The sequence below is a fragment of the Brachyspira pilosicoli genome (genome assembly GCF_008016535.1).
GTDB lineage: Bacteria > Spirochaetota > Brachyspiria > Brachyspirales > Brachyspiraceae > Brachyspira > Brachyspira pilosicoli_A.
This window is the reverse complement of sequence record NZ_SAXY01000043.1, coordinates 1-47,981: the sequence shown is the minus strand read 5'-3', so window position 1 is coordinate 47,981 and position 47,981 is coordinate 1. Positions and strand designations below refer to the sequence as shown.

At 27.8% G+C, this 47,981-nt stretch carries 41 protein-coding genes and 3 pseudogenes; 15 read left to right on the top strand and 29 right to left on the bottom strand.

Annotated elements, in window-relative coordinates:
- Window positions 1-403, bottom strand: a 403-nt coding sequence (locus EPJ72_RS06865) for a transposase (protein WP_147730286.1), incomplete at its 3' end; no start/stop codon positions are given.
- A gap of 175 nt (window positions 404-578) precedes the next feature.
- Between EPJ72_RS06865 and EPJ72_RS06860 the strand changes: the two genes are divergently transcribed.
- Complete coding sequence (locus EPJ72_RS06860; protein ID WP_147731456.1) at window positions 579-1,550, top strand: tRNA dihydrouridine synthase; 972 nt, start codon at window positions 579-581, stop codon at window positions 1,548-1,550.
- Here the strand turns inward: EPJ72_RS06860 and EPJ72_RS06855 are convergent.
- Window positions 1,547-2,785 (bottom strand): MFS transporter, encoded by a 1,239-nt coding sequence (locus tag EPJ72_RS06855; RefSeq protein WP_147731455.1) that lies wholly within the window; start codon window positions 2,783-2,785, stop codon window positions 1,547-1,549. The genes EPJ72_RS06860 and EPJ72_RS06855 overlap by 4 nt on opposite strands.
- 144 nt (window positions 2,786-2,929) lie before the next feature.
- Here EPJ72_RS06855 and EPJ72_RS06850 point away from each other — a divergent pair, with 144 nt between their 5' ends.
- A complete protein-coding gene (locus EPJ72_RS06850; protein ID WP_439897265.1) occupies window positions 2,930-4,930 on the top strand; it encodes an FUSC family protein in 2,001 nt (666 codons plus the stop codon).
- Here the strand turns inward: EPJ72_RS06850 and EPJ72_RS06845 are convergent.
- The 3 genes from EPJ72_RS06845 to EPJ72_RS06835 are packed head-to-tail and all read right to left on the bottom strand — an operon-like array spanning window position 4,927 to window position 7,909.
- Window positions 4,927-6,084 (bottom strand): DUF6348 family protein, encoded by a 1,158-nt coding sequence (locus EPJ72_RS06845; RefSeq protein ID WP_147731453.1) that lies wholly within the window; start codon window positions 6,082-6,084, stop codon window positions 4,927-4,929. The genes EPJ72_RS06850 and EPJ72_RS06845 overlap by 4 nt on opposite strands.
- Window positions 6,085-6,100: 16 nt before the next feature.
- Window positions 6,101-6,601 carry a metallophosphoesterase family protein gene (locus EPJ72_RS06840; RefSeq protein WP_147731452.1) on the bottom strand — a complete coding sequence of 167 codons (501 nt, stop codon included), beginning with the start codon at window positions 6,599-6,601 and terminating at the stop codon, window positions 6,101-6,103.
- 6 nt (window positions 6,602-6,607) lie between these two features.
- Window positions 6,608-7,909: a UDP-glucose dehydrogenase family protein gene (locus EPJ72_RS06835; RefSeq protein WP_147731451.1), complete on the bottom strand. Its 1,302-nt coding sequence runs from the start codon at window positions 7,907-7,909 to the stop codon at window positions 6,608-6,610.
- A gap of 148 nt (window positions 7,910-8,057) precedes the next feature.
- Between EPJ72_RS06835 and EPJ72_RS06830 the strand changes: the two genes are divergently transcribed.
- Window positions 8,058-10,394, top strand: a complete 2,337-nt coding sequence (locus EPJ72_RS06830; protein WP_147731450.1) for a chemotaxis protein CheA — start codon at window positions 8,058-8,060, stop codon at window positions 10,392-10,394.
- A gap of 35 nt (window positions 10,395-10,429) precedes the next feature.
- Here the strand turns inward: EPJ72_RS06830 and EPJ72_RS06825 are convergent, their stop codons facing one another.
- The 6 genes and pseudogenes from EPJ72_RS06825 to EPJ72_RS06800 all read right to left on the bottom strand — a co-directional run.
- Entirely contained in the window at window positions 10,430-11,431 is a 1,002-nt protein-coding gene (locus EPJ72_RS06825) for an NAD(P)H-dependent glycerol-3-phosphate dehydrogenase (protein WP_147731449.1), read from the bottom strand.
- A gap of 56 nt (window positions 11,432-11,487) precedes the next feature.
- Entirely contained in the window at window positions 11,488-11,931 is a 444-nt protein-coding gene (locus EPJ72_RS06820) for a hypothetical protein (RefSeq protein ID WP_147731448.1), read from the bottom strand.
- Window positions 11,932-11,999: 68 nt separating this feature from the next.
- Window positions 12,000-12,431 (bottom strand): hypothetical protein, encoded by a 432-nt coding sequence (locus tag EPJ72_RS06815; RefSeq protein WP_147731447.1) that lies wholly within the window; start codon window positions 12,429-12,431, stop codon window positions 12,000-12,002.
- Between the two features lie 72 nt (window positions 12,432-12,503).
- Entirely contained in the window at window positions 12,504-12,938 is a 435-nt protein-coding gene (locus EPJ72_RS06810) for a hypothetical protein (RefSeq protein ID WP_147731446.1), read from the bottom strand.
- A 17-nt stretch (window positions 12,939-12,955) separates the two neighbouring features.
- The gene (locus EPJ72_RS06805) at window positions 12,956-13,363 is read right to left on the bottom strand and encodes a hypothetical protein (protein ID WP_147731445.1); all 408 of its coding nucleotides are present in this window, start codon (window positions 13,361-13,363) and stop codon (window positions 12,956-12,958) included.
- A 114-nt stretch (window positions 13,364-13,477) separates the two neighbouring features.
- Window positions 13,478-13,594, bottom strand: a pseudogene (locus EPJ72_RS06800) (HAD hydrolase family protein); the annotation flags it as partial.
- A gap of 220 nt (window positions 13,595-13,814) precedes the next feature.
- Here EPJ72_RS06800 and EPJ72_RS06790 point away from each other — a divergent pair.
- Window positions 13,815-14,219 (top strand): annotated as a pseudogene (locus EPJ72_RS06790) (cation:proton antiporter domain-containing protein); the annotation flags it as partial.
- A gap of 310 nt (window positions 14,220-14,529) precedes the next feature.
- Here the strand turns inward: EPJ72_RS06790 and EPJ72_RS06785 are convergent.
- From EPJ72_RS06785 to EPJ72_RS06760, 6 genes are all read right to left on the bottom strand, one after another.
- Window positions 14,530-14,748 carry a putative Se/S carrier-like protein gene (locus tag EPJ72_RS06785; protein WP_147731443.1) on the bottom strand — a complete coding sequence of 73 codons (219 nt, stop codon included), beginning with the start codon at window positions 14,746-14,748 and terminating at the stop codon, window positions 14,530-14,532.
- A gap of 11 nt (window positions 14,749-14,759) precedes the next feature.
- A complete protein-coding gene (locus EPJ72_RS06780) occupies window positions 14,760-15,875 on the bottom strand; it encodes an aminotransferase class V-fold PLP-dependent enzyme (protein WP_147731442.1) in 1,116 nt (371 codons plus the stop codon).
- 6 nt (window positions 15,876-15,881) lie between these two features.
- Window positions 15,882-16,454 carry a sulfurtransferase-like selenium metabolism protein YedF gene (gene yedF, locus EPJ72_RS06775; RefSeq protein ID WP_147731441.1) on the bottom strand — a complete coding sequence of 191 codons (573 nt, stop codon included), beginning with the start codon at window positions 16,452-16,454 and terminating at the stop codon, window positions 15,882-15,884.
- Between the two features lie 32 nt (window positions 16,455-16,486).
- Entirely contained in the window at window positions 16,487-16,897 is a 411-nt protein-coding gene (locus EPJ72_RS06770) for an ExbD/TolR family protein (protein WP_147731440.1), read from the bottom strand.
- A 19-nt stretch (window positions 16,898-16,916) separates the two neighbouring features.
- A complete protein-coding gene (locus tag EPJ72_RS06765; RefSeq protein WP_147731439.1) occupies window positions 16,917-17,690 on the bottom strand; it encodes a CAP domain-containing protein in 774 nt (257 codons plus the stop codon).
- A 145-nt stretch (window positions 17,691-17,835) separates the two neighbouring features.
- Entirely contained in the window at window positions 17,836-18,498 is a 663-nt protein-coding gene (locus tag EPJ72_RS06760) for an L-fuculose-phosphate aldolase (RefSeq protein ID WP_147731438.1), read from the bottom strand.
- Window positions 18,499-18,854: 356 nt separating this feature from the next.
- Here EPJ72_RS06760 and EPJ72_RS06755 point away from each other — a divergent pair, with 356 nt between their 5' ends.
- From EPJ72_RS06755 to EPJ72_RS13755, 6 genes and pseudogenes are all read left to right on the top strand, one after another.
- A complete protein-coding gene (locus EPJ72_RS06755) occupies window positions 18,855-21,503 on the top strand; it encodes a calcium-translocating P-type ATPase, PMCA-type (protein WP_147731437.1) in 2,649 nt (882 codons plus the stop codon).
- A 179-nt stretch (window positions 21,504-21,682) separates the two neighbouring features.
- A complete protein-coding gene (gene galK, locus EPJ72_RS06750; RefSeq protein WP_147731436.1) occupies window positions 21,683-22,861 on the top strand; it encodes a galactokinase in 1,179 nt (392 codons plus the stop codon).
- A gap of 22 nt (window positions 22,862-22,883) precedes the next feature.
- Window positions 22,884-23,988, top strand: a protein-coding gene (gene prfB / locus EPJ72_RS06745) for a peptide chain release factor 2 (RefSeq protein ID WP_199749270.1) whose coding sequence is annotated in 2 segments (ribosomal slippage) — window positions 22,884-22,955 and window positions 22,957-23,988 — 1,104 coding nt in all. Because the reading frame shifts where the segments join, the coding sequence is not laid out codon by codon here.
- A gap of 99 nt (window positions 23,989-24,087) precedes the next feature.
- Window positions 24,088-25,716 (top strand): GldG family protein, encoded by a 1,629-nt coding sequence (locus EPJ72_RS06740; RefSeq protein WP_147731435.1) that lies wholly within the window; start codon window positions 24,088-24,090, stop codon window positions 25,714-25,716.
- A 30-nt stretch (window positions 25,717-25,746) separates the two neighbouring features.
- Window positions 25,747-27,030 carry a lipopolysaccharide biosynthesis protein gene (locus EPJ72_RS06735; protein WP_147731434.1) on the top strand — a complete coding sequence of 428 codons (1,284 nt, stop codon included), beginning with the start codon at window positions 25,747-25,749 and terminating at the stop codon, window positions 27,028-27,030.
- A 77-nt stretch (window positions 27,031-27,107) separates the two neighbouring features.
- Window positions 27,108-28,247, top strand: a pseudogene (locus EPJ72_RS13755) (cyclic nucleotide-binding domain-containing protein).
- Window positions 28,248-28,311: 64 nt separating this feature from the next.
- Here the strand turns inward: EPJ72_RS13755 and EPJ72_RS06725 are convergent.
- Both EPJ72_RS06725 and EPJ72_RS06720 read right to left on the bottom strand, forming a co-directional pair.
- On the bottom strand, window positions 28,312-29,034 hold the full coding sequence (locus tag EPJ72_RS06725) for a TlyA family RNA methyltransferase (RefSeq protein ID WP_147731433.1): 723 nt from the start codon (window positions 29,032-29,034) through the stop codon (window positions 28,312-28,314).
- A gap of 8 nt (window positions 29,035-29,042) precedes the next feature.
- A complete protein-coding gene (locus tag EPJ72_RS06720; protein WP_147731432.1) occupies window positions 29,043-30,554 on the bottom strand; it encodes a DUF4836 domain-containing protein in 1,512 nt (503 codons plus the stop codon).
- 163 nt (window positions 30,555-30,717) lie between these two features.
- Here EPJ72_RS06720 and EPJ72_RS06715 point away from each other — a divergent pair, with 163 nt between their 5' ends.
- The 4 genes from EPJ72_RS06715 to EPJ72_RS06700 all read left to right on the top strand — a co-directional run bounded on the left by EPJ72_RS06715 (window position 30,718) and on the right by EPJ72_RS06700 (window position 34,049).
- A complete protein-coding gene (locus tag EPJ72_RS06715; RefSeq protein ID WP_147731431.1) occupies window positions 30,718-31,341 on the top strand; it encodes a flavodoxin in 624 nt (207 codons plus the stop codon).
- Between the two features lie 89 nt (window positions 31,342-31,430).
- Window positions 31,431-32,360: an alpha/beta fold hydrolase gene (locus tag EPJ72_RS06710; protein ID WP_147731430.1), complete on the top strand. Its 930-nt coding sequence runs from the start codon at window positions 31,431-31,433 to the stop codon at window positions 32,358-32,360.
- Window positions 32,361-32,387: 27 nt separating this feature from the next.
- Window positions 32,388-33,011 carry a D-sedoheptulose-7-phosphate isomerase gene (locus EPJ72_RS06705; protein ID WP_147731429.1) on the top strand — a complete coding sequence of 208 codons (624 nt, stop codon included), beginning with the start codon at window positions 32,388-32,390 and terminating at the stop codon, window positions 33,009-33,011.
- A gap of 9 nt (window positions 33,012-33,020) precedes the next feature.
- Window positions 33,021-34,049, top strand: coding sequence for a glycosyltransferase family 9 protein (locus EPJ72_RS06700; RefSeq protein ID WP_147731428.1), 1,029 nt, complete (start codon window positions 33,021-33,023; stop codon window positions 34,047-34,049).
- 245 nt (window positions 34,050-34,294) lie between these two features.
- On the opposite strand, the gene guaB is transcribed toward EPJ72_RS06700, so the two are convergent.
- Window positions 34,295-35,416 carry an IMP dehydrogenase gene (guaB, locus tag EPJ72_RS06695; RefSeq protein ID WP_147731427.1) on the bottom strand — a complete coding sequence of 374 codons (1,122 nt, stop codon included), beginning with the start codon at window positions 35,414-35,416 and terminating at the stop codon, window positions 34,295-34,297.
- Between the two features lie 176 nt (window positions 35,417-35,592).
- Between guaB and EPJ72_RS06690 the strand changes: the two genes are divergently transcribed.
- Entirely contained in the window at window positions 35,593-36,498 is a 906-nt protein-coding gene (locus tag EPJ72_RS06690; protein ID WP_147731426.1) for an integrase core domain-containing protein, read from the top strand.
- 273 nt (window positions 36,499-36,771) lie between these two features.
- Here the strand turns inward: EPJ72_RS06690 and EPJ72_RS06685 are convergent, their stop codons facing one another.
- The 9 genes from EPJ72_RS06685 to EPJ72_RS06645 form a co-directional block, all read right to left on the bottom strand.
- A complete protein-coding gene (locus EPJ72_RS06685) occupies window positions 36,772-37,878 on the bottom strand; it encodes an ABC transporter ATP-binding protein (protein WP_147731425.1) in 1,107 nt (368 codons plus the stop codon).
- Between the two features lie 262 nt (window positions 37,879-38,140).
- Window positions 38,141-40,165, bottom strand: coding sequence for a DUF5107 domain-containing protein (locus tag EPJ72_RS06680; RefSeq protein WP_147731424.1), 2,025 nt, complete (start codon window positions 40,163-40,165; stop codon window positions 38,141-38,143).
- Window positions 40,166-40,178: 13 nt separating this feature from the next.
- Window positions 40,179-41,015 carry a carbohydrate ABC transporter permease gene (locus EPJ72_RS06675; protein WP_147731423.1) on the bottom strand — a complete coding sequence of 279 codons (837 nt, stop codon included), beginning with the start codon at window positions 41,013-41,015 and terminating at the stop codon, window positions 40,179-40,181.
- Between the two features lie 17 nt (window positions 41,016-41,032).
- Window positions 41,033-41,947, bottom strand: coding sequence for a carbohydrate ABC transporter permease (locus EPJ72_RS06670; protein WP_147731422.1), 915 nt, complete (start codon window positions 41,945-41,947; stop codon window positions 41,033-41,035).
- A gap of 78 nt (window positions 41,948-42,025) precedes the next feature.
- Window positions 42,026-43,276 (bottom strand): ABC transporter substrate-binding protein, encoded by a 1,251-nt coding sequence (locus EPJ72_RS06665; protein ID WP_147731421.1) that lies wholly within the window; start codon window positions 43,274-43,276, stop codon window positions 42,026-42,028.
- A gap of 89 nt (window positions 43,277-43,365) precedes the next feature.
- Window positions 43,366-44,667 (bottom strand): Gfo/Idh/MocA family protein, encoded by a 1,302-nt coding sequence (locus EPJ72_RS06660; protein ID WP_158636888.1) that lies wholly within the window; start codon window positions 44,665-44,667, stop codon window positions 43,366-43,368.
- Between the two features lie 40 nt (window positions 44,668-44,707).
- Entirely contained in the window at window positions 44,708-45,550 is an 843-nt protein-coding gene (locus EPJ72_RS06655; protein ID WP_147731419.1) for a carbohydrate ABC transporter permease, read from the bottom strand.
- Between the two features lie 8 nt (window positions 45,551-45,558).
- The gene (locus EPJ72_RS06650; protein WP_147731418.1) at window positions 45,559-46,455 is read right to left on the bottom strand and encodes a carbohydrate ABC transporter permease; all 897 of its coding nucleotides are present in this window, start codon (window positions 46,453-46,455) and stop codon (window positions 45,559-45,561) included.
- A gap of 26 nt (window positions 46,456-46,481) precedes the next feature.
- Window positions 46,482-47,732, bottom strand: a complete 1,251-nt coding sequence (locus EPJ72_RS06645; protein WP_147731417.1) for an ABC transporter substrate-binding protein — start codon at window positions 47,730-47,732, stop codon at window positions 46,482-46,484.
- Window positions 47,733-47,981 lie beyond the last annotated feature (249 nt).

Sequence of the window (47,981 nt, the reverse complement as noted above, 5' to 3'; positions counted from 1 at the left end):
TTTGTATTTTAGAGACAAATTTACGCTTATCATATCGCTTCTTTTTCTTTTTTGTTTTATATCTCCAAAGATTATTTCTTTTTAGTACATTCTCTATAGCTGTAACCCCTATCTTAATGCCTTCACGATTTAAATATGCTTTAATATAATGCTTACCTCGATATTCTTTAGTATAGAGTTCAATAATTAAATTAATAGCTTTTTGATTATTAAAGATATTTGGAGAAGTTTTTGGTCTAGTGCTAAAATTAGCGACAGTTCCAGTGTCTTTATATTTTTTAAGCCAAGCATAAAAAGTAGATTTGGGTATTTCTTCTATCTTTAGAAATCTTTTAATATTTTTAGTTTCTAATGCTTCATCCACTATAAATAATTTAAATTCTGTGCTATAATCTCTTTTCATAGTAGCATCCTTTTTATTTGTTTTATGTTCAAAATATTATAACAAGGATACTGCTTTTTTTATACTAAAAAATGTCCAATATCTAACACTCCTTAACAGTAATTAAATAATATTTTTATTGAAGTTTTTTATTAATTGTATATAATTCTCTAACTTGAAATAAGGTTTAAGTTTTATGAATAGAAAAATAACAATAGAAAATGTAGAGATTCCTTCAAGATTTTTTCTAGCACCTATGGCAGGTTATACTGATTATGTATTTAGAAGGCTTTCAAGAAGATTTGGTGCCGGACTTCTTGTAACAGAATTAGTAAGTGCTGCTGCTTTGGCAAGAATGATAAAAAAGACTTATAGATATATGGAACATAAGGAAGATGAATATCCTATATCTTTGCAAATATTTGGAAATAAAGAAGATGATTTTAAGAAGGCGATAGAGCTTACAGATTTATCTGGTTTTTCATTTATAGATATTAATATGGGCTGCCCTACAAAAAAGGTGGTGCGAAACAATGGAGGGGCTGGGCTTTTATCCGATATAGACAAGATGGTTTCTATACTTAATACTGTGAAAAGTGTTTCTCCTTTGCCTGTCAGTGTAAAGATAAGATTAGGCTTTCAGAGGGGCGAGGGAGGTGAGATAGAAAGGGCTTTAGCTCTAAAAGAGAATGGGGCAGTATTTCTTACTCTTCACGGCAGATATGCAAGCGATTTATACAAAGGAGTTGCAGATTGGGAGGCTATTGCTAAAGTAAAAGAGGCTTTAGGAGAAAATTATATATTGATTGGAAATGGGGATATAAAAACAAAAGAAGATGCTAAAAGGGCTTTTGAGATATCTAAGGTTGATGGCATTATGGTGGGAAGAGCTGCTATTGGTAATCCTTGGGTGTTTAGAGAATTAAATACTATATTTGATGATAATTCTAAGTATAATGATGATGATACTAGAAATTTAAAATCTGTTTTAATAGAGCATATAAATGGATGCTGTGAACTTTATGGAGAGGTGAGCGGTATACATTTTATGCGTAAATTTATTATGAAATATCTTACTGGTTTTAGAATGGATAAAAAAATCGAGTTTATGAAATGTGAAAATAAAAATGATTTGTTTAGGTTAATAGATGAAGTTGTAAAAGATTAATTTTCTTTTCTTCTAAAAAATATTAAAGTTATAAACATTATTATAGGAAATATTACAGCAAAAAATATACCTGCCTTCAATCCTATTTGCATAATATTATTATCCAAAAGAATATTGTTAAACATAATTATTATTTTTTTATTATTAGAAACAAACCCTACAATTCCAGGTCCAACAGCACAACCAACATCTCCAGCCAAAGCAAGCAAAGCAAACATTGCAGTGCCACCTTTACTATAATTTTTTGATGCTAAGCTAAACACAGAAGGCCACATTATAGCTACAGAAAGACCTACTAAAGCACAGCCTATTAATGATATAAAAGCATAAGGACTAAACACTATTATAATATAACCAATAAAGCAAAATATAGAAGACGCAATAAGAGCTTTTTTTATGTCAATCTGTTCAGATTTAAATCCATAAATAAGCCTAACTATTCCCATACAAAAAGCAAACATGCTAGCCCCAAATATATCCCCGAAACTTTTATTTACATTAAGACCTAACTCAGCAAATAATGATACCCACTGTGCGATTGTCTGTTCACTAGCTCCTGCACATATCATAAGTAAAACAAAAACTAACACTATTTTTACAGATAATAATTTTCTTATAGATACTGTATTATCAGCGTTTTTATTTTCTTCATGAGTAATCAATACATTTATGGGAACATTAGCAAATAAAAATATATTTATTAAAGGAACTATTGCCCAAATAATAGACAAGTATTTCCAATTTTCTATGCCAAATAAATTAAAATATATTGTAGAAAATATTACAACTGCCATAGAGCCCCAGCAGTAAAAAGAATGAAGTATGTTCATAGCTTTAGTTTTTTGTTTTTTAGGAAGAGCTTCTACTATTGGGCTTACTAAAACTTCTATTAAACCTCCGCTTATAGCATTAATAAAAAAACATATTAGTATAGCAATATATGGATTAATAAAAAAAGGAAGTATGCCAAGCAGTATTAATCCTAAAGCAGAAAATATATGTGCTAAAACTATTGGTATTCTATATCCTATTTTATCTATAAACTTAATAGCTAAAAAATCAATTATCATTTGCATTGCAAAATTAAAAGAAGATAATAAACCTATTTGTGTTAGTGATATATTAAAATCTTTTTGAAAAACTATAAAAATAAGTGGCGGAAAAATATTTATTATAGCTTGTGTTATGTATCCATTATAACTTGCATATAATGTGTGATTATAATTTAATTTCATTGCTTAGCCTATATAAATATTGACATCCATTATACTATTTACAATATAAAATTCAATTAAAAAATTAATAATTAAAAAGTTATATATAATTTTCTTATTGACTATTTTTTATTTTTATTTATATTGATTATTATGATAAAATAAATAAGTTTTAGTATATTATCTAAAGATAATTATATAAAACAAAAAGAAATATTTATTTCATTTCTAAAAAGAGTTGCAGCCTTAACTCCAAGTGTTTTGGTGGGGCTTTTTATTCTTGTTATAACTTCAAAACTCTATGGAAGAGAAAACTCTACTATTGGTGTGGTGAGTATATTTATATGTGCATTAATGCGTCAAAGTTTTACAGCATCAAATTATCCTCTTGTAGCTTTTAGAATACTTTTACTTGGGTTTCTAGCTACCATTGCAGAACAAAATATTTTTTTAATAATAATACTTAATTTTGTAGTGCCTTTTTTGATAGTGTTTTTATTATCTGATGATTTTGTGCCTAGGGGATATTTTATATATGGTTTTGCTTATGTGATATTTCAAGCTTATAATATACCAATAGAAAACATACATCTTAGAATGGAATCTATCGGTTTTGCTTTGATAATTATATTTATATTTTTATCATTAAACAAAATAATAACTAAAAATAATAATAATGCTTTGGCTTCAAAATGTATTGGTATTATAAACAAAAAATTACTCTTACTATGCAGAAAAAAATGTGATTTAAAAAAGATAGACGATTTATTTTCTGCTATTAAGTTATATACATCTTCTATATATACAGATTCATTAAAAAGAAACTCCATTATGAGCAATAAGAATATTAATGATTTTGAGTTTGTATTATTTTTGGAAGAGGTTAATCAGTTAATAGAAAAAGAGTATAAAAACATTAATAATTTAATAAATAGTGATTTTGATTATTTTTCTAATTTATATAAGCTTTTAGAGAATATTAGAGAGTTTTTAAAAAATGATATTACTAAAAAAGAAGAAGAATTTAATTCTATAACAAAACAAATAAAAACTTTTAATGATAATTATATTCTTAGCGATGAGAATAAAAATTATGAATGGATTTATGTATTAAGAAAACTTGATAATATACTACATAATATGTTTGAAAATAGAGCTGATGATTTAGAGATAGAAAAAGAGTTTTATTTAAAATTTAGAATAATAAAAAAAGAGTTTAATATCAATAAATGCCATTTTAGATTTGCCTTAAAGATGGGTATTGTAATGTGTATGACATTTACAATTAGTTATTTTTTGCCGGCAAAAATAGCTATAAGGGGTTATTGGCTTTCTATACTTTCTTATATAATGATGTATCCTTTTTATGAAGATGTTAAAGCTAATTTAAAAGTTAATTTTATAGGAAATATTATAGGGGTTTTAATATTTGCTATTGTATTTAGATATATGCCTTATCATATGATTATACCTTTTATAGGATTATGCTTTGTGTTATCTTTAGCTTCTATAAATACATTATTTAAAAAAATATACGGCACAATGTCAGCATTAATATCTTCTTTTCCATATATGACGAAATTACTTTCTACTTCATCGAGAGTAGGATTTATTATGATTGCTTTGTTTATAGTGTGGCTGTTTGATAACTTTATAATGAAGACTGAAAGCCATAAGGGCATGGTTGATAAAATTAGCGAGCTTATAGATATAGATACTATGATAATCAATCAAATGAAACGTGTTATTAATGGTGAAGATACTTCAAGTTATTTGTATGAAATATTATTAAAAGCATATATGATAAAAAACAATATTATAATACATGAAAAAAATCAAACTAAATATAAAGGTACTCCAATTACAGATTCACTTATAGAGGCAAATAGAAAGTTTATAGTAGAAGCTGAGCAATTAATATATTTATTAAAAAAATACAATAGAAAAGAAGATAAAAACAATATGCTAATGTTTATAGAGAATATATCATTTATTTTAGAGAATATAGCAAAACTATTTAAAAATGAAATTGATAATTTTAACAGCAAAGATTTAAAAGAGCCGATAAATACAGATTCTTATATATTTTATAGGCTTCAAAATTGTTTTGATTCTATTAACTCTATAAATTCATCTATAAAAGATAATATGGATAATATATTTTAAATATACTGATAATCTTCTGTAAAATTAAATGTTGTTGAAACTATTATGTCTTTGGTTTTAATATTGTTTTGCATAGCTTCGTATATTATGTTGTATGAATTGCTTATATGTATTAAATTATTAAATGTTTCTTCTTTAAAAATTTTATTAGAAAATCCGTCTATTAATGCATCTTCTATATATTTGTAGCTTGTAAATTGACTTTTTAATATTGTATAATTGTTAGAGCCTATATTAACTTTTACTCTCTCATCAAACCTAATATCTCTGAAAGCATTTTCTGTGCATATTTCTGGTACGAAATTAATAATCTCTTCTCTTATATTTTTGTCTGTTATTATATTTTTAATGTTGCTCATAAATATTTCATAATTTTGATAGCTCTTTTCAAATTCTAATACATATTCTATTACAAAATATTCAATCTCTTCTCTTGTGTATGGATATTTTTTATAACTATAATCATATTGAAGAATAAAAAAGAATTGCTTTATAGAAAAAAACTCTTCTTTGTTGTCCCATTTATCAATATATTCAATTATAGCATTTTCAATACTTTCGCTATGATTATTATTTATATAACATTCTGTAATAATTTCCCCATCAGGCATTTTAGCCCCATAAACTTTAATAATATTTACTCTAGTATTTGCAAGCATAAAAGGAATCTCTTTGCTTATTGCATACCATAAAAAAGAAGAATAATTATTACTGTCATCATTTTTTACATATTCATTATAAAATTTTTCTTTTTCAATACTGCTTCCAAGACCTATTATAGGGCTTTCACATACACTAAATCTTTTTTTATTTCCAAGTATATAAGTATCTATTTCATGATGGGAAACACCATTCAAAAAATCAATCATTCCATTAAAAGCACAGTAAACAAAATCATCAGCAACTAACTCTATAGCCTTATATTTATCATTAGCTATAACAGAACAATACTCATAAAAATTCTCTTCTAATATTGGAGCCTTTATGTAAAAATAAACAGAACACAACACACTGCTTTTCTCTTCAAGCTCTACAATATTAGGCTCTATTGTTACATCATAAGTTAAAAGCCTTATGGTTTCATTTTCTATTTTATTATTATCTTGTATATTTTTATGAAGTCTATTTAAAAGTAATTGTTTGTATATATTCATAATTATATAATAACATTTAATTTATATTATTCAATATTTGTTTTATAGATACTGGGGTAAAATTATGAATATCAGAAGCCACATTAAATGCTCTATTATTATATTTTTTATCTTTATGCCAATGTCCATGAATTAAAATTGAGTTTTGATGATATCCTTCCCATTCTAGTATAGGGTAGTGGAATAATATTATTTTTTTATTTTCAAAATTAAGTACATGGTAATCTTTAACAAAATTAAAAAGAGAATAATCAAATTTTTTATTTTCTAAAAAATTATCATTACTCCCTTTTATTAGATATTTATTTCCATTTAAGTTTTTTAGAAGCTCTGTTGTTTTTAAATATCCTTTTTCATTAGAGAAATCGCCAATTATATATATGTCATCATTATTATTTACAACAGAGTTCCAATTATAAAATATAGTTTTATGCATGTCAGCATATTCACTAAATAATATCTTTCTTTTAGCATGCATACTGCCAAAAAAATGAGTATCCGAAGTGAAATATATCATTATTTTTTAAGCATTTCCTAAAGATATATATTTTATTCCTCTTTCAGTCATTCTTTGTTTATCGTATTGATTTCTGCCGTCAAATATTATAGGTTCTTTTAATAATTCTTTTATTTTATCAAAATTAGGTCTTCTAAACTCATTCCACTCTGTAACGAGTACTAAAGCATCAGCATTCTCTAAAGCTTCATAAGAGTTTTCAGCATAATATATCTTATCTCCAAATATAGCCTTAGCACTGTCAAAAGCTTTAGGGTCATAAGCTCTTATTTTAGCTCCCCTTTCAAGAAGCATATTAATGATTGTGATAGCAGGAGCTTCTCTCATATCATTAGTTCTAGGCTTGAATGCTAGTCCCCACAAAGCAAAAGTTTTTCCTTTTATGTCATTGTTATAATATTTTAATATCTTATCAACGAAAATTTTTCTTTGATTAATGTTCACTTGATGAGTAGCCTTAAGTAAATCAGAATTAATTCCATAATCTGAAGCAGTTTTTATTAGAGCCTGCACATCTTTAGGGAAACAGCTTCCGCCATATCCAAGCCCATGAAACAAAAATTGATTTCCTATTCTTCTGTCGCTGGACATACCAATTCTCACCAAATCAGCATTAGCCCCCACTTTTTCACATATATTAGCAATCTCATTAGCAAAAGAAATCTTTGTAGCAAGAAAAGCATTAGCAGCATATTTAGTCATTTCAGCAGAACGAACATCCATAATAATGATAGGATTTCCCGTCCTTGTAAATGGATTATAAATATCTCTCATAATGTCTATTGCCTTTTCAGAATTAGAACCAATAACAACTCTGTCAGGCTTTAGAAAATCATCAACAGCAGCACCTTGCTTCAAAAACTCAGGATTAGAAACAACATCAAATTCCCCATTATAATGCTTTTTAATAGCATCTTCTACTAGTTTATGAGTGCCTACAGGTACAGTGGATTTATCAACAATTACTTTATATCCATTCATAGCCTTTCCTATATCATTAGCTACAGAGAGTACAAAACTTAAATCGCAGCTTCCATCATCTCCAGAAGGAGTACCAACAGCTATAAAACAAGCTATAGATTTTTTTACAGCATAATCCAAATCATCTGTAAACTCTAATCTTCCCTCAGACACATTTGAAATTATAAGTTCTTCTAAACCTGGTTCGTATAAAGGAGTTATTCCGTTTTTTAATTTTTTTAATTTTTCTTTATCATTATCTACACATGTAACATAATTTCCCATTTCAGCTAAACAAGCACCAGTTATGAGTCCAACATATCCTGTACCTATTATACATAATTCCATAATTGTGCCTCTCTTTATGATATAGACTTTTAATTTGTTTTATAATATAATAAATAACTATATTGTCAAGTAAAATTTATAGATATAATTAATATTATCCGATAATAAATAATGGATAATAATATTTTTTAAAATATAAGGATTTTAAATGGACGATTATATAAAAAGTTTGCTTAAAGATTTCTTTGAAGAAGCTTTTGAAATGTTGGATAGATTAGAAGAGAATATTCTTATTCTTGATAAAGATAGAGATAATGTTGATGCTGTGCAAGAAATATTTAGAGCAGTGCATACTTTGAAGGGAAGTGCAGGTGCTGTAGAACTTGTCGATACACAAAAATATGCCCATAGATTTGAGGATTTACTTGATTTAATAAGAGACAAAAAAATTAATGTTGATGATTCTACTATAGATATTTTATTAAAAGGAATAGATATTTTAAAAGAGCTTATTAATTGTGCTAGTAATGAGTCAGTATGCTCTATAAATATAGAAGGTGAAATAAAAAAATTAGATGATTTTAAAAATTCAAAATTAGGTTCAGAAACACAAACTACTACAGAAGATTTAAATACTGAAACATCTAGTAATATATCAAATAAATATGATAATTTAAATTTAGATAATGATATACTAAATACTATAAGAGAACATAAAGATGATGGCTTAAAAATAAAATTAGTATATGTTAAGTTTAATTCCGAAAGCCCTATGAGAACAGTTGGAGGGGTTCAAGTATTTGTTGCTCTTAAAGAGAAAGGTGATATTGTTACAAGTGTGCCTCCATTACAAAATTTGGAAGGAGATGAGTTTTATCAAGATGTAATATATTTATTAGCTACTGTAGAAGAAGATAATGATATAATCAATGATATAACTTTCCCAGAAACAACTGATGAGATAAGAATAGAAGAGTTTGTATTAGAAGATTATGAGAAAATAGCAGCTAGTAAAAAATCAAAAGAAGTTTCTTCGGCAATAAAAGATGAAAAAAATGTCAATAAAGATAAAAAAATTGATAGACAAAGTTCTTATTTGAGAGTAGAAAGCGATAGAATAGATGCTATGATGAATCAAGTAGGGGAGTTAGTTACAAATAAAAGTTCTTATGTTCAGTATGATGATGATTTGTCTTCCTATGGAAAATTAATTTCCACTTCAATAAACGATATAAAAAAATATTATAGAGATACTATAGTACAAATTCTTAGAAAATTTGAAGATTATGCACAAAAAAAAGAAATTAAAGACTTGAGAGCTAACTATATTAATAGTTTTAATAGTAAGTTAAATGAAATATCAAAAATAGAAGATGATTTCAAATATACTTTAGATAGATATAGAAGTTCTTATCAGCTTCTTACAAGAGTAACAAATGAATTGCAAGAAACTGTAATGAAAATAAGAATGGTTCCTATAGCACAAACATTTAATAGATTTCCTCGTTTAATAAGAGATTTATCTAGAGATTTAGGTAAAGAAATCAAGTTAGAAATGTATGGAGAAGATACTGAGCTTGACAAATCTGTAATAGAGACTTTAGTTGATCCATTGGTGCATATTATAAGAAATGCTGTAGACCATGGTATAGAAATGCCTGAAGATAGGGTAAATGCAGGAAAGCCTAGAGTGGGTACTGTAATTTTACAGGCTTCCCACGAAGGTAACCTTATTATTATAAAAATATCAGATGATGGTAAAGGAATGCAGCCTCATAAGATATTTGAAAGTGCTGTGAAGAAGGGACTTGTATCTGCCGATGCTAAATTAACAGAACGTGAAATGCTGGAATATATATTTGCTCCTGGTTTTTCTACCGCTTCCAAAATTACAAATGTTTCTGGAAGAGGGGTAGGAATGGATGTTGTTAAAAAAAGTTTAGAGAAGATTAATGGTACTGTTGGTATTGATACAGAATATGGTAAGGGTTCTACTTTCTCTTTAAGAATACCTTTAACTGTTGCCATTATTCAGGCTCTAATAGTAGATGCAGAAAAAGAATATTATGCAGTTCCTATTAATAGTATATTAGAAACTATAAAAATAGAACCTACAGAAATACATGAGTTAGAAGGCACTGAAGTCATTAAGGTAAGAGATGAGGTTGTTAATGTACTTAGTATAAAAGAATTATTTAGACTTCCTTCAAGATATACTGATATTAAATCATACTATGCTGTTATTATATCTTCTGAAGATAAAAAAGTTGCTTTACTTGTTAATAACTTAATAGGTGAGCAAGACATTGTTATTAAAACTCTTAAAGATAGTATAACAAAATCTGAAGGTATAGCTGGAGCTACTATATTAGGTGATGGTACTGTTAGCTTTATATTAGATATTCAAACTATAGTAGGTCTTGGTACTAAAAGAATTATAGAGAGAGGAAAGGTAAATACAGCAACAACTTCTAAAAACGAATTAAGAAGTTTCATTAATAAATTGAAAAATAATGAAATACTAGAAGCTAATGGAATTGAATAATTAGAAATTGAATAATTAATTAAATAATTTATTAATTAATAAAAACCTTCACTTTTAGCATCTTTGCTCATTAGTTCTTTTATAGTGTCTTGTATATTTGCATTATTGAATAGTATATTATAAATAGCCTCTGTTATAGGCATGTATATATTATTTTTTTTAGCGTATTCGTATGCAGCTGTTGTGGCGTATACTCCTTCAGCTACTTGCCCATGAGAGTTAGCTATAACATCTTGATATTTTTTACCCTTTGCAAGCTCTCTTCCAAGTCTATTGTTTCTGCTTAATCCACTAGAGCAAGTTACTATTAAATCTCCTATTCCAGCAAGACCATACATAGTGTCTATTCTTGCTCCTTTACTTAAAGCAAATCTTACTATTTCATGAAGCCCTCTTGTAATGAGAGCAGCTTTAGTATTATCTCCCAAATTAAGCCCATCAACTATGCCGCCAGCTATGGCTATAATATTTTTTAAAGCCCCACCTATTTCTACACCCTTTTGATCTGTAGAATTGTATATTCTAAATTTAGGAGGCACAGTTAAAGTATCCCTCACATATTCTGAAACTCCTTTCTCTCCTCCAATTACCACTGCAGTAGGTACTCCCTTAGCAACTTCCTCAGCATGAGAAGGTCCAGAAAGTGTAAGAATATTTACTTCTCCAGATATTATACTTCTAGCAACTTCACTCATTGTTTTACCAGTATTTCTATCTAATCCTTTTGTTGCTGATATTATTATTTGATCATTACTTATATATGGTTCTATATTTTCACAAGTATTATAAAATGCAAAAGATGGAGTTACGATAATAATTATTTTAGCATCATTTACAACCTCATCAAGCTCCATACTAAATTCTATTTTTTCATTTAATTGTATATTTTGTAAATAATTGTCGTTTCTATGGAATTTTTTAAGATTGTTATAGCTATCTTCACTATGCACCCATACTCTAATATTATGTTTTTCAGAAAAAATATTAGCTAAAGCAAGACCCCATCCGCCGGCACCAATAATCGCAACATTTTCCATAAATTACCTTTCTTATTAATTTATATAAAAAAGAATGATTTATATATTTATTGATTTTAATTTACAGCAGTACATACTACATCATTTATTTTTAGATATGGCGATATATTTCTAGAAAAAGTTACTTTAACTTGAGTTTCACTTAATATTTCTACTACACCTGTTACAGTACCGCTTTGAAATGCATAAGAGTTAGCATTTTCATTAGCTGTTGGAGATATATGTTCTATATTACCATTAAACTTAACTTCTTCACCTTTATTTTGTGGTGCTACAGTACCGTTATTCCCAAACTGCAAATTTATAGTTGAAGTAGAACCATCTGTCTGTAAAGTTACCCAAAGATACGCTGTACCTAATACAGGGCTTGTACTTTTTAATCCTTTTCCAACTATACCAACTGTTTTTTCTGAGTTTTCTATAGGACCTGTACTTGCCTTACAAGATATAAAAAATATTACTGATAAAAAAATAGCTATAAAACTTATTACTTTATTCATAATAATAACATCTCCAATTATATATTATAAGTATAATAAATTTATTTAATTTAGTCAATAATAATTTATTATGGTGCAGTAGCAGCAGTGCTTTCACATACGGCTTCCATTATTTTTATATATGGAGTTACATTTTGTGTAAAACTAATTTCTGCTCTTTTTGAGTCTAATATCTCTAAACTTCCTGTAAGTGTTCCTGTTTGAAAGGCATAGCTAGAATTATTTTCATCTTTTGCAGGAGAAATATCTTGTATATTAGTATCAAATGTAATAGTTTCTCCTGTTGTATTTGGAGCAGTGGCACTACCAAATTGAATAACAACAGCGCTATTCTCTCCTGGAGTTATCGTTATCCAAAGATATGCTGTACCCAATACAGGACCTACACTTTTTAAAGCATCTGTTGGTGTACCTTCTGTTGCTATAGGACCTGTGTTTGCCTTACAAGATGCTAAAAATATTACAAATAAGCTTATCAACAATATAATAGTTTTTTTCATAAAAAACTCCAAAATTATATATCTGTTTAATTATCGACATATATATTTTAATTTTTAATGAAAGTAAATATTTTATTGAACTTTATTACAAGTTACATTTTGAATATTTAAATATGGCTTATACATTGTAGCAAAACTTATATTGATTTTAGTTTGACTCATAAATGTAAGAGTTCCAACTATTTCTTCATTGTTAAAAGCATAATGCGGTAATTCACCATCAATATTAGAATTTTTTACTGCGAAATTGTTATCGGCTGGAAAAGAACTGCCTCCAATCCATATATAAATACCATCACTTGTTATTAAAGCATTTAACTTTTCATCTTGATTTTGACCTACACTACTTTTACTAATATATTTATTATGATATTGAGTATTTGTAGCAAGGTCATTTTTTGCATTATATGGAATTTGAAAAATAGGGCTTTGACAGCTTATTAAAAAAATAACTAGTAGTAAAACAGAAAAACCAAATATTATTTTAATAAATCTTAAACCCTCCATTATTCAATTCCTTCAAATTAAGGATTATTAGCAGAAGTACAAATTATATCTCTTACGCTAAGATATGGAGGAGTATTTCTTACAAAACTTATTTTTATTTGATCTGCTGATAATATGCTAAAATTGCCGGACATTACACCATTTTGAAAACTATAATTACTGCTTCCTGTTTCTTGATATAATTTATCTATAGTTTCTGGAGTTCCTATTGTCTTTCCAGTAGAATCCGCTATTCCTATAGTTATACTAGTTCCTCCAGCTGTATCAACTTTTAATTTATAATCTTGACCTAAAATAGGGTCTATGCTAGTATAATTTCCTGTTTGTGATACATTTGTTGCTGTTGTATCGAATTTTTTACAGCTCATAAACATTATAGATATTATAAAAATAACAAATAAAAGTAGCAATATTTTTTTAGTCATAAGAAAACTCCATTAAACTTATATTTTATATTATAATAAATTTAAAAATTAAGTCAAATTATTACTTATATTATCGGATAAATAATCATAAAAATAAATGAGTAAATAAAAAAATTATATTATATTAAAATGTTTTAGAGCATTAAATATGCCGTCATTATCAACATCATCAGTAATATAATCTGCTATTTTTTTAACGCCTTCATTAGCATTATCCATAGCAACACCAAGATACAATGGCGTAGTAGAAAGAGTACACGGCATAGACGAAAGAGAATTTTATTCACGATTAAATAAAAATATCACAGTAGAATTATTAAGAGAAAAATTAAAAGAATATACACATTTTTATAACAATCAAAGATTGATTTCTTCGTTATTGTATATTACAATCAAAGAAAGAATCAAAAATATTATAGCAAGTAAAAGTACAATATCTATGGCTCCATGACAAGAAGAATTATCAAAAAGGCTTTCATTAAAATACTCAAAACTTTGGGTAGCTGCTGAAATTATTCTTTTTGTGTTAGTGGGTGCTGCAGTAAATATTAATTATGCTCTAAAGAGTGGAGTTTTAGGAGTTGTATTAATATTTGCTGTTTTAATATTTAGAATGTTAGGGGTGTTTGTATCATTAATAAAAACTAAACTTAATAAAAAGGAACGCATATTTTCTATGATAGCATATTGCCCTAAAGCAACAGTGCAGGCTGCAATAGGCTCTATTCCTTTATCATTAGGTTTTGCTTCTGGTGAAATTATACTTGTAATAGCAGTGCTTGCAATATTAATAACAGCACCGCTTGGAGCTTTTACAATAGAAGTTTCTTACAAAAAGCTATTAGAACATGAATAGTATATACTAAAAATTTTTAAATTTATCAAAATTTAGTTTTTAATTTTAAATATTTGCAGGGCTTTGCCCCGCACCCCGCTTCTTTTGCGACCGAAGGGAGTGCCTTTGGCCTGCCGCAAAGAAGCAAAAAGGCTGCATTAAAAAACTAGCTTTTAAGCATATCCAAAAATACAGATATTATTTTATATTAGTACATATTCCAACATATAGAGTGCACTTTTTGCAACTTTGACGAAGTCCACACCGTGTGCTGCGGGAAAAAGTTGATAATTTTTATAAAATAAATAAAGTAACAAATTATATTTATATATTATTCACTTTCTTTTATTAATACTACTAAACCAGCCGCCTCAAGTAAAGAAACTATATATACTTTGTCATTATCTTTTATATCTATAGCCATATTGCAAACACCAAATATAGGCTCTGGTGCAGGACGCACAATTACTTCAATACCGGCATCTGCTAATATTTTCTCTGCCTTTATTAAATCTCTTGGTGTTTTTAAATAACAAAAACTTTTATTCATATATCAAAATCCTATAATTTATTTATAAGTACATCAGCTAAATATTTTAAATCTTCTTTTGTAGTGTATGGTGAAAAAGAAAATCTTATAGCACCATTATTATTGTTGTAAAAATTATGAGCTAAAATTGCACAATGGAAACCATATCGGCACTCTATATTATAATCATCATATAATCTATGAGCAATCTCAGCCATATGAGAATCACATTCTATTGAAAATAAAAATCCCTGCGAAGATTTATCTCTAGACCAAATTACTTTATATTTATTTGAACTTTCTATTTTTTTCATAGTGTCTATCATGTCATCTATTGTTATATTCCATGAAGGTCTATTTTTTAATGCAGCCAAAAGCCCTATAGTACCCACAGTATTAGGAGTGCCCGCCTCATATATTTCTGGCACACTGTAAGGAGTTTCAAATCCGTCCCCAAAGCCCCCGCCAAAATATGACGCTTTAAGTTTGCTAGGTTCTTTTACATAAAAACCACCAGTACCAGTGGGACCAAGCAGTCCCTTATGACCAGTAAATGCCAAATAGTCTATATTCCAATCATCGGCAAATATATCACCAATACCTATATATTGCGTAGCATCAACGAGTAGGGGAATATCTTTGAGTGTTTCTTTTATCTCTTTTATAGGCTGTATAACTCCGCTAATATTACTTTCCATATTCACTATAGCAAGCGATATTTTATTATTTTTTATTATTTTATATAAACCTTCAATATCAATTTTTCCGTTATCCTTTGAAGGAATTAATTGATATTCAACTTTTTTGTTTTTATGTAAATGATAAATAGGTCTTAGTACTGCATTATGCTCTAATGATGAAATTAAAACTTTTGTGTCATGCAAGTCTAAACCTATTAATATATCATTAACAGCCCTTGTTGCCCCAGAAGTAAATACAATATTAGAATCTTTTTTTGTGCCTATAAACTTATTTGCTAAAAGCTCTCTGCATTCTTCTATCTTTTCTGTAGTGTATTTGCCTCTTTTTGTGTTTACCCTTCCATAAGTGCCACCAATATTAAGCAAAAAATTACTCATATCTTCGGCAACTTCTTTGGGTTTAGGGAAACTCGTTGTTGAATTATCAAAATAATAGTATTTCTCCATAAAAAATTATGCTCTAATTACAGCAGAAGCATTAGCCATAGCCTCTATTATACCAAGCATATTAGTTTGCTCTTCTACTTTTATTCCTTCTAACTCATAAAACTTAACACAAGTTCCGCAGAAAAATATTTTTATCCCCGCATCTCTAAGCTCTTGTAATAAGCTTTTATAAGGCTCATCAATACCTAAATAAACCCCACCATTATAACAATATAAAGCTTCAGGTTTTGGACTAGCATCTTTTAAAGCTCCCAAAAATGCTTTTAACAATAATTCGCCAAGTTCCTCATTTCCTTGCCCCATAGCTTTTTTATCCACTACAGCTATTACAGGACCTGATGATTTTTCTTTTGATGATTCATTTTGTGATAATTCTTTGTTTTTTATTATTTTAAAATTCATTCCATTATTAGAATATGTTATTTTATTATTATTAAGAAAATCGGTTATATTGTGAAATGCCACTTCATCATCAATAAGAACCTCAATCTCTTCATTAATATTAGCATTTGTTAAAGCTGTTTTAGTTAATATCAAAGGTTTTGGGCAAGGAACGCCTCTTGCATCTATAGTTTTCATAAATAAATACTCCTATTACTATATTAAATTTGCTAATTATTATTTTTAGTATCTGTTGCTATAGCTAATCTTGTAAAACCAGCATTTTTTACACTGTCTATTACAGATATTAAAACTTGAGTTCTAACATCTTCATCTGACCTTATCTCCACAGGTTTATCTAATTCTCCTTCAACTTTTGCTAAATTATTAAGATACTCGTCTATATCGTTTACTGCCTCTTCATTAACGTATATACTGCCTTCTTTAGATATAGTTATTATTATATTTTCATTTTTTTCTTTTCCTACAGCTGAAGTAGACTTAGGTAAACTAATTTCTATTTGAGGAGTTTGCATAATTGTAGCTCCTATCATGAAAAATATTAATAAGTTAAATACTATATCCATCATAGGAGTTAAATCTATGCCTTTTTTTATTGTAAACCTATGTCTAAATTTCATTATTTATTCTCTTTAATTTTTATTGAACTGTTATAACTCTTGTATTGCTTGAGAAATGTTCGCCTTTATATAGTAATGAAACTTTATATTCGCCTTTACCATATTCTGCTTTAAATGTTTTGCTTATAACAGTGTTGCCTGCATCTGTAACATCATATATCACTTTGCCTACATAAGTTTTACCGTCATCTCCAACTATTTTAGCCTTAGGGTCAGCCATTTCAACAGCTATCTTAAAATCTGTGAAAGGTGCTTTATTTAATATTCTATATTGTACAGTAATATCATCACCATATTTCACTTCAGGCTTAAAATTAACAGACTCAGCTATAATATTTGCTAAAGTTACAGTTGTATATACTCCAACACCTCTTTTTGAAGCTCCAACACCCATAGCATTAAAATCTTTTGATAATATTACTTTTTTGTAGTCTGGTGTATTCATTAAATTTTTAACAATGCTTGCAGCAGCATTTTTATCAGTTAGAGGTATTACTTCTAATTTTGTAAAACTTTCTGTAATATTTCCAACCATCTCTGGGTATAATTTTAATTGTCTTCCTTTAGAATCAAGACCTTCTAAATCTGTATTGCTGAAGAACTTATTTTTAGCCATATTATCGCTATGATAAAGTGCTAGAGAGTGTAATCTTTGATTATTTGGAAGAGGAGGAAGAGATACTTTGCTTCTCTCTAAATTTATTAATCTAAATACCTCATCTTCGATAACATCTGCATGTAGTGCAAAAGCTGATATTAATATAAAAATCATTACTAAACTAATTTTTTTCATCGTAGTTTATCTCCAATTTGTTTTTTATAAAAATAAAATATATAATAATAAAGCTATTTTATAATAATTTGTAAAAAATATAAATATAAATAAAAATTTTTTAATAGTTTTATAATATTTATATATAGTCATCAAAAGTTAATATTTATTTTTTATACTCCACATTAAGTCCGTAATTATTAAACTTAGCTAAAACCATATTCATTTCACTGTCAGATAAAACTTTATAATCTCCAATACTTCTAATGCCAATATATAATCTAGCTAAATTTTCTACTTCTATCATAACACTATATGCTTTTTCTAATGTTTCATCAGCTGCTAAAAGCCCATGATTTTTTAATATACAAGCCTTATATCCTTTCATTACTTTTGAAATATTGTCACATAGCTCTTGAGTTCCATAAGTAGCATATTCTGCACAAGGAATTTTCTTTCCGCCCGCAACGCCTATCATATAATGAATAGCCGGAATACAATCTACATTCAATATAGAAACCATAGAAGAGTAAATAGCATGATTATGTATTACAGCATTAAACTTAGGATTATCTTTTAAAATTGATAAATGAAATCTCCATTCGCTTGAAGGCTTTTTGTTTTTTTCCGGATTTCCATTACCATCTACAAAAACAATATCATCAGGAGTCATAATCTCATAAGGCATGCTGGTAGGAGTTATAAGCATACCGTCTTTATATCTTATGCTTATATTTCCAGATGTGCCTTGATTAACGCCATCTTTTCTCATATTTAAACAAGCATTTATTATGCTTTTAGCTAAATCTTTTCTATTAATATTAGACATTTTTTCTCCTTAAAAATTAAAACATGTAAAAAATCATATATAAAAATTATTATATCATTTTTTTTATTTTTTTTAATATATAATTAATGTTAATTTGCTTGACATTATATATATTATAGTTTATTATATGTGCATACTCAGAGGGAGTAATTGACGTATATTTACGTGGCAAAGTCAACAATCGCAACTTCTAATAAAAAATTCAACAAATAATAGAAGTTTGGCTAGCCTTAATTAATGAGACTCAGGTATAAATAAATTTTTAAAGTTAATAAAAAAATACTTTGATGATTTATTTATGCATGAGTCTTTTTTTATGCATTTTTTTTACAGTTTATTATAAATGAGAGGTTGTTATGATAAATAGTTTTTTAGGAAAAAAAGAAGATATTCTCAAAGAGCTTAATGTTGACACAAAAATAGGTCTTACAAAAGAAGCTCAAAAATTAAGTTTAGAGAAGTATGGTGCTAATAGCTTTACCAAAGAAAAAAGTGCCACATTGCTTCAAAAAATATTAGAGTCATTAAAAGAGCCTATGATACTCATGCTTATATTTGCAGGATTAATAGCGATAGGTGTAAACACTGTAGCATATTTTAATGGCGGGCATGCAGACTTTTTGGAATGTGTGGGAATATTTATAGCTATAAGTTTATCTATTACAATTACAATAGTGATGGAAGGAAAAAGTGCTAAAGCATTTGAGGCTTTAAATAGTATAAATGAAGATATTAGAGTAAAAGTTATAAGGGAAGGCAATATAGAGATAATAAATCAAAAAGATTTGCTTGTTGGTGATATTGCTTTTATAGAAACAGGTAACAAACTTCCTGCAGACGGAAGACTTATTGAGAGTGTATCGCTTAATATAGATGAATCTGCTTTAACAGGAGAAAGTGTTCCTGTAGAAAAAGATTCTGAAGCTGTAATTACAGATGAAAAAACAGCGGTGGCAGATAGAATCAATATGGCTTATTCGGGTTCTTTTGTTACTACTGGTAATGGCAAAATGGTTATTACTTCAGTTGGAGATTCTACAGAGTTTGGTAAAATAGCAAGAGAGCTTTCTAAAACACAAAGAACTTCAACACCTCTACAAGAGAAATTAGCAGAATTGGGTAAAAAAATAGCCTTACTTGGTATAACTGCTTCTATGATAGTATTTATAATTCAAGTAGTTAATCATATTAGACTTGGAACTGCTAATTTTGAAACTATATCTGATGCTTTTATTACTAGTATAGTATTGATTGTAGCTTCTGTTCCAGAGGGTCTTCCTACGATAGTAGCTGTATCTTTATCTATTAATATTATAAAAATGGCTAGACAAAATGCGTTGGTTAAGAAGATGGTTGCTTGCGAGACTATAGGAAGCGTTAATGTGATTTGTTCTGATAAAACAGGTACTCTTACAGAAAACAAAATGACATTAAATCAATTATTTGTTAATTGTGCTTATGTTGAGCCTGAGAATATAAAAGATAAAAATATAATTAATAACTTTGCTATTAACTCTACAGCAGATATTGATTATAAAGAAGATGGACAAATTAAGTTTTTGGGTAACCCTACAGAATGTGCTTTACTTGTGGGGGCTAAAAAATCTGGTTTTGATTATAAAACTATAAGAGAAAGTGCGAAAATAATATATGAATATCCTTTCTCATCAGAAACAAAAAATATGACTACAGTTGCCAAAATAGACGGTGAAAGCATTGTATTTACAAAGGGAAGCCCTGAAAAAATAATGGCTATGTGTGATATTAGCAGCGAAGAGAAAAAATCTATAGAAGAGGCTATAGAGAAGTTTCAGGAGGAGGCAAAGAGGGTTATAGCATTTGCTCATAAAAAAGTTGATGATAATGTAGAGAACATAAGAGAAAAACTTGAAAGCGATATGATATATGACGGATTTGTTGCTATATCTGACCCTGTTAGAAAAGAGGTTTATGATGCTGTTGAACAGTGTAGAAGTGCTGGTATAAACATAAAAATGCTTACAGGAGATAATATAGTTACAGCAAGGGCTATTGCAAGAGAATTAAAAATACTTGATGAAAACAGCATAGTTCTTGAGGCAAAAGACATAGATGCTATGGACGATAGCACATTAAAACAGAATTTAAGTAAAATATCAGTAATAGCAAGAAGCACTCCTACAGTAAAAATGCGTGTTGTTAATGCTATAAAAGAGATGGGAAATGTTGTTGCAGTTACTGGTGATGGTATAAATGATGCTCCTGCTATAAAAAATGCTGATGTTGGTGTTGCTATGGGTATAACAGGTACAGAGGTATCAAAAGAGGCTAGTGATATAGTGCTTCTTGATGACTCATTTGCTACAATAGTTAAAGCAGTTCAATGGGGACGCGGTATATATGACAATTTCCAAAGATTTATACAGTTTCAGCTTACTGTTAACTTTGCTTCTGTTGTAGTTGTGCTGCTCTCTACTTTAACAGGATTTAAATCTCCATTTACAGCTATACAGTTATTATGGATAAATATTATTATGGACGGACCTCCTGCTATTGCTTTAGGACTTGAACCTATTAGAAGTAACTTAATGAAGAGAAAGCCTATTAAAAGAAATGCTAATATTGTTACTTTAAGTATGCTTAGAAAAATTATATATTCGGGTACTGTTATGATTATACTATTTATGCTTCAAAGTAAACTTAATATATTAAATGTAAGCGATAATGAGGCTTCTACTGTATTATTTGTTATGTTTGTAATGTTTCAAATATTTAATTCTTTTAATAGCAGAGAATTGGGTTATGATAGTGTATTCAAACATTTTTTTGATAATAAATTAGTGCTTTTAAGTATGCTTGGTACTTTTGTATTACAGATATTAGCTACACAGTTTGCGGGTGCTTTCTTTAATACTGTACCTTTAAGCTTTTATACTTGGATAAAAATAGTTGCTTTATCTTTCGTGGTGATTATAGCATCTGATATTTTTAAACTATGTGCTAAGTTGTTTTTTGGAAAAAGATAAAGTGTAAATACTATTTATAATTGACTTTTTAGTTTTTATATGTTATTTTTAAGGGAATAAAATTATATAAAAATATGTTAACATTTTAATAATATTATCGATTATATTATCTGTTAAAAGTAGTTGACTTTTTTCAAATTTATAATGTAAATAACAAATAATTTAACTGAGAAGGTTATATGATACCAAAATTACATTTGAGATTAGTAGAAAGATTTAGAGATGTCTTTGGACAAAAAGGCGAAGTAAAATTGTATTTTGCTCCAGGAAGACTAACTTTTATAGGTGAACTTATAGACTATTCTGGCGGTGATACTATAACTGCTACTGTTGATAGGGGTACTTATTTAGTAGTAAGAAAAAGACCTGATAATAAAATTAATATTTATGGTCATTCATTTAAAGCTAAAAAATCATTTACTTTTAATGAATTAGAAAAGAATAAAGAAGATGAATGGGCTATATATTTCAAGGGTGTTTTTTCAATATTATTGGAAAGAGAATATAAAATAACTGGTATGGATATTTATGCATATACAGATTTACCTTTTAATACTTCATTAGCTTCATCTAGTTCATTATGTGCTTGTTTGACTTATGCTATTTTTGATATAAATGCTTTAGATAAAACTGATATTATAGAATTAGCAAAATTGTCTTATGAAGGAGAGATTAAATACGCTTCTCATAGAACTTCGTTAAGCGATCACATTACTATATTTTTAGGAAAAGAAAATAGTTTATTATTATTTAATATGTTAAAAATGAGTTATGAATATTTGGATATAAATTTTGGTGAATATTGTATAGCTGTAGTTAATAGTAATAAAAAGAGAACTTCCAGTGATAGCGAATATAATGCTAGAAAAAGAGAATGCGATAATGCTTTAAAAAAGCTTAAAGAAAAAAAGTCCTCTATTAAATTCTTATCAGATTTAAAGCCAAAAGATGCTGATTTTATTAAGGAAACATTGCAAAATAAAGAACAAAGAAGAGCTTTATATGTATCTTCTGAGGAAGATAGGGTAAATCAGGCTGTTAAGGCTATAAAGAAAGGTGCTATTAAAGATTTAGCAGCATTAATATCAAAAACTCATGAGGGTTTAAGTAAGTTGTATGAAGTTTCTACTGCAGAGCAAGATATTTTAGTAGAGGAAGCTTCAAAGATGGATGGAGTTCTTGGTGCACGTATGATTGGTACAGGTTTTGGCGGCGGAGTTTTAATTGTACTTAAGAAAGCTGAAGTAGAGAATGTAATAGAAGCTTTATATTCTAATTATAAAGAAAAAACCAGAAGGGATGCTGATGTTTATATTGTAAAACCTACTAATGGCGTTAGAATGCTTCCTATAGAATAATAATTAAATATTGGAAAATATTATGACATTATCTGAAATAAAAAATATTGTATTGGAAATTAAAGAGCAGACTGAAATTTTAAGGGGGTATCTTTGACCCTGAAGCTATATATAAAAGGGTAAAAGAGATTGATGAAATATCCTCAAAAGATGATTTTTGGAATGATAATATTGCTGCTCAAAAAGTAATGAAAGAGAGAATGCTTCTTCTTGATAAGATAGAGCCTATTGAAAACTTAATAAAAAATGCTAATAATATTTATGAACTTGTTGAAATGGCGATAGAATCAAATGATACAGAAATGGAGAAAGAATTAGAAACTGAATGTATTGAACTTCAAAAGGTTTTTAATGAATTAGAGACTAAGAATCTATTTTCTGGAGAGTTTGACAGCAAGAATGCATATTTAACTTTAAATGCTGGGGCAGGCGGCACTGAGAGCTGCGATTGGGCTTCTATGCTTTCAAGAATGTATGTGCGTTTTTGTGAGAGGCATGGTTTTACAGTTGAGACTACTGATGAGCTTCCCGGTGATGAGGCTGGTATAAAACAAATAAGTTTTTATGTGCAGGGGCTTTATGCTTATGGATATTTACGCTCTGAAATAGGGGTGCATAGGCTTGTGAGAATATCGCCTTTTGATGCTAATGCTAAGAGACATACTTCCTTTGTTGCTGTGAGTGTTATGCCGGATATAGATGAAGATATTGAAGTTGAAATTAATCAGGCTGATTTGAGAATAGATACTTACAGAGCTTCCGGAGCTGGCGGTCAGCACGTTAATAAAACTTCTTCCGCTATAAGGATAACCCATATACCTACAAATATAGTTGTTCAATGTCAGGCTGAGAGAAGTCAGCATAACAATAAAGATATGGCTATGAAAATGCTTAAGGCTAAACTTTATCAATTAGAAAAAGAAAAACTTGATAAAGAAAAACAAAAAATAGCGGGTGAAAAAACTGATATTGCTTGGGGTAATCAGATTAGAAGTTATGTTTTTCAGCCTTATCAGATGGTAAAAGATTTGAGAACGGGGCATGAAACTGGTAATATGAACTCTGTAATGGACGGAAATATTGATGAGTTTATATCTGCTTATCTAAAACAGCAAATAAAAAAATAATTATAAAGTATTTCTTTAGTTATACGATTATAAAAACAGTATTGAAATTTATTAAAACATTTCAATTAAATCTTAATAAAAAATGGAATTTATAAATCAATGTCAAATAAAAAGTTTAATTTAAAAATTGCCACTATTGCTTCTTGGGTACTATTATTTTTCGCTTGGATATTTTTTTACGCTGTTACACAAAGACCTACTGCTGTTTTTTGGATTGTATTAGCTATTACTTTAATAATTACAACAATTACTGTTATAATAGAAAAAAATAATATAATCTCTCTATTAAAAACTAGATTTGTTCATAAAGCTTTTTTTGGCATACTTTCGCTTCTTATAATTTTAGCTATATTAGTAGGGCTTTATATTATAAGTGTAAACTTTCCAATAAGATTTGATTTAACACAAAATAAATCATACACAGTTTCTCAGCAAACTATGGATGTAATTTCTAGAATAGATAGTCCATTATCAATAGTTGTTTTAAGGTCTCCGAGTACAGACCCCACTTCTGCTGATTGGCGTTCTGATTTATTATTAGACCAATATCAAAGATTAAGCAAACATATTACAGTTGAATATATTAACCCAATAGAAAAACCTTCTGCTAAAAGTAAATATCAAATGACTCAGGTTGGCGAGATAATTTTTAGTTATAATCAAGGTAAACAGGTGAGAGTATATAGAAAAGATTTAACTACTCAATCTAAGGTTACTTCAGAGCCTTTATTTGTTGGCGAAGAGAAATTCACTCAGGCTATATACACTTTATTAGAACAAGAGTCTTATGTTGTGTATTTTACAGTTGGTCATGGAGAGAGACAATTACAAGATAGAGGAGGGGAGGGGTTATCTTATGTTAAAACTTATTTGGAAAATGAAAATTATAAAGTAAGAGATTTAAATATTATATTAGAAAATATTCCAACAGATGCTTCTTTAATTGTAATAGCTTCTCCTATTGAAACTTTTAGTGATTTTGAAATGGAAAAATTAGATAATTATGTAAAAACAGGCGGAAAATTGCTTGTGCTTTATGATAGTTTTATGGATAGAAGTAATTTTAATTCTAATTTAGATGTATTTTTATCTGATTGGGGATTTAAAACTAAAGATGATTATATAATAGACCCTGTATCAAGCGTAGTTATACCTGTTAATGTAGTTCCGCAATATACTACTCATCCTATAACACAAACTTTAAAAGAGGGTAATGTATTTGCTTGTTTAGTTGTGGCAAGAAGTATTTTATCTGGAGAAAGCAAGTATGGAGGAAGTTTTGAGAATATAATTACTACTTCTCCTCAAGGCTATGGTAAACAGGAAGCTACTTTTGATTTATCTCGTGCAAGATTTAATCCTAGAACAGATATTGCTGGTCCTGTACCTTTGGCTATTGCTGGAACTTATGATATTGAGGGAAGAGATGTGCCTGCAAGAATTGTTGTATTTGGAGATGCTACTTTTGCTCTAAATGCATATATTAATCCTGAGCAAGGTCAATCTGTGGATGTTGCTTTTGCAGGTAATAAAGATTTATTTATGAATACAGTCGCTTATCTATTAGAAGCAAGACAAAAGATAACTATAAGACCAAAAGAGGCTAGTATTAAAAATCTTACTCTTACAACAACTCAAACTAATTTTATAAGATATGTTGCTCAAATTGGTTTGCCTTGTTTGTTTGGTATATTAGGTATTCTTATATGGTTCTTAAGAAGAAGATAATAAATACAAAAGGTGTACAGTTAATATAATATGTATAATATAAAAGAATTATATAAAAAATATTCATATTATATTAATTATGCATTATTAGTATTTATAAATGGTTTGGCTAGTGTATTAAATTATGTTTCTTCAATTTATGTAAATAGAAGTTTATCAATATCTGATTTTGCTCATTATAATGGCATCATAAATATATATTCTATAATAGTTTTAACAGTATCTAGTTTCAGTTATTATATAATGCATAATTATAAAGATGATGAAGATGCTAAAGTCTATTGGGCTTATGGGTATATTATTGCATCTGTGATATCTATATTATATATATTATCTATACCGCTTATTGATATACTTTTTAATATAAAAAGCTATACTTCTCTTTTTATAATATCTATTGGAATATTTGCTACTATTTTAACTATAGTGTCGCAATCAATACTAAAAATTAATAATTATATAGCTTATGATTATATTGCAAGTTTAATAGCAATATTTATAGCAAAAATTTTACTTTTGGCATATTTTATTATAACGTCTCTTACATTAGAAAAAGCTATTATATCTGTAACTTTATTTTGTATTTTATATTTAATTATTAATTTGATAGAACTAAAAAAGCTTAATCTTCCATATTTTATTTCCCTAAAAAAAATAAATACATATTTCTCTAAACAAAACTTATATGTATTTTTAACTTATATAATAAATATTGTTATAATAAATTTTATATTTAATTGGATATCATTAAGCGATGTATTAATGGCTAACAGATATTTAGATAAAACAAGTGCAGGCTACTATTCTACAATATCATTAATAATAAAAATGTTTTTTTATATAGGCACACCAATAGCTTCAGTGATGTTCTCTTATATATTAATTTCTAAAAAAGACAATAATACAAATAAAGAAAAAAAGATACTTTATTATTCTATATCACTTTTTGTATTTGCTTCTATTTGTTTGTCAGCATTTTTAATTATATTTGCTAAACAAGTTGTATTGATACAGTTTACAAATAGATATGAAGCTATTATTCCATTAATCCCGCAGGCTGCAATATTTGGTTTTTCTTTAGGGTTTACTGTTATTACGTTTAACTACGGACTTGCATATAAATTATTTGCACCTTTTTACGGATACTTAATTATATTTGCTTATGTGTATTTTTCTTTAAGAAATGGACTTAGAACTTTTGAAAATTTTATGTTTGTAATGAAAGTATTTTTTATAACATTATTAATATACAATATTTTAATCATATTAATGCATAGAATAATATTAAAATCTAATAAAAAAATTAATTTTTAAGAAAAATACATAAATACTATTGACATAGTTATTATTTTTATTAAAATTAAACTATCAAGTTTTAATAATGGGTTTGTATTATGAATAAGAAGACTAACAAGACAATTAAATTTCCAAAATCATCAACAATATTTATAGATGGGCAAGATCCTAAATATAAATTCTATATAATTATCAAAGGCAAAGTTTTAGCATATAACTATTTTGCAGATGATTATACTATAGAATATAAAGAAGATGAAATAATAGGCTTATTTAATGCTGTTATAAATGAACCTTATACATCAATAATTAAGGCAATAGAAGATGTTGAAGTTTTGGAAATGAATGTTTATGAGATAGAAAAGATTGAAAATGCTAATATAATAAATAAAGTTTATGAATATTTGCTTCTTAATTTGGAGAGATGGATTAATAGATATTATTATTTTTTGAATAAAGTTAATACAGGCTATAATTATTATACTGATAAAAATAGAATAGATATGATAAGTATGGCTAATATTTATTAAGAGAATGGCTATACTGATGCAGCATCAAAAATATATGCTAAATATTTGGAATTAAATCCTAATGCTGAAGATGTCGGAGTTATTAGAAATAAAATAGATACTTTAGGAACGATAGAAGAGCCTGAATATATAGATAATAATGTTTATAAGTTTAAAAAGGGATATTTTTTATATACAGAGTTTCAGTATAATTATTACATATATATTATTAGATATGGAAAAGTTGGCGTATATAATATATTTAATTCCAGACAAGTTACAAGAAGAGTATGCGTAAATAATGAAATACTTAATGGATATGCCCCTAAAAGCGATATTAGACCTCTTTTTACTACAGCAATAGTGTTGCAGGATTCTGTTATACAGCTTGCTAAAAAAGAAGAGTTTATGGAATTGGTATTAAGAGATAATAGTATAAGACTCTATCTTATAAAAGTTATGAGTATGAGAGTTTATATTACAATATCTAGAATAAAATCTTTTAATGCTAATAATAATGTCAGCAAGTTTGTAATTATATTAGAAGCTTTAATTAAATATGAATTAATATTCAAAAACTCAAAACAAATAATATTCCCATACAATTTTAATGATCTTTGTTCTATGGTTGGCCTTACAGCTGATGCTAATAAAGAAGCAGAGTTGAAAAAAATAAAGTCTGTTTCTATAATGGATGACGGACATATTATGGTAAAAGATACATAAGAGTTTTATGAAGAATATAAAATATATAAACAAAGAACATCAAATAAAATAAAGAAATAATAAATTAAATAATAAAATATGATAAATACTCTATATTTCCTTTAGAGCCTTTTATTGGGGATATAGTTCTATTTATCTCTTTAAACCCGACTGCTGTAATTCTATTAATTGCATTATTAACTATTTTTTCTCTTAATATATCATCTTTAATAATTCCTCCTTTTGAAACTTCGCCTTTTTCTGCTTCAAATTGAGGTTTAATAAGACTTACCCAATATTCTAAATCATATAATTCTTTAAATATAATAGGAGCAATTTTTGAAATAGATATAAAAGAAACATCGCTAACTACAATAGAAGGTGTTTCTCCTTCAAACATTTCTCTTTTTATATCTTTAGCATTAAAATCTTCTATTGAAATTACTCTTTTATCATTTCTTAATTTGTATACAAGCTGATTATGACCAACATCTAAAGCATATACTTTTTTAGCACCATAAGAGAGAAGGCAATCGGTAAATCCACCCGTAGAAGCTCCTATGTCTAAACATATTTTATTTTCTACAGAAAGATTAAATTCCAATAATGCTTTCTCTAACTTTTCTCCAGCTCTAGATACATATTTTTTATTTTGTATTATTTCTATTTTATCAGTATCTTTTATTTTTTGAGCCTTAGAAGTTACTTTAACACCATTAACAAATACACATCCAGCTAATATTATATCCTGTGCCTTGGACCTGCTTTCAGTATATCCGTTATGATGTACGTATTCATCTAATCTCATTTATAATATTATTCTAATCCGCCAATAAATGTTTTAATAATGCTCAAAGCATTTTTTTCTTTATCTCTTGTATTTACTTTTATTAACATTTGAGTATGATTAGCCTCTAATATATTTGAAGTTAAATATACAGATTCAAAATTTTCAGTATACTCATCTCCAATACCATATAAAGCTAAATTAGAATTTAACTCTAAATATAATACAAAACTATTATTTTTAGCTAAATTAATTTTATCTTCGCTTAGCTTAACATTAGGCATTTCATTATTCATTATTTTTTCTATAACAGTAGGATTACTAGTCATATAAAGTATAGAATCTTTAACATAACAAGTATAACCTCCAAGTGTATATATATCATTATTAACTTCATCAGACAAAGCATCTAATATGATTTTGATTGTGTTTTCATCAGTAATGGAAGCAGAAATAAGTAAATCAGGGTCTTCGTTTTCATTGCTGTCCCATTCAGATACAAATATATCGCCGCCCAAAAGTTCTATAAGTTTATAAACATCGATTCCATACTCTTCTAATTCTTCAAAATCTTCACTAAATGGAAATTGTTCTCCAAACATAGTTTTTAAATGCTTAGAAAGTTCAGTGCTGTTAAAAGCTAATGACAAAAATCCATAATTATTCTCACCATTAACAAAAGTATATATATTATCAGCTAATTCTTTTTTTAGTAAAGAACTATCATAAGGATAATTTGGAGAATATGTATCTACTACTATATCAGCATTTCCAATATTAAAATTAACCTTAGCTGTCAATATAGCATCTTTATAACTTTCTTTAGATATACTATCATAACTTCTTCCAAATAAAAACTTTGTAAACTCATCATTATCTACTATAAAGCAATCTTCTAAATCAACCCAAGCATAAAAATCATTAGTTTGGCTTTCTAATTCCATAAACTTTTCATTTGTAAGAGGAGAAGCAGTATTAAATATTGAATCAGCTATATTTATAATATTATTTTCTTTATTAAACTCATCATTATACCAATAAACATCATCTAATTTTGTTTCTACTGTAAGTACTTCATCATTCCAAGATATTAAAGTTGTATCATCAAGATAAAAATATCTGTAAGTATAATTATCGCTAAAAGATATTAATTTATCTTCTTGGCTTGCTATTTTTATCATAATTCTATTTAATTCAGCTGCATCTAATACATCAATTATTACAGCCACTTCTTGGTAACTATTAAATGAAACTATTTTTGAAGATTTAGAAAAATCTAATATCTGTTCTAATCTATTAGTCATAGCCTCTACTACATATTCATCATCTCTATATGCAGCAAAATTATCAGCAAACTTTTGCATAAACAATTTATTAAGAGTTTTTTGTAAATTAATTTCAGCTTTTGAAGATAATTCATTTAATTTTATAGAAAATACAGCTTGAGAAGTGCTTGGAATATATTTTGTTTCTACTGCTTGTATTACTGAAGTTGAAAATAGAGTTATCATTAAAACAATTATAGATATTATATTTTTCATTTTACTAAAACTCTCCTTAAATTTTATAAAGCAACCTGATATATTATATTAGACTAAAAATTAAAAGTCAAGTATAATATAAAATAAATATTTTAATCTATCAAATAAAAAATATTTCAAAATGCATAGTTAATTAGTTATATATATAGGGGTATTATATAAAATGAAAAGAATATCTAAAGTTTTTGCATTATTGCTGTTGTTTATAGTATCATGTAATTCAAATATCAATGATAGAAAAATAACTAAATCTGCTTTATTAAATGAACATAATGCTTCTGTTGTAAACACAGAGTTTAATGGCAGCAAAACAATTATAGTATACTATTCTTGGAATGGTAATACAGAAATAGTAGCTAATAAGATTAAAAAAATTACAGGAGCTGATATATATAAAATTACCACAAAAATACCATATCCAAATGAATATGATGATATAGTAGCTCAAGTAGAAGATGATATTGATAATAATAAGCTTCCAGAATTGAATGGCAGTGTTGATTTATCTAGATATGATAATATTATTATAGGATACCCTATATGGCTAGGTGATATGGCTTTGCCTATGAAAAGTTTTTTGATAAAGAATGATTTAAAGGGTAAAGATATAGCACCTTTTATATTAAATGAAGGCTCAAGAGTATATAAAAGCATTTCTTATATAAAAGAAACATGCCCCGACAGTAAAATATTAAATTATATATCTATAAAAAGAAAAGATGTATCTGATTTAGATTCAAAAATTAATAATTGGCTAAAAAAAATAAAAGTAGATATATCTAAATAATTTTTCAATATTATGTTAATATTTGCATAAAGAAAAAAAATAGTATACAATTTACATAATAATAATAATTGTTATTTGGAGATATATTTATGAAAATAGATAATAGAGTATTGATATCTGATGATGGTCATAGAATGTATACTTATATTTTTACTCCAGACACTCAGCCTAAGGCAATAGTACAAATAGTTCATGGACTTGGCGAGCATGCTGGTAGATATAAAGAACTAGCTAGCAAATTGGCAGAGAATGGTTTTTTGGTATGTGCTGATGACCATAGAGGTTTTGGAAGAAGCACGGTTAGTAAAGATGGTATAGGACATATTGCTGATAAAAATGGTGCTGATTTAATATTAGGAGATATGAAGCATCTTATGGTTACAGTAAAAGCTGATTATCCTAATATCCCATATTTTATGCTAGGGCATAGTATGGGCTCTTTTTTAACAAGAGGCTTTTTAATAAAATATCATAAAGATTTAAATGGTGCTATTATAATGGGTACTAAGGGAAAACCTAATAAAATAGAAAGTATTGGCAAATTAATAGCAAATGTTCAAAAGTCAATTTTTGGAGGAAGGAAAAGAGCTAAATTATTAGATAAATTATCTGTTGGAGGATATGGAAAAAAATATTTTCCTAAAGATAAATCAGATTTAGCTTGGCTTACTTCAGATAAAGAAGAGATTAATAAGGTATTAGAAGATGAGTATTTTGCTAGTAAGCCTGCTAGTATAGAAACTTATATACAATTATTTAATTTGATAGATAAGATTTCAGATAAGGATAATTATTCTAATATGAGTAAAGATTTTCCTATACTTTTAATATCTGGTGATAAAGACCCTGTTGGAAATATGGGAAAGGGTGTAAAATGGGTATATGAAATGTATAAATCTTTAGGTTTTAATGATGTTAATATAAGTTTATATAAAGACGGAAGACATGAGATATTAAATGATGTGCAAAGATATGATGTAATGAATGAAATAGTTGAGTGGCTTAATGCTCATATTTAATTAATGAAGATAAGGAAGTTATGTGTTATGGCTAATTTAATTGAAAGATTTAAAGAATTAGAACCAATAAAAAGTAATATAGATTTGGCAATAGAGTCTATAATTAATTGTTATAAAAATGGAAATAAAGTTTTAATAGCCGGCAATGGGGGAAGTGCTTGCGACAGTGAACATATTGCAGGTGAGTTATTAAAAAGTTTTGTAAAAAAAAGACCTATAAAAGAAGAGATTAGAAAAGAGCTTTTATCTATGGAAGACGGAGAATATATTGCTGATAATTTAGAAGCTCCTCTTAGGGCCATTGCTTTAACTTCTCATATGGGGCTTTCTACTGCATATTTAAACGACAGAGCCCCGTATTTAATATTTGCTCAGCAGTTATTAGCTTTTGGAGATAGTGGGGATATTTTTATTGCCATAAGTACATCTGGCAATGCTAAAAATATTATACATGCTTCTAAAGTTGCTAAGGCTATGGGAATAAAAATAATATCTTTTACCAACAATAATGGCGGCAAACTTGCTGAAATGGCAGATATTGCTATAAAAGCACCTGCAAAAGAAACATATATTGCTCAGGAATATCATGAAGCTATTTATCATGAAATTTGTATAAGAGTAGAAGAATATTTCTTTAAAGAAGATAGATAATAATAGTTTATGAAAATACTTCTAATAAAACAAACTTCTCTTGGCGATGTGCTTCATGCAACACCTGTTATTAGGGCATTAAAAAAATGGAAAAGCGACTGCACTATTGATGTAGTAACAGATAAAAGAGCTTTAAGCATACTTGAAAATAATCCATATATAAATAAATTATATGTACTTGATATATATAAATACGAAAAAGAAATATTTGCTTCGCCTTCTAAATTTTTCTCTACAATTAAAGAGTTTTTTTTTCATATTAAAGAAGTGAGAAAAGAGCATTATGATATAGCAATAGATTTACAAGGTCTTGAAAGAAGCGTTATATTTCTTTATTTGTGCCATTCAAAAAATAAGTTTGCCAAAGGAAAATGGTTTGGAGTTAAAAGCAATTATTATAAAGATATTAATGCTATAGTTGGTTTAATTTCATTTTTGGATTATATTGACTGCCCGAGTGATGGTACTGACTTAGATTATTTTTTGCCAAGCAATATAGAAGATATTTTTAATAAAAAAATAGAAAGTTTAAATATAAAATTAGATAAAGATTATATTTTGTTTTCTCCTTTTTCAAGGTGGGATACTAAAGACTTATCTGTAAAGAAGTCTAGGGAGATAATTGAAGAGATAAGAAAAATAAGTAAAATACAAATAGTGGTGTCAGCAACAAAAGACTATAATGAAAAATGCATTGAAATAGCCAATGGTTTTGAAAATGTATTAAACACATCGAGCTATTTTAATTTAAATGAATTAGCTTATTTAATAAAAGAGTCATTGGGAATGATTACAGTTGATTCTTTTCCAATGCATACGGGGTGTGCTTTTAAAAAACTGCTTATAGCGATATTCGGTCCAACTAGTGAAATTAGGGTAGGGCCTATAGCAGAAAACTCTGAAACAATTAGGGTAGAGGGTTTAGAATGTGCAAGATGCTACAAAAGAAAAAACTGCCCAAATAATCATGTATGTATAGAAGATATAGATGCAAAATTGGTAGCAAATAGGATACTTCAAAAAATAGGGTATTTATAATAATATACTTGTTTAAAAACTACTTGAGAAGATTACTTTTATAACTAAAAAATTTATTTTTGATAAAATATAATTGTATTAAATAATATATTATACTAATAAAAGAACTGGGGGTTTACCCTACGGGTACGCTTTGCAGGGGGGCAAAGCCCCAATTATAAATTTAAAATACTAAAAAATTAAACAGTATAACTATTTATTAATTTAGTTTTGAAATAAATCTGCTTTTTATATAAAAATATATTTTAATAATTAGGAGCTTTAGAAGTAATTTTTACATCATGTACATGGCTTTCTGCAAGACCTTGATTTGTAATCTTCAAGAATACTGCCTTTTTCTGTAACTCTTCTATAGTTTTAGCACCAATATAACCCATTCCAGAACGAATACCGCCTGTAATCTGATAAACAACATCAGCAACATGTCCTTTATATTCGGTAACCCCTTCTATACCTTCAGGAACAAATTTAGATTTATTTACAACCTCGCTTTGAAAATATCTGTCTTTACTTCCATGAAGCATAGCACCAACAGACCCCATTCCTCTATAAGGCTTATATTTTTTACCGTCTATTATAATAACATCACCTGGAGCCTCATATGTAGAAGAGAAAAGTCCTCCAGCCATTACAGCATCAGCCCCTATAGCAAAAGCCTTTACTATATCACCAGAATATTTTATACCGCCGTCAGCAATAGCACCCACATTATTTTGTTTAGCTATCTCAGAAGCATCTTCTATAGCAGTAAGCTGAGGAACCCCAACTCCTGCAATAATTCTTGTTGTACATATAGAGCCAGCACCTATACCTATTTTTATAGCATCAACTCCCGCATCAATCAAAGCCTTAGCTCCGTCCTTTGTAGCAATGTTTCCAGCTATAACTTCTACTTGAGAATATTTCTTTTTAATATCAGCTATTGCATCTAATACATTTTTTGAATGTCCATGTGCTGTATCTATTACTATTACATTTACACCAGCTTCTATTAATTTCTCTGTTCTTTCATATCTATCATCAGATATTCCTATAGCAGCAGCAGCAATTAAAGAACCTTTTTCATCAATGCTTGCTTTTTCTTTATTTTCTATATTTTTAAAACTTTTTACAATTTCTACTTCTTTAGCCTGTTGTTCTAAAGGCATATTTTTATGTATAACTCCCAAAGCTCCGCATAAAGCCATTGCTATAGCCATTTTTGATTCTGTTACTGTGTCCATAGGGGAACTTATTAATGGAGTTTTTAATGTGATTTTTTTTGTTAATTTTCTTTCTAAAGATACATCTTTGGGAAGAATATCTGATTCTTGGGGTACTAATAATACATCGTCAAAGGTTAGAGCTTCTTTCAAATTAGCTGGCATAAGATAAAATCCTTAAAATAAAAATTCAATAAACAGTTATATAATAAAACTATTTTTATTGCAATTGTTTTTTATTATATTTTGTGTTTAGGAGCCATACATATTGCACGTTTTTTTAGTTTAAAAAAAGTAGGTATTCCTTATAATATATATAGTTCAAATTTAAAGGAATACCTATGAAAGAATATACTTCAAATCAAAGAAAAAAGATAGTTCTAAAAATTAATAAAGTTAAAAATAAAGAAGTATTAGCTTTAAAATATAAGATTAGTATTAGAACATATTATTATTGGAAAAGCCAATTAGAAACTTATTCTATTATAAAACCTAAATCTACTAAACCTAAAACTAATAAAAATAAATTGAAAAATAAAAAGATTATTAAAAGAATAATTGAAATAAGAAAATTATACGGTTATGGTAAATTAAAAATAAAAAAACAATTAGAGTTAGAAGACATTAAAGTAGGAACAACAGCTATAGAAACTGTTCTAAAAGAAAATAATTTGTATAGAAGTAAAAAGAAAAAAATTAAGAGAAAACATAAAGGAAAGCATGCTATTTATATTAAAGAAGCAGGAGAAAAGGTACAAATAGATGTTAAATATGCTTTTTTTGGAGAAATACATTATTATCAATTTACTGCTGTAGATATAGCAACAAGAATGAGCTTTAGATATTTATACAATGAAAAAAGTCCATACAGTACCATTGATTTTATGAAACGGCTTATAGATTATTTTCCTTTTAGAATACATTGTATTCAAACGGACAATGGTACAGAATTTACTTACCGTAAACATTCATTTAATACTGAACACCCATTAGATATATTTTGTAAGAAAAACTATATTAAAAGGGTTTATAGTCCAATTGCATCACCTTGGTATAATGGCGTAGTAGAGAGTGCACATAGGCTAGACCAAAAAGAATTCTATGACTTTTGTACACAAGAATTAACCTTAGAAAAAGCAAATCTAAAATTAAGGAAATATAATAACTTTTTCAATCACAAACGAATACATTCTGCTTTAAATTATGATACACCTATGCTATACTTTAAGAAATTAAGGAATTCCTAACTGCAATATGTTTGGCACCTGTGCATTTTATTATATTTTGTTAGATATACTTTTAAATTTAAATAGAAATTAAATGCAGTATAAAACTAATAACGCCACTATAATTTTTTATAATCTATTTTGTAAAAATGATTTTAAACAATGAGAAGAAATTATATATAAAAAATCGTTTATAAAACTATATTATATATTTAAAAAAGTGTATGAATAATGAATTGAGATTATATAAAAATAAGACTAGAATATTCATTATTCTAGTCTTATTTTAATTAATTATTGTTCTACTAAAATATTTTTTTCAGTATTTTTATCAAAAATATGAAGTTTGCTTAAATCGAAATGCATAAATGCATGTTGATCTCTAGAATAATCATCACTAGTATTAATTCTTATAGTAACATGTGAATCTCCAAAGTTCATATATAAATAACTTTCAGAACCAATCACTTCAATTACGTCGATTATAGCTTCTATAGAATTAGTGCCAGAATTATTTTTATCTAAAATAATATTTTCTGGTCTAATACCTAATGTAACTTCTTTATCATTATAAGAATCATCTATTTTATCAAGCCTAGGGTCATTTAATTCTATTTCATATTTATCAAAACTAGCATACCATTTAGAATTTTTCTTAGCAAGTTTAGCATTGATAAAATTCATTTGAGGAGCACCAATAAATCCTGCTACAAATAAATTTTTAGGATGATTATAAAGAGTTTTAGCATCATCCACTTGCATAATATCCCCATCTTTCATAACAACAATTTTAGTACCCATAGTCATAGCTTCAACTTGGTCGTGTGTAACATATACAAATGTTGTTTGTAATTGTTTATGAAGTTTAATTAATTCAGTACGCATCTGAACTCTTAATTTAGCATCAAGGTTAGAAAGAGGTTCATCTAATAAGAAAACGGATGGATTTCTTACCATAGCTCTTCCCAAAGCCACCCTCTGACGCTGACCACCAGATAATGCTTTAGGTTTTCTATCAAGCAAATGAGCTATATCAAGTATTTGCGCTGCCCATTCAACTCTTTTTTTAATTTCATCTTTTGGAGTTTTTCTAAGTTCCAAACCAAAAGCCATATTCTTAAATACAGACATATGCGGATATAAAGCATAATTCTGAAATACCATAGCAATGTCTCTATCTTTTGGAGCTACATCATTTATGAGTCTATCTCCAATATAAAGTTTACCGTCTGTAATTTCTTCAAGACCAGCTATCATACGTAAAGTTGTAGATTTACCACAGCCTGAAGGCCCTACAAGAATTACAAATTCCTTGTCGGCTATATCCAAACTAAAGTCTTTAACAACCTCAACTTTGTTGTCATATACTTTTCTTACATGCTCAAATTTTATGCTAGACATAATATTATAACACCTTGCTTTTTTTATTTTTTATTTTAATACTTTTTATAAAATATTAAATTATTTACTATAATTATTAAATATAAAAAACTTATATTCTAAAGTTTAATAAATTTTTAGCCAATTGTCAAGCTTTTAACAAATATAATTTTACTTTTTTATGTCAATCTTTCACATTTATAACCGATAACATATAAATTAAAAAGATATACATATTTTTAACAGCTAATAAGATAATAATTTTATATTATTAAATTACCGCTTATCTTTTTACCATTCTAAAATCTAAATTTTCAGGAGCTTGTTCCTCCATTCTTACTTTTTTTATAAGTTCTTTATTAAATTCAACACCATCTTTTTTAGATTTTAGCATAGCAATATATTCAAAATAAACATCAAGTATATAGTTTTCTCCCTCCCTTATAGTAATCTGTTCCATTTTAAATATTTTTTCAAGTTTTTCATACTGTTTTAACGCCAAATACGAACGTGCGGCATATATAGCTATTTTTTCATAATATCCATATTTTTCGTATAGTTGTATTATTTTATCATATTCTTTTAAATAGTCTAATAAATAAAAATACTCAGCTAAAAAAGCTTCATCTATTTCTTTTCCATCAAAAATACTAATAGTATTTTCCATATAATAGAGAGCTTTTTTATAATCGTCTTTATTTTTATAATATACAGATATATTTCTGTAAGCAATTGCTGTAGGTTTAATATCTATTGATTTTAACCATATTTCTAAAGCTTTATCTTCTTCAAAATTTTCATAATATATAATTCCGAGATGTAAAAGAGAAGCTGCGTTAATTTTGCTAGAATTTTCTAATATATCTTTATAATCTATCATATATGATATTGGCAATTCTTCAGTTTCTAACTCATTCATATATCCATTTTCTAATAAATCAAGCCATATTTTGCAATCTTCTTTTATAGAATCTTTTGGGAATTTAAGTGCAGAAGGAGATTTTTTTAACTTGTATTTTTCTCTTCTAATATCTTCTAAAGCTCCCCAACCATTGCCATAGAATAAAACTTCATTAATTTCTAAATTTGATTCTTCTGAATATATTTTCATAAGGCTGTTCAAATAATTTTCATTAATATTATTATCAACTATTTTTTCTACTTTTTCTCTAGCCTTAGAATAATCTTCAGCAAATATATCATCATAATTATCTTTTAAATTATCAAAACTAAATGCCTGAATAAATTCTATTATACTGTTAGCATCCATATCAAAACCATTAACCTGAGTAGGCATTATACCAGCCTGAAGTTCAATATATTCTCCTTCGTTGTCTTTAGATAAAAAGCTTTCCCACTTTCTTCCGCCTTTCAAATTACCCCAGCAAAACATTTTTCTATATCTTAATTTATTTGTAGACCTTTCAAAAAACATAAAGCCATCATTATAAACAGCAGCTTCCCAAGGACTAATAGTATCTTTTTTAGTTTGAAAGAAGTATTCACTAGAATATTGGAAATTAAGCGGATAACTTCCATCTTCTACAAATGGAGTTTTTGGTAGTTTAGAAGCTCCAAATTTTTTTATAGCGTTTTCAGTAGAACCAACACTATCTTGATAAATATAAACTATATCTTCTGTAGAAGAAAAAACTCTTATATTTTTCTCTTCTCTAACAGCAATATTAGTCCACCAATACATAGATTTCTTATAGTCATCATCATTAATGATTTTTATATATGCATATAGATTTTTATCTCCATCTAATAATCTAAAATCTATTTGATAATATATTCTCTTTGTTCTTTCAAATTCATAAATTCTTAGAAACTCTTCATTATTTTTATCTTTCACTGTAGCAAAAAACAAAGGTTCGCATGTCTGAAGAGAATGACCAAACTGAGACACATTCCATTCTATTCCTCCAGAAAACCATGCATTCCTTGTAGCTAAATTGGCAAGCTGAAAAACAGGATTTTTAAATAGAATTTCTTTTCCTGTTTCTTTATCTTGCATAGAATATAACCTACCGCCATATTCACATAAAAAAACCGCCTTAATTTTATCATTTTCTATAACAACAGTCTTTAATTTTATATTAGTTCTATTTCTATCATATCTATCCTGAAGTTTATATGGTAATACTCTAAGACCAATTTCATAGCCTATATTTTCCATACTTTCTTCTGTGAGAGTACCATCACTTTGAATAGGTTTATCTTTTTGTCTATCTCTAAATATAGGTAAAGGATTTTCTCCTTTTAATAAACTTCCTTCTATTTGCAAATTGGAAATATATATTTTCATTTAAAATCCTTGATTATCCTTTTATCGCACCGCCAGTAACATTAGCAATAATTTTCTCTGAAAGTATAATATATAGTATAAAAGTAGGCAAGAATACTATAACAACCGCAGCAAACATACCTGCCCAATCACCGGTATATCTCATAGATTGAATCATAGAGAATAAGCCTACAGCAAGGGGTCTCATATTAGAATTATTAGCAAATATTAAAGCCATAAAATATTCGTTCCACACAGTAATAAAGTTGAAAATAGTAACTGTTATTATACCGGGCTGAGCCAATGGAAGCATTATTATCCAAAAAGTTTTCATAGGGCTGCATCCATCTATTGCTGCAGCTTCTTCAAATGTAAATGATAAATTTTTAAAGAAAGCTATGAGAAAGAATACAGTAAAAGGTATATTAATTCCTATGTAAAGTATTATTAATACCAATCTTGAATTAGTCATTTTAAGTGCAGTTACTATACCAAAAAGAGGCATAATAATCATAATAGCAGGTATACCTAAAGCCATTACAAACACTTTTTGTATTGCATTATTAAATTTAAACAGAAATCTTGCTAAAATATATGCAGCAGGTGCTCCAACTAATACTATTCCGAAACAAGAAATAATAGTGTATATAATGGAGTTTAAAAAATATTTAGCTACATTATGTGTAACTAATGCTTTAACATAATTTTCCGGATGCAAACCATCTTTAAATAAAGTATTTTGAAATATATTTGGTGTAGTAGAAAAAGAAGCCAATATTATCCAGCCTATAACTAAAAAAGTAAAAGCACACCAAAGCGATAATAAAGCATATCCTGGCAATAAATCAATTTGTTTATATTTTTTAGTCATTATTTTTCCCTTAAGAATTAAAATTCCAATTTTTTGTCTTTAAATATGGCATTTGTAATAATAGAAGATAAAACAATTACCAAAGTAAGTACTACTCCGACAGCAGCACCATTACCAACATTTCTATCTATAATAACATTATTATTAGCTCCAAACACTTCCTGATACATGTAAACCATAGGTGTAACGGTTCCCGGCTCTGGTATTAATGGAGAGAATAATTGCGACCAAACAAAAAAGCCTACAGCATTAATTGTCCATAAAACTACATTTGTTCTCATAATATCAGACAATAAAGGAAGAGTAATTTGGAAAAACTGCTGAAATGCATTTGCCCCATCAATAGTAGCTGCCTCATAAAAGTCTTTAGGTATTCTATCTATTCCTGCTATAAAAATAAGCATAAAATATCCAACCATACCAAAAGAATATGCTATAACCAATGCCATAAATACATTATCAGGAGAAGTCCATTGCATTTCTGCTAATTTATCTAAATGCAAAAAACTAAATACATTTTTTAGAAGTCCATATCTTGCATTATAAACATAATGAATCCACATAGTAGCCATAGCAACAGCAGATACTACGTTAGGTAAATATATAACTGACCTATAAAAAGATTTGAATTTTACTCCAGAAGTAAGAATAACTGCAAATAGTATGGCAAAAAAGAATATTATAATTCCACCTATAAGCCATATGAAGAAAATATTTTTCATAGACTGCATAAATACTTGACTATTTAACAGATTCATAAAATTCCCTAAACCTACAAAAGACCATTCAGACATTTTAGCCGATATAGAATCCATCTTAAAAAAACTCATTAAAATAGTTTTTATTGTAGGATAAAGAAAGATAAGTATATAAAGTAAAACTGCAGGAGCCAAAAAGAGAATAATCATAGGCAATCTAGTCTTTTTTAACATACTACTACTCCTATATAAAACTATGTTATTATGAAGTATAATTCATAATAACATAGTAATTAAGCATTTTTTATTATTTTATTTTTTTACTTCAGCTACGAATTGTTCAGCAGTGCTTTTACCAGTAAGAACACCTGTGAAAGCTGCTGTTATAACTGGAGTTTTATCAGGATTAAATTCAATACCTCCAGCCCAAGGATAGCAAGAACCTAATTTAGAGAATACCTCTTTAGCATCAGTTAATTGTTTAGGCCAGTCAGTAGTATTAGCCATAGGTACGCCATAAGTTTTTTCTGCTAACTGTTTATCCCATTCTCCAGTAGTAAGATGAACTATTAATTGGAATACTTCTTCTGGATATTTAGTATTTTTATTAACTTGGAAAGATTGTCCGCCATAATTTAAATCATAAAGACCAGATACTCCGTTAGGAACTGTAGGATAAGGGAATTGTCCCCAAGGGAAATCAGGACCTGTAGTAGGCATTATTTCATTAACAAGCCAAGTACCATTCAAATACATAGATACTTCGCCGTTTGCTATTTCTTGCTGACCTTGAGGATATTTATTTCCAGCTACGTTAGGAGATATATAGCCCAATTTATACATCTCTTCCCAATCTTTAGCAGCTTGTAAAACTGCCGGATCGTCCCATAAACCTTGTTGTACTAATTTTTTTACCCAATCAGAACCTTTATATCTTGCTATTTGATATCCGATTATTACATCAACATAAGCATCATCTACAGTTATAGGTATATATCCTGCTGCTTTTAATTTAGCACAAGCATCTTTAAACTCAGCCCAAGTTTCTGGAAGTTTTGTGATTCCTGCTTTAGCAAAATGGTCTTTGTTATACATGATTAGGAAAGTAAATGGCTGATATGGTACAGCATAAAGTTTACCGTCTTCAGAAAAAGTTTTACCTAAATCTAAAAGAGATTTAATTACAACATTTTGATATGCCTTTCCATCTGTTCCGTCATAACTTTTAGCAACATATTCGTCTAAAGGCAAAGCATACTTTCCCCAAGTTCTTATAGTTCTTTCTAAATCTTCATCCCATAAATCTATAGCCTGATTATTATCGAGAGCAGGCTGAAGAGTTTTTCTTATTTCTCTTCCGTTCCAGTTTACTTCTACAGCAACATCTGGATATTTTTTCATATAATCTTCTATTGCTGCTTTAATAACCTGTCCTTGTGGCTCTACTTCATTCCACATAGACCAATATACAATCTTTTTTTTGTTGGAATCATCTGCTTTACCGCAAGAGAACAAGAAAAAAACAAATACAAAACTACATAATAATAGAAGAACTTTTTTCATATTGAAAACTCCTAAATAAGTATACTACAAAGTATAATAATTTTTAACATCGTTGTCAATAAATAGATATGTTATTAATAATGAAATTATCATTTAAAAGAAGACATATCTATAACTTTATGTTCTAATCTTGATTTTTCAAGAGCAAATGCCATAAGATGACTTTTTAAAGATACAGAAGCAGAAGTAAATGGTTCTGTTTCTCCTCTTAAAGCACTTACAAAACCAGCCATAAATCTATCATCACCGCCATCATGACCAGAAACTTCAGGATTAGATTTTTGAGCTTCTTGTAATGGGTGATAAACTGTTAGATTTTTATTTTTATAATCACCATCACCAGCACCAAATACTGATACTTCTACAGTATCTGTTTCTGTAGTTGCTCTTATCTGTCCATGAGAACCCATAACTTTAATTGTTCTGCTCATCTCATCAGTAAATGCAGTCAATTCAAAAGTAACTGTAGTTCCGTCATTAAACTCAATAATATTAGACATATGATCGCAAACATTATTATCGCAATGATAAACACATCTTCCATAAGGACTAGTTTTTAAAGCCTCAGTCAATGCTTCTTTAGTATTTGCAGGAGCAACAACTGTAGCAAAAGATCTCTCTCTCTTATCCATTAAATGATAATAAACATCAACACTGTAAGGACAAGTTTTATATACAGGACATTTATCAGAACATCTCTCAGTAGCACCTTTAGGAGCACATTCTTTCTTGAAATGTCCTAAATTACCAAAACCAGCAACATGAGTGCATTCTTTATCATCACCAACTAAAGAAACTAAAATATCTAAATCATGGCAGCTTTTAGCCAATATTATAGGGCTTGATGTATTAGAATTGCCCCAATTTCCTCTAACAAAACTATGTGCCATATGAAAAGCTAAAATATTTTCATTATGTGCAATAGTTTGAACCTTACCAATAACTCCGCTTTTAATAATTTCTTTTATTTTCATGAAGAAAGGAGTGTATCTTAATACATGTGCCACCATTACTATCAATTTCTTTTCATTTGCAAGATTAACCATATCAATACATTCTTGTATATTCGGAGACATAGGTTTTTCAAGCATTAGATGATAGCCTCTTCTTAAACATTCCATAGCTGGAAGATAATGATCTTTATCACTAGTAGTAATAAATACACCATTAACATTTTTGTCTTTAATATACTCGAGCATAGGCTTCCAATCTGAAAATATTTGCTCTTGTTTTAACTCATGGAAATCGCCTACAATTTTTCTTCTCTCTTCTGAAATATCAGCTATCGCTACTAATTCGATATCATTTGAATGCTTCTTTATGTAAGAAGAATAAGCGAATAAATACCTGTTTCCAGCCCCTATAACTGCTATTTTTATTTTATTACTCATAATGTAATAACTCCTCATTTAATTAATTTTTTTATATTTGTTATTTATTTCCAAAATATGAAGTACTTTCAAATATATACTTTTTCAAAAATAAAAATGCTATAACCATAGGTAAAAGTGCAAGTAAAGAACCGCACATTATAACAGGATACTCAACTAAAGAGTTAGTAACCAAAGTGGATACTCCTACAGACAATGTATATTTATCTTGAGAAGAATTTACTATCAATGGCCAAAGCAAATTATTCCATGCATTTAAACCTGCTAGAACCGCTAAAGATAAACAAGTAGGCTTAGATAAAGGCAATATTACATGCCAAAATACTCTAAAATCATTAGCTCCATCTAATACAGCCGCTTCATATAATGACATAGGCATTATAGCATAAGCCTGCCTAAACATAAATGTACCAAAAGCACTAGGTATTAAAGGCAGCATAATGGCTAATAGTGTATTTGTTAAACCCATCTTTTGTATTAATAAAAATTGAGGCAATACATAAACTTGAGATGGAACCATAAGTACAGCTATGAAAACTATAAGAAGTATACGCCTCAATGGTAATTTTAAAAATACTAAACTATATCCAGCCATAGCAGAGAATAAAACCTGAAATATAACAACAACAATTGTAACAATAACAGTGTTATAAAACATTATCATAAAAGGAATAGTTTCAAATAAACTTTTAAAATTGTTTAAATTAATAGATTTAGGAAAAAATACCATAGGAACACTAATACTCTCTTGATATGTTTTAAAACAAGTAAGAAGAAGTATTATAAAAGGAAATATGCTAATAATAGCCCCTATAGTAAGGAAAATGTATATTATTACATTCCCAATTTTCTTTTCATTTTTAATAGATGCTGTTTTCAACATGTTAAACCTCAATTTTGATCATAATGAACCCAGTATTTTTGTAAAACAAACTGTATTATAGTAATAATTAATATGATTATTAAAAATATTACTGATAATGCACTGGCAACACCTTTTTGATTGTTAACAAAAGCATATTCAAAAAAAGTGTATATAACAGTAGAACTTTCTTGAGCAACTTTAGTATTTGCTGTTATGAGTCCGTATATAGATTCAAAGACCTGTAAAGAACTTATTGTAGTTAATACTGTTACAAAAAATAGAGTAGGAGATATCATTGGTATTGTTATATTAAAAAACCTTGATACAGCATTAGCTCCATCTATCTTAGCTGCCTCATAATATAATGTAGGTATATTTTGTAAGCCCGCATATATTATAATCATATTGTATCCAACTCTGCCCCAAACACCTATTAATACTATTACAAAAAACAAAGCATCAGATTCTCTAAGCCATGGAACCCCTACAAATCCCATAGAAACTAATATAGCATTGGCAAATCCAAAATCATAATTAAATATCCACTTCCAAATAGCTATTATTGCTATAGGCATTGCTATAACAGGTAAATAGAATAATACTCTATATATACCCACTCCTTTTATATTTTTATTCAAAGCTATAGCAAATAATAAAGAAAGTACTACACTTAATACAGTTGTAACAATAGCATATTTCATAGTAAAAATAATACTATGAGACAAATGTTCATTATTTAATACCTCTTTATAATTGGATAGCCCAACCCAACCAACTACATTATCAAAATAATCTATTTCCAAAAAACTATTAATGATATTTTGAACGAAAGGATAATAGTAAAATATTGCTAAACCTAAAAATGTAGGCAATATAAAAGCAAAAGCAACTAATATCCCTCTGATTCTATAATTGTTAATCATAATAATATCTGCCTATTAATTTTTTATTATTTAATATAACCTCTTACATTTTCAGAAAGAGCTTTTAATGTATCAGATGCTGGTTTATTTTCTTGTACTATAGATTTTACAGCTGTATCCATATCTTTAAAATATCTTGTAAACTCTAATGTAGAAGGATAAGGGAAACTATTAGTACAACTATAAACTATATTTGATATAGATTCTTTACTTACAGGTAAATTTTCTGTTTGTATGCTGATATAAGGCTCTGACAATGGGAAGAAAATACTAGTTTTAGCCTGTATTTCTAAACCTTCTGGAGAGTTCATAAACTTAAAGAACTCTATAGCAGCCTCTTTATTTTTACTTTTAGCAAAAATAGCATCTCCAACAGAATGTAAACAACTAGGATTTCCTTCTGTAATAACAGGAAGAGGTAAAATTATAGTATTAGACAATAATTCTGGATTTTTTTGCATAGAATATAATAATGTGCTTAAGTCCTGTAATATAGCAGATCTTCCAGCTAAATAATCTTCAGCAACTCTTATTTCACTATTAGGGTCTCTAGACCAAGGCTCATTAATTATTTTTGTATATAATTCTATAGCTTCTATTGTTTTAGGGTTATCCCAACCTATGTTAGTGCCATCTTTTATATCATAACCGCCATTACCAAAAACATAAGGTAAATAACCATTTTGTTCATTTAATTCCAAACCATATACATAACTATTAGCTGGCAATTTAGGTTGAAGTTCTTGAGCAACTTTTACTAAATCATCTAAAGTCCAATTATTATTAGGTATAGCAACATTAGCATCTTTAAATATTTTTGTATTAACAAAACATACTATAGAGTCCATACCTTTAGGAATAGCATAATAATTATTATTTTTAAAATAAATATCATGTGCAGGTTTTGGCATATTATCTGCATAAGATTTTAATTCAGGATCATCATTTATGAATGTTAAGGGTTCTAATATATTAGCAGATATGTATGTAGGAGCATTAGGGAAATTCATCCAAAATACATCTGCCATATCACTGCTTGAAGCTGCTGATTGTAACTTAGTGAAATATTGTTTAAAAGGTACTATTTCAGCAATAACCTGTATATTTGTATATTTTTCTTCAAAAGCCCTTTTTAAAGCATCAAAAGTATCATTATATGTAACATCCCAATACATATATCTTATTGTTGTTTTACCTTTGCTAGAAGAGCCTCCCGAACAGGATATTATAGCTAACAATAAAAATAAAAAACATAAACTTTGTCTAAAAAATCTCATAATAGACTTGTTTCAAAAGTACTTGACAAATCAATTTATAGTTTCAAAGAAGTAAGAATTATGTTAATATATTCGTAAAAAAGGATTTTATAAAAATGATTGATTGTCAAAGTGTGATTGGCTTAAAAAAACATATTTATTTCTTTTAGAAGAATTAAGAAAAGTATATAAAGGTTTTAATAATGGCAGACCAAGAAAACTTTCTTTGGAAACTATGCTTTTTATCACTTTTATATATTTTAAACAATA

Bases quoted from the DNA above. Each gene is read 5' to 3' on its own strand.
- EPJ72_RS06860 (WP_147731456.1), top strand. From the start codon at position 579: ATGAATAGAAAAATAACAATAGAAAATGTAGAGATTCCTTCAAGATTT.
- EPJ72_RS06855 (WP_147731455.1), bottom strand. From the start codon at position 2,785: ATGAAATTAAATTATAATCACACATTATATGCAAGTTATAATGGATAC.
- EPJ72_RS06845 (WP_147731453.1), bottom strand. From the start codon at position 6,084: ATGAATATATACAAACAATTACTTTTAAATAGACTTCATAAAAATATA.
- EPJ72_RS06840 (WP_147731452.1), bottom strand. From the start codon at position 6,601: ATGATATATTTCACTTCGGATACTCATTTTTTTGGCAGTATGCATGCT.
- EPJ72_RS06835 (WP_147731451.1), bottom strand. From the start codon at position 7,909: ATGGAATTATGTATAATAGGTACAGGATATGTTGGACTCATAACTGGT.
- EPJ72_RS06830 (WP_147731450.1), top strand. From the start codon at position 8,058: ATGGACGATTATATAAAAAGTTTGCTTAAAGATTTCTTTGAAGAAGCT.
- EPJ72_RS06825 (WP_147731449.1), bottom strand. From the start codon at position 11,431: ATGGAAAATGTTGCGATTATTGGTGCCGGCGGATGGGGTCTTGCTTTA.
- EPJ72_RS06820 (WP_147731448.1), bottom strand. From the start codon at position 11,931: ATGAATAAAGTAATAAGTTTTATAGCTATTTTTTTATCAGTAATATTT.
- EPJ72_RS06815 (WP_147731447.1), bottom strand. From the start codon at position 12,431: ATGAAAAAAACTATTATATTGTTGATAAGCTTATTTGTAATATTTTTA.
- EPJ72_RS06810 (WP_147731446.1), bottom strand. From the start codon at position 12,938: ATGGAGGGTTTAAGATTTATTAAAATAATATTTGGTTTTTCTGTTTTA.
- EPJ72_RS06805 (WP_147731445.1), bottom strand. From the start codon at position 13,363: ATGACTAAAAAAATATTGCTACTTTTATTTGTTATTTTTATAATATCT.
- EPJ72_RS06785 (WP_147731443.1), bottom strand. From the start codon at position 14,748: ATGAATAAAAGTTTTTGTTATTTAAAAACACCAAGAGATTTAATAAAG.
- EPJ72_RS06780 (WP_147731442.1), bottom strand. From the start codon at position 15,875: ATGGAGAAATACTATTATTTTGATAATTCAACAACGAGTTTCCCTAAA.
- yedF (WP_147731441.1), bottom strand. From the start codon at position 16,454: ATGAAAACTATAGATGCAAGAGGCGTTCCTTGCCCAAAACCTTTGATA.
- EPJ72_RS06770 (WP_147731440.1), bottom strand. From the start codon at position 16,897: ATGAAATTTAGACATAGGTTTACAATAAAAAAAGGCATAGATTTAACT.
- EPJ72_RS06765 (WP_147731439.1), bottom strand. From the start codon at position 17,690: ATGAAAAAAATTAGTTTAGTAATGATTTTTATATTAATATCAGCTTTT.
- EPJ72_RS06760 (WP_147731438.1), bottom strand. From the start codon at position 18,498: ATGTCTAATATTAATAGAAAAGATTTAGCTAAAAGCATAATAAATGCT.
- EPJ72_RS06755 (WP_147731437.1), top strand. From the start codon at position 18,855: ATGATAAATAGTTTTTTAGGAAAAAAAGAAGATATTCTCAAAGAGCTT.
- galK (WP_147731436.1), top strand. From the start codon at position 21,683: ATGATACCAAAATTACATTTGAGATTAGTAGAAAGATTTAGAGATGTC.
- EPJ72_RS06740 (WP_147731435.1), top strand. From the start codon at position 24,088: ATGTCAAATAAAAAGTTTAATTTAAAAATTGCCACTATTGCTTCTTGG.
- EPJ72_RS06735 (WP_147731434.1), top strand. From the start codon at position 25,747: ATGTATAATATAAAAGAATTATATAAAAAATATTCATATTATATTAAT.
- EPJ72_RS06725 (WP_147731433.1), bottom strand. From the start codon at position 29,034: ATGAGATTAGATGAATACGTACATCATAACGGATATACTGAAAGCAGG.
- EPJ72_RS06720 (WP_147731432.1), bottom strand. From the start codon at position 30,554: ATGAAAAATATAATATCTATAATTGTTTTAATGATAACTCTATTTTCA.
- EPJ72_RS06715 (WP_147731431.1), top strand. From the start codon at position 30,718: ATGAAAAGAATATCTAAAGTTTTTGCATTATTGCTGTTGTTTATAGTA.
- EPJ72_RS06710 (WP_147731430.1), top strand. From the start codon at position 31,431: ATGAAAATAGATAATAGAGTATTGATATCTGATGATGGTCATAGAATG.
- EPJ72_RS06705 (WP_147731429.1), top strand. From the start codon at position 32,388: ATGGCTAATTTAATTGAAAGATTTAAAGAATTAGAACCAATAAAAAGT.
- EPJ72_RS06700 (WP_147731428.1), top strand. From the start codon at position 33,021: ATGAAAATACTTCTAATAAAACAAACTTCTCTTGGCGATGTGCTTCAT.
- guaB (WP_147731427.1), bottom strand. From the start codon at position 35,416: ATGCCAGCTAATTTGAAAGAAGCTCTAACCTTTGACGATGTATTATTA.
- EPJ72_RS06690 (WP_147731426.1), top strand. From the start codon at position 35,593: ATGAAAGAATATACTTCAAATCAAAGAAAAAAGATAGTTCTAAAAATT.
- EPJ72_RS06685 (WP_147731425.1), bottom strand. From the start codon at position 37,878: ATGTCTAGCATAAAATTTGAGCATGTAAGAAAAGTATATGACAACAAA.
- EPJ72_RS06680 (WP_147731424.1), bottom strand. From the start codon at position 40,165: ATGAAAATATATATTTCCAATTTGCAAATAGAAGGAAGTTTATTAAAA.
- EPJ72_RS06675 (WP_147731423.1), bottom strand. From the start codon at position 41,015: ATGACTAAAAAATATAAACAAATTGATTTATTGCCAGGATATGCTTTA.
- EPJ72_RS06670 (WP_147731422.1), bottom strand. From the start codon at position 41,947: ATGTTAAAAAAGACTAGATTGCCTATGATTATTCTCTTTTTGGCTCCT.
- EPJ72_RS06665 (WP_147731421.1), bottom strand. From the start codon at position 43,276: ATGAAAAAAGTTCTTCTATTATTATGTAGTTTTGTATTTGTTTTTTTC.
- EPJ72_RS06660 (WP_158636888.1), bottom strand. From the start codon at position 44,667: ATGAGTAATAAAATAAAAATAGCAGTTATAGGGGCTGGAAACAGGTAT.
- EPJ72_RS06655 (WP_147731419.1), bottom strand. From the start codon at position 45,550: ATGTTGAAAACAGCATCTATTAAAAATGAAAAGAAAATTGGGAATGTA.
- EPJ72_RS06650 (WP_147731418.1), bottom strand. From the start codon at position 46,455: ATGATTAACAATTATAGAATCAGAGGGATATTAGTTGCTTTTGCTTTT.
- EPJ72_RS06645 (WP_147731417.1), bottom strand. From the start codon at position 47,732: ATGAGATTTTTTAGACAAAGTTTATGTTTTTTATTTTTATTGTTAGCT.